54 protein-coding genes (1 of these 54 running past the window's edge) are annotated in these 56057 nt (G+C 63.8%); 33 read left to right on the top strand and 21 right to left on the bottom strand.

All coding sequences use genetic code 11. The features are described 5' to 3' along the window. The 3 genes from ACK4FJ_RS05940 to ACK4FJ_RS05930 all read left to right on the top strand — a co-directional run. Positions 1-153, top strand: partial view of a hypothetical protein gene (locus ACK4FJ_RS05940; RefSeq protein WP_409764932.1) — the final stretch only. 273 nt of this gene lie to the left of the window's left edge; the window shows 153 of its 426 coding nt (coding positions 274-426); the start codon falls outside the window, past its left edge; its stop codon occupies positions 151-153. Between the two features lie 10 nt (positions 154-163). Next, positions 164-4708, top strand: a complete 4545-nt coding sequence (gene gltB, locus ACK4FJ_RS05935; protein WP_409764931.1) for a glutamate synthase large subunit — start codon at positions 164-166, stop codon at positions 4706-4708. 124 nt (positions 4709-4832) lie between these two features. Further along, positions 4833-5129 (top strand): hypothetical protein, encoded by a 297-nt coding sequence (locus tag ACK4FJ_RS05930; protein WP_409764930.1) that lies wholly within the window; start codon positions 4833-4835, stop codon positions 5127-5129. 11 nt (positions 5130-5140) lie between these two features. Here ACK4FJ_RS05930 and ACK4FJ_RS05925 read toward each other — a convergent pair whose 3' ends face one another. Next, positions 5141-5530 carry an MAPEG family protein gene (locus ACK4FJ_RS05925; protein ID WP_409764929.1) on the bottom strand — a complete coding sequence of 130 codons (390 nt, stop codon included), beginning with the start codon at positions 5528-5530 and terminating at the stop codon, positions 5141-5143. A gap of 109 nt (positions 5531-5639) precedes the next feature. Next, positions 5640-7529 carry a methyl-accepting chemotaxis protein gene (locus ACK4FJ_RS05920; RefSeq protein WP_409764928.1) on the bottom strand — a complete coding sequence of 630 codons (1890 nt, stop codon included), beginning with the start codon at positions 7527-7529 and terminating at the stop codon, positions 5640-5642. A 270-nt stretch (positions 7530-7799) separates the two neighbouring features. Here ACK4FJ_RS05920 and ACK4FJ_RS05915 point away from each other — a divergent pair, with 270 nt between their 5' ends. Continuing rightward, positions 7800-9608 carry an ABC-F family ATP-binding cassette domain-containing protein gene (locus tag ACK4FJ_RS05915; protein WP_409764927.1) on the top strand — a complete coding sequence of 603 codons (1809 nt, stop codon included), beginning with the start codon at positions 7800-7802 and terminating at the stop codon, positions 9606-9608. A 262-nt stretch (positions 9609-9870) separates the two neighbouring features. Next, the gene (locus ACK4FJ_RS05910; RefSeq protein WP_409764926.1) at positions 9871-10224 is read left to right on the top strand and encodes a peptidoglycan-binding domain-containing protein; all 354 of its coding nucleotides are present in this window, start codon (positions 9871-9873) and stop codon (positions 10222-10224) included. 6 nt (positions 10225-10230) lie between these two features. On the opposite strand, the gene ACK4FJ_RS05905 is transcribed toward ACK4FJ_RS05910, so the two are convergent. The 6 genes from ACK4FJ_RS05905 to ACK4FJ_RS05880 form a co-directional block, all read right to left on the bottom strand. Next, the gene (locus ACK4FJ_RS05905) at positions 10231-10578 is read right to left on the bottom strand and encodes a hypothetical protein (RefSeq protein ID WP_409764925.1); all 348 of its coding nucleotides are present in this window, start codon (positions 10576-10578) and stop codon (positions 10231-10233) included. A 68-nt stretch (positions 10579-10646) separates the two neighbouring features. After that, complete coding sequence (locus ACK4FJ_RS05900; RefSeq protein WP_409764924.1) at positions 10647-11234, bottom strand: PAS domain-containing protein; 588 nt, start codon at positions 11232-11234, stop codon at positions 10647-10649. 27 nt (positions 11235-11261) lie between these two features. Further along, positions 11262-11846, bottom strand: a complete 585-nt coding sequence (locus tag ACK4FJ_RS05895) for a PAS domain-containing protein (RefSeq protein ID WP_409764923.1) — start codon at positions 11844-11846, stop codon at positions 11262-11264. A gap of 164 nt (positions 11847-12010) precedes the next feature. Then, positions 12011-13030: an ABC transporter substrate-binding protein gene (locus tag ACK4FJ_RS05890; RefSeq protein WP_409764922.1), complete on the bottom strand. Its 1020-nt coding sequence runs from the start codon at positions 13028-13030 to the stop codon at positions 12011-12013. Between the two features lie 25 nt (positions 13031-13055). Then, the gene (locus ACK4FJ_RS05885) at positions 13056-13859 is read right to left on the bottom strand and encodes an ABC transporter permease (RefSeq protein ID WP_409764921.1); all 804 of its coding nucleotides are present in this window, start codon (positions 13857-13859) and stop codon (positions 13056-13058) included. Then, positions 13856-14770 (bottom strand): ABC transporter ATP-binding protein, encoded by a 915-nt coding sequence (locus ACK4FJ_RS05880; protein WP_409764920.1) that lies wholly within the window; start codon positions 14768-14770, stop codon positions 13856-13858. The genes ACK4FJ_RS05885 and ACK4FJ_RS05880 overlap by 4 nt, the downstream gene beginning before the upstream one ends. Positions 14771-15243: 473 nt before the next feature. Between ACK4FJ_RS05880 and ACK4FJ_RS05875 the strand changes: the two genes are divergently transcribed. Beyond that, positions 15244-15780, top strand: coding sequence for an N-acetyltransferase family protein (locus tag ACK4FJ_RS05875; protein WP_409764919.1), 537 nt, complete (start codon positions 15244-15246; stop codon positions 15778-15780). Between the two features lie 11 nt (positions 15781-15791). Here the strand turns inward: ACK4FJ_RS05875 and ACK4FJ_RS05870 are convergent, their stop codons facing one another. Beyond that, a complete protein-coding gene (locus ACK4FJ_RS05870; RefSeq protein WP_409764918.1) occupies positions 15792-16094 on the bottom strand; it encodes a hypothetical protein in 303 nt (100 codons plus the stop codon). A 262-nt stretch (positions 16095-16356) separates the two neighbouring features. Here ACK4FJ_RS05870 and ACK4FJ_RS05865 point away from each other — a divergent pair, with 262 nt between their 5' ends. Next, entirely contained in the window at positions 16357-16974 is a 618-nt protein-coding gene (locus ACK4FJ_RS05865; protein WP_409764917.1) for a DUF938 domain-containing protein, read from the top strand. Position 16975: 1 nt separating this feature from the next. Here the strand turns inward: ACK4FJ_RS05865 and ACK4FJ_RS05860 are convergent, their stop codons facing one another. Then, positions 16976-17761: a glutathione S-transferase family protein gene (locus tag ACK4FJ_RS05860; RefSeq protein WP_409764916.1), complete on the bottom strand. Its 786-nt coding sequence runs from the start codon at positions 17759-17761 to the stop codon at positions 16976-16978. A gap of 138 nt (positions 17762-17899) precedes the next feature. Between ACK4FJ_RS05860 and ACK4FJ_RS05855 the strand changes: the two genes are divergently transcribed. The 4 genes from ACK4FJ_RS05855 to ACK4FJ_RS05840 all read left to right on the top strand — a co-directional run bounded on the left by ACK4FJ_RS05855 (position 17900) and on the right by ACK4FJ_RS05840 (position 21872). Next, on the top strand, positions 17900-18601 hold the full coding sequence (locus ACK4FJ_RS05855) for a helix-turn-helix transcriptional regulator (protein WP_409764915.1): 702 nt from the start codon (positions 17900-17902) through the stop codon (positions 18599-18601). A 92-nt stretch (positions 18602-18693) separates the two neighbouring features. Beyond that, positions 18694-19773: a metal-dependent hydrolase gene (locus tag ACK4FJ_RS05850; protein ID WP_409764914.1), complete on the top strand. Its 1080-nt coding sequence runs from the start codon at positions 18694-18696 to the stop codon at positions 19771-19773. 275 nt (positions 19774-20048) lie between these two features. Further along, positions 20049-20366: a hypothetical protein gene (locus ACK4FJ_RS05845; protein ID WP_409764913.1), complete on the top strand. Its 318-nt coding sequence runs from the start codon at positions 20049-20051 to the stop codon at positions 20364-20366. Between the two features lie 174 nt (positions 20367-20540). Further along, the gene (locus ACK4FJ_RS05840; RefSeq protein ID WP_409764912.1) at positions 20541-21872 is read left to right on the top strand and encodes a hemolysin family protein; all 1332 of its coding nucleotides are present in this window, start codon (positions 20541-20543) and stop codon (positions 21870-21872) included. A gap of 545 nt (positions 21873-22417) precedes the next feature. On the opposite strand, the gene ACK4FJ_RS05835 is transcribed toward ACK4FJ_RS05840, so the two are convergent. Further along, the gene (locus ACK4FJ_RS05835) at positions 22418-23011 is read right to left on the bottom strand and encodes a peroxidase-related enzyme (protein WP_409764911.1); all 594 of its coding nucleotides are present in this window, start codon (positions 23009-23011) and stop codon (positions 22418-22420) included. 99 nt (positions 23012-23110) lie between these two features. Between ACK4FJ_RS05835 and ACK4FJ_RS05830 the strand changes: the two genes are divergently transcribed. Further along, positions 23111-23530 (top strand): four-helix bundle copper-binding protein, encoded by a 420-nt coding sequence (locus tag ACK4FJ_RS05830; RefSeq protein WP_409764910.1) that lies wholly within the window; start codon positions 23111-23113, stop codon positions 23528-23530. A gap of 198 nt (positions 23531-23728) precedes the next feature. On the opposite strand, the gene aroC is transcribed toward ACK4FJ_RS05830, so the two are convergent. The 6 genes from aroC to ACK4FJ_RS05800 all read right to left on the bottom strand — a co-directional run bounded on the left by aroC (position 23729) and on the right by ACK4FJ_RS05800 (position 29819). Next, a complete protein-coding gene (gene aroC / locus ACK4FJ_RS05825) occupies positions 23729-24841 on the bottom strand; it encodes a chorismate synthase (RefSeq protein WP_409764909.1) in 1113 nt (370 codons plus the stop codon). 9 nt (positions 24842-24850) lie between these two features. Then, positions 24851-25696: an enoyl-ACP reductase FabI gene (gene fabI, locus ACK4FJ_RS05820; protein WP_409764908.1), complete on the bottom strand. Its 846-nt coding sequence runs from the start codon at positions 25694-25696 to the stop codon at positions 24851-24853. A gap of 141 nt (positions 25697-25837) precedes the next feature. Beyond that, a complete protein-coding gene (locus ACK4FJ_RS05815; RefSeq protein WP_409764907.1) occupies positions 25838-27289 on the bottom strand; it encodes a hypothetical protein in 1452 nt (483 codons plus the stop codon). A 56-nt stretch (positions 27290-27345) separates the two neighbouring features. Further along, entirely contained in the window at positions 27346-27747 is a 402-nt protein-coding gene (locus ACK4FJ_RS05810; RefSeq protein ID WP_409764906.1) for a hypothetical protein, read from the bottom strand. A gap of 119 nt (positions 27748-27866) precedes the next feature. Further along, a complete protein-coding gene (locus ACK4FJ_RS05805; protein ID WP_409764905.1) occupies positions 27867-29609 on the bottom strand; it encodes a cation:proton antiporter in 1743 nt (580 codons plus the stop codon). Between the two features lie 30 nt (positions 29610-29639). Beyond that, positions 29640-29819: a hypothetical protein gene (locus tag ACK4FJ_RS05800; RefSeq protein WP_409764904.1), complete on the bottom strand. Its 180-nt coding sequence runs from the start codon at positions 29817-29819 to the stop codon at positions 29640-29642. On the opposite strand from ACK4FJ_RS05800, the gene ACK4FJ_RS05795 reads away from it, so the two are divergent. Both ACK4FJ_RS05795 and ACK4FJ_RS05790 read left to right on the top strand, forming a co-directional pair. Then, positions 29809-31815: a methyl-accepting chemotaxis protein gene (locus tag ACK4FJ_RS05795; protein WP_409764903.1), complete on the top strand. Its 2007-nt coding sequence runs from the start codon at positions 29809-29811 to the stop codon at positions 31813-31815. The genes ACK4FJ_RS05800 and ACK4FJ_RS05795 overlap by 11 nt on opposite strands. Positions 31816-31965: 150 nt before the next feature. Continuing rightward, positions 31966-32763 carry an FTR1 family protein gene (locus ACK4FJ_RS05790; protein WP_409764902.1) on the top strand — a complete coding sequence of 266 codons (798 nt, stop codon included), beginning with the start codon at positions 31966-31968 and terminating at the stop codon, positions 32761-32763. A gap of 66 nt (positions 32764-32829) precedes the next feature. Here ACK4FJ_RS05790 and ACK4FJ_RS05785 read toward each other — a convergent pair whose 3' ends face one another. Next, positions 32830-33120, bottom strand: a complete 291-nt coding sequence (locus tag ACK4FJ_RS05785) for an SCP2 sterol-binding domain-containing protein (RefSeq protein ID WP_409764901.1) — start codon at positions 33118-33120, stop codon at positions 32830-32832. A gap of 204 nt (positions 33121-33324) precedes the next feature. On the opposite strand from ACK4FJ_RS05785, the gene ACK4FJ_RS05780 reads away from it, so the two are divergent. The 8 genes from ACK4FJ_RS05780 (at position 33325) to ACK4FJ_RS05745 (ending at position 42506) form a co-directional block, all read left to right on the top strand. Further along, positions 33325-34212 (top strand): SDR family oxidoreductase, encoded by an 888-nt coding sequence (locus ACK4FJ_RS05780; protein WP_409764900.1) that lies wholly within the window; start codon positions 33325-33327, stop codon positions 34210-34212. Between the two features lie 4 nt (positions 34213-34216). Continuing rightward, positions 34217-35836 carry an acyl-CoA carboxylase subunit beta gene (locus tag ACK4FJ_RS05775; RefSeq protein ID WP_409764899.1) on the top strand — a complete coding sequence of 540 codons (1620 nt, stop codon included), beginning with the start codon at positions 34217-34219 and terminating at the stop codon, positions 35834-35836. Between the two features lie 32 nt (positions 35837-35868). Beyond that, a complete protein-coding gene (locus tag ACK4FJ_RS05770; protein ID WP_409764898.1) occupies positions 35869-37026 on the top strand; it encodes an acyl-CoA dehydrogenase family protein in 1158 nt (385 codons plus the stop codon). Between the two features lie 67 nt (positions 37027-37093). Beyond that, positions 37094-39136: an acetyl/propionyl/methylcrotonyl-CoA carboxylase subunit alpha gene (locus ACK4FJ_RS05765; RefSeq protein WP_409764897.1), complete on the top strand. Its 2043-nt coding sequence runs from the start codon at positions 37094-37096 to the stop codon at positions 39134-39136. A gap of 2 nt (positions 39137-39138) precedes the next feature. Further along, on the top strand, positions 39139-39669 hold the full coding sequence (locus ACK4FJ_RS05760) for an N-acetyltransferase family protein (RefSeq protein ID WP_409764896.1): 531 nt from the start codon (positions 39139-39141) through the stop codon (positions 39667-39669). A gap of 4 nt (positions 39670-39673) precedes the next feature. Then, positions 39674-40816 carry an acyl-CoA dehydrogenase family protein gene (locus ACK4FJ_RS05755; protein ID WP_409764895.1) on the top strand — a complete coding sequence of 381 codons (1143 nt, stop codon included), beginning with the start codon at positions 39674-39676 and terminating at the stop codon, positions 40814-40816. A 103-nt stretch (positions 40817-40919) separates the two neighbouring features. Continuing rightward, positions 40920-41252, top strand: a complete 333-nt coding sequence (locus tag ACK4FJ_RS05750; RefSeq protein ID WP_409764894.1) for a DHCW motif cupin fold protein — start codon at positions 40920-40922, stop codon at positions 41250-41252. A gap of 18 nt (positions 41253-41270) precedes the next feature. Continuing rightward, a complete protein-coding gene (locus ACK4FJ_RS05745; RefSeq protein ID WP_409764893.1) occupies positions 41271-42506 on the top strand; it encodes an MFS transporter in 1236 nt (411 codons plus the stop codon). Here the strand turns inward: ACK4FJ_RS05745 and ACK4FJ_RS05740 are convergent, their stop codons facing one another. After that, positions 42507-43070, bottom strand: coding sequence for a PAS domain-containing protein (locus ACK4FJ_RS05740; protein WP_409764892.1), 564 nt, complete (start codon positions 43068-43070; stop codon positions 42507-42509). 287 nt (positions 43071-43357) lie between these two features. Between ACK4FJ_RS05740 and ACK4FJ_RS05735 the strand changes: the two genes are divergently transcribed. Beyond that, the gene (locus ACK4FJ_RS05735) at positions 43358-44053 is read left to right on the top strand and encodes a phosphatase PAP2 family protein (protein WP_409764891.1); all 696 of its coding nucleotides are present in this window, start codon (positions 43358-43360) and stop codon (positions 44051-44053) included. 26 nt (positions 44054-44079) lie between these two features. Here ACK4FJ_RS05735 and ACK4FJ_RS05730 read toward each other — a convergent pair whose 3' ends face one another. Next, the gene (locus ACK4FJ_RS05730; RefSeq protein WP_409764890.1) at positions 44080-44208 is read right to left on the bottom strand and encodes a hypothetical protein; all 129 of its coding nucleotides are present in this window, start codon (positions 44206-44208) and stop codon (positions 44080-44082) included. A 94-nt stretch (positions 44209-44302) separates the two neighbouring features. On the opposite strand from ACK4FJ_RS05730, the gene ACK4FJ_RS05725 reads away from it, so the two are divergent. Further along, positions 44303-45718: an MBL fold metallo-hydrolase gene (locus ACK4FJ_RS05725; protein WP_409764889.1), complete on the top strand. Its 1416-nt coding sequence runs from the start codon at positions 44303-44305 to the stop codon at positions 45716-45718. Between the two features lie 3 nt (positions 45719-45721). On the opposite strand, the gene ACK4FJ_RS05720 is transcribed toward ACK4FJ_RS05725, so the two are convergent. Next, positions 45722-47452, bottom strand: coding sequence for a Na/Pi cotransporter family protein (locus ACK4FJ_RS05720; RefSeq protein ID WP_409764888.1), 1731 nt, complete (start codon positions 47450-47452; stop codon positions 45722-45724). A 400-nt stretch (positions 47453-47852) separates the two neighbouring features. Between ACK4FJ_RS05720 and ACK4FJ_RS05715 the strand changes: the two genes are divergently transcribed. The 9 genes from ACK4FJ_RS05715 to fdxA all read left to right on the top strand — a co-directional run bounded on the left by ACK4FJ_RS05715 (position 47853) and on the right by fdxA (position 55907). Further along, on the top strand, positions 47853-48194 hold the full coding sequence (locus ACK4FJ_RS05715) for a gamma-butyrobetaine hydroxylase-like domain-containing protein (protein WP_409764887.1): 342 nt from the start codon (positions 47853-47855) through the stop codon (positions 48192-48194). 98 nt (positions 48195-48292) lie between these two features. Next, complete coding sequence (locus ACK4FJ_RS05710; RefSeq protein WP_409764886.1) at positions 48293-50035, top strand: fumarate reductase/succinate dehydrogenase flavoprotein subunit; 1743 nt, start codon at positions 48293-48295, stop codon at positions 50033-50035. Positions 50036-50063: 28 nt separating this feature from the next. Further along, the gene (locus ACK4FJ_RS05705; protein ID WP_409745635.1) at positions 50064-50297 is read left to right on the top strand and encodes a ferredoxin family protein; all 234 of its coding nucleotides are present in this window, start codon (positions 50064-50066) and stop codon (positions 50295-50297) included. A gap of 7 nt (positions 50298-50304) precedes the next feature. Then, on the top strand, positions 50305-51264 hold the full coding sequence (locus ACK4FJ_RS05700) for a HEAT repeat domain-containing protein (RefSeq protein ID WP_409764885.1): 960 nt from the start codon (positions 50305-50307) through the stop codon (positions 51262-51264). Between the two features lie 99 nt (positions 51265-51363). Next, on the top strand, positions 51364-52152 hold the full coding sequence (locus ACK4FJ_RS05695; RefSeq protein ID WP_409764884.1) for a Crp/Fnr family transcriptional regulator: 789 nt from the start codon (positions 51364-51366) through the stop codon (positions 52150-52152). A gap of 188 nt (positions 52153-52340) precedes the next feature. Next, on the top strand, positions 52341-53768 hold the full coding sequence (locus ACK4FJ_RS05690; protein WP_409764883.1) for an ABC transporter substrate-binding protein: 1428 nt from the start codon (positions 52341-52343) through the stop codon (positions 53766-53768). Positions 53769-53859: 91 nt separating this feature from the next. Next, positions 53860-54675 (top strand): ABC transporter permease, encoded by an 816-nt coding sequence (locus tag ACK4FJ_RS05685; RefSeq protein ID WP_409764882.1) that lies wholly within the window; start codon positions 53860-53862, stop codon positions 54673-54675. A 10-nt stretch (positions 54676-54685) separates the two neighbouring features. Beyond that, on the top strand, positions 54686-55549 hold the full coding sequence (locus ACK4FJ_RS05680) for an ABC transporter ATP-binding protein (protein ID WP_409764881.1): 864 nt from the start codon (positions 54686-54688) through the stop codon (positions 55547-55549). A 16-nt stretch (positions 55550-55565) separates the two neighbouring features. Next, entirely contained in the window at positions 55566-55907 is a 342-nt protein-coding gene (fdxA, locus tag ACK4FJ_RS05675) for a ferredoxin FdxA (protein WP_409764880.1), read from the top strand. The last annotated feature ends 150 nt before the right edge of the window (positions 55908-56057 follow it).

Raw genomic sequence — 56057 nt, 5'->3', positions numbered from 1 at the left:
GGCAACGCTGTGAGATTTATTGTTTCGTATGTCGGCTTCGATGAACAGGACGTGTATGTCGAGTGGCGCTTTGTACGCGACAAAAGCGGCTGGCGACTGCGTGGTTTTACCCTGCAATCAGATTTAGACAATATCGCTCCGCTGCTGCGCTAGGAGATCAATCATGACCGACATCAAGAACACCTACGTCGAGCAGTGGCAGGACGCCGCCAAGCATCTGGCCGAAACCGGCATGTACCGGCCGGAAGAGGAGCATGACGCCTGCGGCGTCGGCTTGATCGCCTCGCTGGATGGCGCGCCGCATCGCCGCGTGGTGGCGGCCGGCATCCAGGCGCTGAAGGCCTTGTGGCATCGCGGCGCGGTGGACGCCGATGGCAAGACCGGCGACGGCGCCGGCATCCATGTGCAGATTCCGCAGGATTTCTTCCGCGAGCATGTGCGCCGCTCGGGCTTCGAGCCGGGCGAGGGCAAGCTGGGCCTTGGCATGGTGTTCCTGCCCAAGACCGATCTGGCCGCGCAGGAAACCTGCCGCACCATCGTCGAGACTGCGATCCTCGACTTCGGCTATGGCATCTATGGCTGGCGCCAGGTGCCGGTGGATGCCACCATCATCGGCGAGAAGGCCAATGCCACGCGGCCCGAAATCGAACAGGTTCTGATCGAGAACCGCCTGGCCAAGGACGACAACGCCTTCGAGCGCGACCTGTTCCTGATCCGCCGCCGCATCGAGAAGCAGGTGCTCGCCGCGCATATCAGCGAGTTCTACATCTGCTCGCTCTCCTGCCGCAGCGTGATCTACAAGGGCATGTTCCTGGCCGAGCAGATCGACTATTTCTATCCCGACCTGCAGGACGAGCGCTTCGTCAGCACCTTCGCCATCTATCACCAGCGCTATTCCACCAACACGTTTCCGACCTGGAAACTGGCGCAGCCCTTCCGCATGCTCGCCCATAACGGCGAAATCAACACCCTGCGCGGCAACGTCAACTGGATGAAGAGCCACGAGATCAAGATGACGTCGGACGCCTTCGGCGATCTTTCCGACGACATCAAGCCGATCGTGCAGTCGGGCTCGTCCGACTCCGCCGCGCTGGATGCGGTGTTCGAGGTGCTGGTGCGCGCCGGCCGCGCCGCGCCGATGGTGAAGACGCTGCTGATCCCGGAATCGGCCTCCAACAAGCCGCTGATGCCGCAGTCGCACCGCGACCTCTACGCCTATTGCAATTCGATCATGGAGCCCTGGGACGGCCCGGCGGCGATCTGCGCCACCGATGGCCGCTGGGCCATCGCCGGACTGGACCGCAACGGCCTGCGCCCGGTGCGTTACACCATGACCACCGACAACCTGCTGATCGTCGGCTCCGAGACCGGCATGGTCGCGGTGCCCGAGCACAAGGTGATCCGAAAGGGTCGCGTCGGCCCGGGCGAGATGATCGCGGTGGACCTGAAGAAGGGCCGCATGTATCTCGACCGCGAGATCAAGGACAAACTGGCCGGCGAGCATCCCTATGGCGAGTGGGTGAAGAACATCGTCACCCTCGACAAGATCAAGGACGCGCCGGCGGTGGCGAAGGCCTTCTCGAAGGACGAGCTGCGCCGCTTCCAGCTCAATTTCGGCCTGACACTGGAAGACATGGAGCTGATCCTGCATCCGATGGCCGAAGACGCCAAGGAAGCGGTCGGCTCGATGGGCGACGACACGCCGATTGCCGTGTTGTCGGAGCAGTATCGCGGCCTGCACCATTTCTTCCGCCAGCAGTTCAGCCAGGTCACCAATCCGCCGATCGACAGCCTGCGCGAGAAGCGGGTGATGAGCCTGCGCACCCGCATGGGCAACCTCACCAACGTGCTGGACGAGGATGCCAAGCAGGTCGCCATCCTGCTGCTGGAAAGCCCGGTGCTGTCGAATGCCGACCTCGCCCGCGTGCTGAAATATGCCGAAAAGACCACGGCCAAGATCGACTGCACCTTCCCGGTCGATGGCGGTGAGGGTGCCTTGCGCGACGCCATCCGGCGTGTGCGGGCCGAGGCCGAGAATGCCGTGCGCGGCGGCGCCGCCCATATCGTGCTGACCGACGAGGGCGTGAATGCGCAGCGCGCGGCCATGCCGATGATCCTGGCCACGGGCGCCGTGCACAGCCATCTGGTGCGTCAGGGCCTGCGCACCTTCACGTCCTTGACCGTGCGCTCGGGCGAATGCCTGGACGTGCATTACTTCGCCGTGCTGATCGGCGTGGGCGCCACCACGGTGAACGCCTACCTGGCCGAAGCCGGCCTGGTCGACCGCGTCAATCGCGGCCTGCTCGGCAAGCTGACGGCCGAGGAAGCCGTCAACCGCTTCAAGGAAGCCGTCGATGGCGGCCTGCTCAAGATCATGTCCAAGATGGGCATCTCGGTGATCAGCTCCTATCGCGGCGGCTACAATTTCGAGGCGTTGGGTTTGAGCCGTTCGCTGGTGGCCGACCTGTTCCCCGGCATGCCCTCGCGCATCTCCGGCATCGGCCTGATCGGTATCCAGAAGAAGGTTCTAGCTCTCCACGAACGCGCCTTCCGTTCGGATGTGACGGCTTTGCCCGTGGGCGGCATCTACAAGTATCGCCGCGGCGGCGAGGCCCATGCCTGGGAAGCCAACCTGATTCACATGATGCAGACGGCGGTGGGCACGGAAAACTACGCCCTGTTCAAGAAGTATACTGCCGGCCTGCGCGACCTGCCGCCGATCTCGGTGCGCGACCTGCTGGAGATCAAGCCGGCCGCCACGCCGCTGCCCATCGAGCAGGTGGAAAGCGTGACGGAGATCCGCAAGCGCTTCATCACGCCCGGCATGTCGCTCGGCGCGCTCGGCCCCGAGGCGCATGAGACGCTGACCATCGCGATGAACCGCATCGGCGCCAAGTCGGATTCCGGCGAAGGCGGCGAGGCACCGGAGAATTTCAAGCCGCGCCCCAATGGCGACAACGCCAATTCGGCGATCAAGCAGGTGGCCTCCGGCCGCTTCGGCGTGACGGCGGAATATCTCAACAACTGCCGCGAACTGGAGATCAAGGTCGCCCAGGGCGCCAAGCCCGGCGAGGGCGGCCAGCTGCCCGGCTTCAAGGTCACCGAGCTGATCGCCCGGCGCCGCCATTCGACGCCCGGCGTGATGCTGATCTCGCCGCCGCCGCATCACGACATCTATTCGATCGAGGATCTGGCGCAGCTGATCTACGACCTGAAGCAGATCAACCCGGATGCCCAGGTCTGCGTGAAGCTGGTTTCGGAAGCCGGCATCGGCACGATTGCCGCCGGCGTCGCCAAGGCCAAGGCCGACGTGATCCTGGTTTCCGGCCATGTCGGCGGCACGGGTGCTTCGCCGCAGACGTCAGTGAAGTATGCCGGCACGCCGTGGGAAATGGGCCTCAGTGAAGTCAACCAGGTGCTGACGCTGAACAAGCTGCGGCATCGGGTGAAGCTGCGCACCGATGGTGGTCTGAAGTCGGGCCGCGACATCGTCATCGCCGCCATGCTGGGCGCCGAGGAATACGGCATCGGCACGGCGGCCCTGGTGGCGATGGGCTGCATCATGGTGCGCCAGTGCCATTCGAATACCTGCCCGGTCGGCATCTGCACGCAGAATGACGCTCTGCGTAAGAAGTTCACCGGCACGCCAGAGAAGGTGGTCAACCTGTTCAGCTTCATCGCCGAGGAAGTGCGCGAAATCCTCGCCGCTCTGGGCGTGAAGTCGCTGAACGAGATCATCGGCCGCACCGACCTGCTCACCCAGGTCAGCCGCGGCGGCGCGCATCTCGACGACCTCGACCTCAACCCGATCCTGGCCCAGGCCGATGCCGGCGATTACGCGCGCCATTGCACGCTGGAAGGCCGCAACGAGGTGCCGGATACGCTGGACGCCCAGATGCTGGGCGATGCGGCGCCGGTGTTCAGCCACGGCGAGAAGATGCAGCTCGCCTACAACATCCGCAACACGCACCGCGCCATCGGCACGCGCCTGTCGTCGCATCTGGTGCGCAAGTTCGGCATGACGGGGCTCAAGCCCGGCCATATCACCGTGCGTCTCACCGGTTCTGCCGGTCAGTCGCTCGGCGCCTTCGCCGTACAGGGCCTCAAGCTGGAAGTCTTTGGCGATGCCAACGACTATGTCGGCAAGGGCCTCTCGGGCGGCATGATCGTGGTGCGGCCCTCGCCGTCTTCGCCTCTGGTGGCCAAGACCAACGAGAACACCATCATCGGCAACACGGTGCTGTACGGCGCCACCGGCGGCAAGATGTTCGCCGCCGGCCAGGCGGGCGAACGCTTCGCCGTGCGCAACTCGGGCGCCATCGCGGTGATCGAGGGCTGCGGCTCCAACGGCTGCGAATATATGACCGGCGGCAGCGTCGTGATCCTGGGCAGCGTGGGCGACAACTTCGCCGCCGGCATGACCGGCGGCATGGCCTTCGTCTACGACCCCGAGGACGTGCTGCCGATTGCCATCAACGACGAGAGTGTGGTCTATCAGCGGCTGGCCTCCAGCTACTGGGAGGGCGTGCTGCGCGGCATGATCGACGAGCATATCCGCGAGACCCAGTCGGTCTATGCCTCCAACCTGTTCGCCGACTGGGATGCGGTGAAGGCCAAGCTCTGGCAGGTCTGCCCGAAGGAGATGGTTTCGCGGCTGGAGCATCCGCTGTCGGATGCGCCGGCGGCCGCCGCGGAAAAGCGCGCGTAAGTAATACGGGCTTCTGGTTCCGGCCTGCCCCAATCGGCCGGGTTCCAGGGAAGCGGAAACGCCGCCGGATGTAATGTCCGGCGGCGTTTTTGTTTCATAAACCACTTCCGGCTATTGTCAGGCCATGCGCCTGCTCGCCCTCACCCTTCTCGGCAGCCTCTTCGCCTCGCCCGCCTTCGCCTTTTGCGTGGTGAACGACACCGATGGCAGCATCGTCGTGCAGGCCGGCGGGCCGCCCATGCCGGTCTATGTGAAGGAAATCCGCTCGGGCCAGCGCGACTGCTATGTCCCACGCAAATCCGACGGCATCGTGGTGGAAATCTACGACACCGCCGCGCGCCGCCTGCGCTGCCGCCAGTCAGTGGCGCCGCAGAAGGCCACCATCACCGTGGGCCAGACCTGCAAGGTCAATCCGGGTTAGTCCTGAGCGGCTCAGGTGACGATGCCGTACAGCACCATGGCCGTGCCGGCGAGGCCGCCGACATAGGCCAGGGTGCGCAGCCAGGGCACGCCGATGGTATAGACCACGGCATGCACCACGCGGCTGTAGAAAAAGACCTGGGCACCCAGCGCAGTCCAGGCGTCGGCCGTGTTCATCACCGCTGCCGCCAGTACCAGGGCCGCGAAGGGCACCAGGTTTTCCACCATGTTGAGATGGGCGCGGTGAGCACGGCCGATCCAGCCATGGCCGGCCGGGAAATCCTCACGGTTGCCGGCCACCACGAACAGGCCCCGGCTGAAGATGAATCCCAGCGTGTAGGGGAAGGCCAGCAGCAGGCAGAGCACGGCGCTGGCGATCAGCATCATCATGTCGGTGGTCATGGCAGGTCTCCCAAACGATGGCGGCACCCACCCCATGATGGGACGGATGCCGCTGAATCATCGCTCAGAGCGCCGGGTTTGGCCAGTGTCAGGCCCCCGGCTGAACCGGTCAGTTGGTGCGGAAGAACGCGACCAGCTGCGACAATTCGCGCGCCTGGGCCGAAAGCGACTGCGCCGAGGCCGAGGTCTGTTCCACCAGCGCGCCGTTGCGCTGGGTCATCTCGTCCATGTTGCCCACCGCCGTGTTCACCTCGTCCAGGCCGGTGGCCTGTTCGCGCGAAGCGGCAGCGATCTCGGCCACGATGTCGCTCACCTTCTTGATCGCCGTGACGATATCGGTGAGCGACTGTCCGGTGCGGTTCACCAGGGCCGCGCCGGTCTTCACCTGGGCGTTCGATTCCGTGATCAGCGCCTTGATGTCCTTGCTGGCATTGGCGCTGCGCTGCGCCAGCGCACGCACTTCCTGCGCCACGACGGCGAAGCCCTTGCCGGCTTCGCCTGCCCGCGCCGCCTCCACGCTCGCATTCAGGGCCAGCAGGTTGGTCTGGAAGGCGATCTCGTCGATCAGCGACACGATATCGGCGATTTTCTGCGCGCTGGTTTCGATCTGGGTCACCGCCTGTACGGCATCGCCCACCACGCTGCCGCCCTTTTCGGCGGTGTCGCGCGCAGCGATGGCCAGCTGATTGGCAGCCTGGGCGTTATCCGCGTTCTGCTTCACCGTGGTGGTCACCTCGTGCATCGAGGCGGCGGTTTCCTCAAGCGCTGCCGCCTGCTGCTCGGTGCGGCTGGCCAGGTCCTGACTGCCGGCCGAGATTTCGGCTGCCGCGCTGCTCTGCGCATCCACCGCCTGGGCGATATTGCGCACCACGCCGGTCAGCGTGTCGGCCATGCCGTTCAGATCGGATTGCAGGCTGGCAAACACGCCCTGATACTGGCCCTGCATACGGCTGCGCAGGTCGCCCTTGGCCAGGCCGGCCACGGTGGTCTGCACATTGGCGATGGCATCGCTCAGCGTATCCAGCATGCTGTTCATCTGGCTGCCGATCTTGGCGGTCACGCCGGCCAGCGTCGCGGTGTCGATGCGCCGGTCCAGTTCGCCGGCCGAGGCCGATGTCACGACCTGGCCGATGGCGCGGTCGAGCGCTGCTTCCTGGGCGACGCGCGCTTCCTCGTTGCGCGTGCGTTCGGTTTCGATTTCGGTCTGCAGGCGATCGGCCGCCATGCCGTTTTCCTTCAGCACGCTGACGGCACGGGCGATGTCGCCCACTTCGTCGCCGCGGTCCTGGCCATCTACCTCGGCCTGCCAGTCGCGCTTGGCCAGGCGGCCCAGCGTATCGGTCAGGGCTTTCAGCGGAATGCTGACGCTGCGCACCATCACCCAGCTCAGGCCGGCCAGAAGCAGGATGACAACGGCAATGATGCCGCCATTGGCGATGAGCTGCTGGCGGAATATCGCGTCGATGTCATCGATATAGATGCCGGTGCCGACGATCCAGCCCCAGGGCGCAAAGCCCTTCACATAGGAAATCTTCGGCACGGGATGATCCAGACCGGGCTTGGGCCAGAGATAATCGACATAACCGGCGCCGCTCTTCTTCACCACGTTGACGAATTCGACGAACAGCCGTTTGCCGTTCGGATCCTTGTTTTCGCTCAGGTCCTTGCCGACCAGCTGCTTGGCGAAGGGATGCATCACCATCACCGGAGCCATGTCGTTGACCCAGAAATATTCCTTTTCGTCGTAACGCAGGGTCTCCAGGTCGGCCAGCGCCAGCCGCTTGGCATCGGCCTCGCTCAGTTCGCCGGCCTGGGCACGGGCGTGGTAACGCACGATCACGCCATGCGCCACCTCGGCCAGGTTGCGGGTCTTGATCATGCGGTCTTCAAGCAGCACATCGTGCAGGCGCGAAAGGCCCAATGCGCCGACCAGGATGAGGCCGACAACGCTGATGCCGAGAATGATCCAGAAGCGGGGCGCCAGACGCAAATTCTTCATGTCATTACCCCCTCCTTCTGGGGATATCGCTGAAAAGGCATGGTTTTCGGAGCGGGGGGTAACGGGGTGTGTTTTAGATTACGGCACCGTAAGGCATCAGTTATTTTCCAGTAACCCCTGATAGAAAATGTAAATCTTCACATAATTAATACGTGTACTGATAAAATATCGAGTCGCTGCGTTTTGCCCGGTTGCTCCCGTTCGGGCCGCCCGGTCCCTTCCCGCTGCCGTTGGGGGTTGCTATCACCCTGACCTGATTGAAGGACTGCCATGGCCCCCCCGCTTCTGATCCTGCGCGACATCCACCTCACCTTCGGCGGCCAGCCCCTGCTGGATGGCGCCGAACTATCGGTGCAGGACGGCGACCGGCTCTGCCTGGTCGGGCGTAACGGTTCGGGCAAGTCCACGCTGATGAAGGTGGCGGCCGGCATGGTGCAGCCGGAAAGCGGCGACCGCGTGGTGCAGAGCGGCACCACCATGCGCTACCTGCCGCAGGAACCCGATCTGTCCGGTTTTGCCGATACGCTGTCCTATGTGCTCGACGGCCTGATGCCGGGCGATGACGCCCATCGCGCCCGCACTTTGCTCGAAGCGCTGGGCCTTACCGGCGCGGAAGATCCGAAGACGCTGTCGGGCGGCGAGGCGCGCCGTGCGGCGCTCGCCCGCGTGCTGGCGCCCGAGCCCGACATCCTGCTGCTGGACGAACCGACCAATCATCTCGACCTGCCCGCCATCGAATGGCTGGAATCCGAACTGAAGCGCATCCGCTCGGCGCTGGTGCTGATCAGCCACGACCGGCGTTTCCTCTCCAATCTCACCCGCGCCACCATCTGGCTCGACCGCGGTGCCACGCGGCGCCTGGACCAGGGATTCGCCGCTTTCGAAGACTGGCGCGATGCGCTGCTCGAGCAGGAAGAGACCGAACGCCACAAGCTGGATCGCAAGATCGTCGCCGAACTCGACTGGGTGCGCCACGGTGTATCGGGCCGGCGCAAGCGCAACATGGGCCGCATGCGCGCGCTGCAGGATCTGCACAAGGATCGCCGCGAACAGCGCAAGGTGGCCGGCAATGTCACGCTCACGGTGTCGGAAGCCGAAACCTCGTCGAAGCTGATCGTCGAGGCGAAGGGCATTTCCAAAGCCTGGGGCGATCAGACCGTGCTGCAGGATGTGTCTCTGAAAATCCAGCGCGGCGACCGGCTCGGCATCATCGGGCCGAACGGCGCCGGCAAGACAACATTGCTCAATATCCTCACCGGCAAGCTGAAGCCGGACATGGGCAGCGTGCGACTGGGCATGAACCTGGAACTGGTGGCGCTGGACCAGAAGCGCGATGCGCTCGATCCGGAAATGACGCTGCAATATGCGCTGGCCGGCGGCAGCGACAAGGTCACCATCAACGGCCAGCCGCGCCATGTGATGAGCTACATGAAGGATTTCCTGTTCACGCCGGAACAGGCCCGCACGCCTTTGCGTGTGCTGTCGGGTGGCGAACGCGGCCGGCTGATGCTGGCGCGCGCGCTCAGCAAGCCGTCCAACGTGTTGGTGCTCGACGAGCCGACCAACGATCTCGACCTGGAAACGCTCGATCTCTTGCAGGAAATGCTCAGCGATTATCCGGGCACCGTGCTGCTGGTCAGCCACGACCGCGATTTCCTCGACCGCGTGTGCACCTCCGTTCTGGCATCCGAGGGCCAGGGCCGCTGGCAGCTCTATGCCGGCGGCTATTCCGACATGGTGGCCCAGCGCGGCTCCGGCGTGACGGCAAAGGCTGCACCGGCGCAGAAAAAAGCCGAGGCGGAAGAGAAATCCGCATCGTCAGCATCGCGCGCGGCGCCCAAGCGCAAGCTAAGCTTCAAGGAAAAGCATGCGCTGGAAACCCTGCCCAAGCGCATGGCCGACCTGCAGGCAGAAATCGCCAAACATCAATCCGCGCTGAACGATCCACAGCTTTTCAGTCGCGACCCGGCGAAATTCCAGGCCGCCAGCGCGGGGCTGGAAAAGGCCACGGCAGACTTGGCTGCAGCGGAAGACCAGTGGCTGGAGCTGGAAATGCTGCGCGAGGAACTGGAAGGCTAGGAAGAAACGGCCTTGATAAGAACAAATAAAGAACATATATTAAGTCCGCTTAGGTGCCTAGCCCCGGCCGGGATAACTATGCGCCGATGCTCGGATTAGCATTCGTTCCGTCGCTGACCCGTATGGAACCGCTTTGCCCGAAGGCCGGCTAATCAGCCCGATAACCTTACGGACAACATAGCAGCGTCCCTCCAAAAGGAACGTCGTCTCCGACCCGCCATGATCCCCATTGTGGCGAGCGGCGTCGTGCGCGGAGGTTTCTATGACGCAAGACTATCGTCTCAAATCAGCAATTGGTGCCGACCGAGAAACAGATCCGGATGACATCTGGACCGTCAAAAACAATCTCAAGAATAATGGCTATTTCAGCGCGCCGCCTTACGGCGTGACGCCGTATCCTGACCAGTTCTTGTTAGATGCCATCAAGCAGTATCAGAAGGAAAACGACTTAAAAGTAGACGGCATAATGCTGCCAGATGGGGAAACCGAGCGGCATATGCTGGAAAACTTTGCCGCCAAGTCGCCTACAATGTGGTGCAGGCACTGCCAAGGGCCTCATGGCGGGGTTTATTCACCTACAGTATGCTTTCAATGCTGGCAGAAAGGCCTGAGATAAGGGCCGCTATTCGGAATTGCTGAGACGACCGGTCCATTTCAGGAATGCATGGATGTCGTCGTCGCTATAGCCAAGCAGTCGGCCGATGGCGAATTCGTCTTCATTCGTCCACGGTCGTTGCTTGGTTCGCGCCGCAAGGTTCAGGTCATGCAGAGCATCGATACGCCATTCCTCACCGGGCAATGCATAATAAATCTCGACGAAGTGATGGCCCGATTCCTGATCGTCCCAAAAATATTCGCGCTTCACGATACGGCCGGCCGCCACATGAGGCGCGAAGTCATCCTCGGGGACGAGTTCGCGAAACTGAATGGATTCCGCGAACATGGCCGCCGGCTTTTCGCCAGCCAGCATCAGTTCAAGTTCGCGTAATTCATGCGGGCCGACGCCTGCGGGCGCAGTCGGTGATTTAGCGCCAGTTTTCACTGCACCGGCCGTGCGGCCTGGCGCTGGCTCGGCACCAGCGGCGGCACGCCGTAACCCAGATCGATGAAGCGCATGCCGTCGCCTTCCTCGTAGGAATCCGGGTCCATCGGCTGGCCGCGCATGTCGGTCTTGGCCAAGCCGGTGGCGCAGCACAGGATCAGGCTGGCCTTGTCTGTGCCGTCCTCGGTCAGCGGCGCGCCGCAGAATTCCACCGGCAGCACCGAGCCGTCGGCGAAACGCAGCCAGTAATAGATCACCACGCCGCAGGGCTGGGCCGCCTGGGCGATGGTGAGATGCGCGCGCCAAGAGCGGTTTTCTGCGCTGGTGAGGTCGAGGTAGTTGAAACCGGTCAGGTCGTAGCCCAGATGGGCATTCACGGTGTTGCCGGTCAGCACGACGCGGATATCGTCATGGCCGCGCAGTTCCAGCAGCACGCAGGTCTCCAGGAAATTGCCGAGAACCTCGGGTGCGATGTCGCTGCGCTGCGGCAGTTTGCGGCCATGCCGGCATTCGTCCCACAGGGCGAAGAAATCCTTGGCCCGCTGCGACAGCGGCGCGGGTAAAGCATCCAGGAAACCGATCATCGCGACTCACTCAAAGACTATGCTGCCTTAATGGGTATGCTGCAGCCTGCGCGGCACATTCGGATTGGCGGCCGGAATGCCGAAGCCGAGATCGATGAAGCGCATGCCGTCGGCGATCATATAGGAATCCGGGTCGGCGACGCCATCGGCGGCAACCCGGGCCAGCGGCGTCACGCAGCCCAGCATCAGATCGGGAATGCTGGCGCCGTTGCGGCAGAGCGGCGCGCCGACCACTTCCACCGGAAGTATGGTCTCATCGGGATAACGCAGCCAGTAATACAGCATGGCGCCGCAAGGCTGCAGGATCTGCTCCAGCACCAGTTCGGCGCGCATGGCGCGGTTCTCCGGTGTGGTCATGTCCAGATAATCGCCGCCGGTGGGATCGAAGCCGATCCTTTCGGCGATGCCGGGGCCGGCCATCACAATCGGCATGTTGTCGCGGCTGCGGATTTCCAGCATCAGACAGGTGCGCGCCAATTCGCCCAGATCAGCTAGGTCGGCCGCGCGATAATCGGGCAGGGCAGTGCCGCGCCGCCATCGGTTCCAGACCGCGAAGAAGCGACGGCTCGGAGCCGAGAGCGGCCCCGGCAGACGCGTAAGGAAATCCCCCATGGCATCCCCCGGCGTGTGGATAACGCCCACCCCGAGACCAGTATAGGCGCGTCCCGGCATCCGGCAATCGCAAATAAAAATGGCGCAAATAAAAACAGCGCAAATAAAAACGGCCGGGGCGTTAACCCCGGCCGCACGCTTGCAGGCTGTATAGGCTGAAGCTTCTACTTCTTCACGGCCTTCACGAACTTGTCGACGAAGGTCTTGTTCAGGTTGACATTGGATTTCGCGAGTTCCTCGTCGAACTGCGCCAGCATGTTGAAGGCGCTCTTCATGCCGCTTTCCGGAATCAGGCCGGTGCGCGAATAGGTCTCCAGCGAGTTCTTCACGGCCGTGATGTAGAGCGGCTTGTCGCCAAGGTAATAGGCCTCGGGAACGGTTGCGGCCACGTCTTCCGGCTTGGCGGTGTTGAGCCAGACCAGCGCCTTGTGGAAGGCATTGACCAGCGCCTGGGTGGTCTGCGGGTTCTTCTCGATGAACTCGTTTTTCAGGTAGAGAACGGCCGCCGGGTTCGAGCCGCCGAAGATCGCCTTGGTGCCGGCTTCCGTGCGCGAGTCGGCCAGGATGAACACGGTCTTGTCCATCTCCAGCTTGGAGATCACCGGATCGAGATTCGAGATCGCGTCGATCTCGCCCTTCTGCATCGCCGCCACCGAACCGGCGCCGGCGCCCACGCCGATGAAGGCGCTGTCCTTGTAATTGCCGCCGGACTTGGCGATCAGGTAGTTGACGAAGAAGTTGGTGGACGAGCCCGGCGCGGTGACGCCGATCTTCATGCCCTTCAGGTCGGCGGCGGTTTTCACCTTGCCCTGATGTTCCTTCTTCACCGCCAGCACGATGCCGGGAAAGCGGCCCAGCTCGATCACCGCGCGGATGTCCTGGCCCTTCTGCTGCATGCGGATGGTGTGCTCATAGGCGCCGGTGACGGCATCCACGCTGCCGCCGACCAGGGCTTGCAGCGACTTCGCGCCGCCGCCGAAATCGTTGATTTCGACATCCAGGCCTTCCGCTTTGAAATAGCCTTTCTGCTCGGCGATGGTGAGCGGCAGGTAATACAGCAGCGGCTTGCCGCCGACGCCCAGCGTCAGCTTGGCCTTTTCCGGCGCGGCCAGAGCAGTCCCCGGGACTGCGGCAGCCGTCAGCATGACGGCGGCGGCAGCGGCCAGAAGCATCTTGATCTTCATGTCGTTTCCTCCGTTTTTGAAAAAGTCAGACGGTCTTCGCCGCCGTATCGGGCCGCCAGACCAGCAGCCGGTTCTCGATCATGGTCACCGCGGTGTCGATCACGATCACGAAGATCGCCAGGATCAGCATGCCGGAAAACACGCCGGTGACGTCGAACACGCTTTCCGCCTCGTGAATCTTGTAGCCCAGGCCGCCGGCCGAACCGAGATACTCGCCCACCACGGCGCCCACCAGCGCGAAGCCCACGGAGGTGTGCAGGGATGAGAACATCCAGGTCAGCGCCGCTGGCCAGTAGACATGGCGCAGCAGCTGGCGTTCGTTCATGCCCAGCATGCGCGCATTGGCCAGCACGGTGGGGCTGACTTCCTTGATGCCCTGGTAGACGTTGAAGAACACGATGAAGAAAACCAGCGTGAAGCCCAGCGCCACCTTCGACCAGATGCCAAGGCCGAACCACAACGCGAAGATCGGCGCCAGCACCACGCGCGGCAGGGCATTGGCCGCCTTCACATAGGGATCGAAGATCGCCGCCAGCAGCTCGCGCCGCGCGAAAGCGAAACCCACCACGATGCCGCCCAGCGCGCCGATGGCAAAGGCCAGCACGGTCTCCAGCAGGGTGATACCCAGATGGCGCCAGATCTCGGTGCCGGCGAAATCCTTGGCCGTGCGCGCCAGCACATCCAGCGGCGTGGAGAAGAAGAAGGGTGGCATCAGCGGCTTGCCGTCGATCACCGGCACGGTGGTGAGCAGATGCCACAGTACCAGGAAGCCCAGGCCCACCAGCACCTGCAGCACGAGCAGCTTGCCGCGATTCATCGGCGCCTTCATGATTGGGCTTCCTCGCTCATCTCGTAGGTCTTCTGTACTTCCACGCGCAAGCTGGCCCAGATCGCATTGTGGATCTGGTGGAAGGCGGGTTCGGTGCGGATTTCGGCGATGTCGCGCGGTCGCGGCAGCTCGACGCGGAAGTCGCCGACGATGCCGGCCGCCGGCCCGGCCGACATCACGATCACGCGGTCGGCCAGCGCGATGGCCTCTTCCAGGTCGTGGGTGACGAACAGCACGGCCTTGCGGTCGCCGGCCTCGTCGCTGGCGGACCACAGCGACAGCAGCAGGTTGCCCATGATCTGCCGCGTCTGCGCATCCAGCGGGCCGAAGGGTTCGTCCATCAGCAGGATCTGCGGATCGCGGATCAGCATCTGCGCCAGCGCCACGCGCTTGCGCTGCCCGCCGGACAGCATGTGTGGATACCGGTCGGTGAAGCTTTTCAGGCCCACGCGGGCCAGCCAGGCCCGGGCGCGGTCCAGCGCTTCCGCGCGGTTCACACCTTGCGGCTCCAGCGCCACGGCCACGTTGTCGATCGCGGTCTTCCACGGCATCAGCGCATCGGCCTGGAACAGGTAGCCGGCCCTGGCATTCAGGCCCACCAGCGGCGCGCCCAAAATCTCGACGCTGCCGGCCGAGGGTTTCAGCAGGCCGGCGGCGGCATTCAGCAGGGTGGACTTGCCGCAGCCGGTGGGGCCGACGATGGCGACGAATTCATGGGGCGCCACCGACAGGTCGATGCCGGCCACGGCGCGATGGGTGCCGCCGGTCTGCAGCTGGAAGGTGATGTCCAGCCCGGCGAAGCGCACCGCCTGGGCGGCGGGATTGGGCCGCGCGAAGGCGGCGGGCGGGCCCGCGACGGATGACGACTGGCCTGCAGAGGACTGACTCGAGGGCATGGCCTGAACGGACAAGGCCGGTTTCCTTCCCAAAATCGTTGTTGCGCCTATGAAAAGCGGAAGGCGCAGACTAGCCAGCGGTCGCCTGTCGAGTAAAGGGGCGCAAAGTCAGACGACGCATAGTCTGAGGGCGGCGTTAGCCGGCCGCGTGCGGAGCGGACATCCGCTCGGGTCCGCCCGGGTCCGTTCCGGTCGATTTCAGGCTCATTCAGGTCGGTTTCGGCCCATTCGGGTTCGTTCGGGTCCGTTGGCGTATCGCCGTTTATCGTCGCATAACGCGCCCCAGGGCCGTTTATGGCAGCCAAAGGGGCTTTTTGACGTGGTTGCGGGGATCAGTTTCCCGCCACCCTGCCTAAAATTCGCCGTTTACGGAGCAAAACCCGTATGCCGGCCCCGGCGGGGGCGCCGGAACCGACATACGGAATTATGCAATCTCACTCTCGATTGCTCTGCCGGGTGGGGCGGCATTAAGAACAAAAATAGTACATTTGGCAGATTTGGCAAGATGCCGATATTCAGATGCCGGCATCAGAGGTAAATCCGGGGTTCCAAGACGCGAGATGCAATACGTGCCCGATCCCTCTGCCCCGCCGATACGCCAAGCCCGGCGCGCCGACCTGTCTGCTCTGCTGGATCTGTATCGCCAGCTTCATGCCGGTGATCCACCAATTGATCTGGACCGAGCGAAGCAGGCGTTTGATGCCATGCTGGGCCAGCCGGGGCTGACGGTCTTTGTTGCCGAGGCCGATGGGCGCCCGGCGGCGACCTGCACTTTGATTGTGGTGCCCAATCTCACACGCGGCGCACGGCCCTATGGCCTGATCGAAAATGTGGTGACGGATGCCGGCTTTCGCAGCCGTGGTTTCGGCCGCACCGTATTGAAGGCCGCGATTTCTGCCGCCTGGCGGCAGGATTGCTACAAGGTAATGCTGATGACCGGCCGCAGCGACGAAGCCACCTTGCGCTTCTACGAGCACAGCGGCTTCAGTCGCGGCAAGACGGCGTTCCAGATAAACCGGCCTTGATGGCCTGAATCTCACACCGCGCGCAGCAGCACCTGGGCGGCGCCGGCGGCGATGCGGATGGCGCCGTCAGACAGCCGCACGCGTTCCATGGCGTTGTCGATGGGGCGGTCGTCGATGCTGGTTTCGCCCAGGGTGATCAGTTTGCGCGCGGCGTCGCGGTTCACCGCCAGGCCAGTCAGCACCAGCAGTTCGGCCAGCGACACGCCTTCGGCCAGGTGCGATTTCTGCAGCGCGACCTCAGGCAGGTTCAGGTCAGGCGGCAGGCCGGACTCGGCAGATTCGGACTTGGTTAGATCAGAGGCGGGGGTTTGCATGAGAGGTCTCCTTGAGGGCCGGGTTCTGAGCCACCGGGCCGGAGACCTTCTGTGATGTTGCAAGCCGCCGACCTCGGCGGCTGCAATGGTTCAGACAATGACCTGCGCGCCGCCCGTATGGGAGGAGGTAAAATACTGCCAATAGCGGTAGGTCGCGGTCATGGCGGGCAGTCTAAGCGCCGGTTCGCGCCGCCGTCAACCGGGCTTCGCAGCCGGCGGGGCGCTTTGCCGCAGCCCTGTGATCCCGGTTACGATGGCAGCCATGAACCAGACCACCGATCCGCGCCGCCATGCGCCGGCCACCCTGCGCAACCGCGAGGCCATCCTGGCCGTGCTGCGGGATATATTGCCAAAAGAAGGCCTGCTGCTGGAAATCGCCAGCGGCAGCGGCGAGCATGCCGCCTTCATGGCGCCGCTTCTTGCGCCTCTGGTCTGGCAGCCGAGTGATTATGAGGCCGAGGCCCTGCCCTCCATCGATGCCCATGCGGCCGACAGCGGCGCCACCAACATCCGGCCGGCGTTGCGCCTTGACGTGACGGCGGCGGAATGGCCGGTTGCAAAGGCCGATGCGCTGCTCTGCTGCAACATGATCCATATCGCGCCCTGGATGGCAGCCGAAGGACTGATGGCTGGCGCGGCGCGTCTGCTGCGTGATCCGGATGCGCCACTCATCCTCTACGGTCCGTTCAAGCGCAACGGTCTGCATACCGCGCCGTCCAATGCCGCCTTCGACGACAGCCTGAGGGCGCGCGATCCGGACTGGGGCGTGCGCTGCCTCGACTCAGAGGTCGCGCCGCTGGCCGCACGCCATGGCTTCACGCGGATGGATGTTGTGCCGATGCCGGCCAACAATCTTACGGTGGTCTTCCGTCGCGGTTGATTCACGCCGCCTGCGGTGTGGTTGTTTCAGGCTGGGCCTTCTGGCCGGCGCGCCAGGCGAAGCGCGGATAAAACCGCTCCATCATGCGCTCGACATAATCGACCAGATTGTGAAACCCTTCGGCGCGGCGGCGCAGGGCATTGTCGAAATACGGCGAGAGGATATTGGCGAGTTGGGCGAACACGATGGCATCAGTGCCGGTGGCGCGCTCGCCGAACAGATAGGTCTTGCCGCCCAGCAGCACCGAAAGCGAGCGCAGCGAACGCGCGCCCAGTAGCACGATTTCGTCGTGGCTGTGGCGCGTGATGCCCACAGCGAACAGGTTGGCCATCACCTTTTCGCGCAGGGCGCGGCGCAACTCTGTGCGCTGCGGCTCGGGCACGGCGTCATACCAGCGCGCCGGGCCGTTTTCGAAACTCGCGTCGTCGGCATAGCGGAAATAGGTCATCACCCAGCCAAGCTGGTTCTCGGCCATGCGTTCCATCGCCCAGGCCACCGCGCGTTGTTCGGTCGACAGGCAGGCATCGAGGTCGAGGCCGTATTTCTGTTCGATATAGCTGCGGATGAAGGTGGAATCGGCCACCGTAACATCGCCGTCGATGATGAAAGGCAGCTGGCCCTTGGGCGAGTCGATGGGCTGGGCGCGCACATGGATATAGGGCAGGCCGGCGAGCTGAAGCTGCACCTCGGTCTTCATCGTATAGGGGCTCACCTCGGGCAGGCCAAAGGCGGGGCCGCCGCCATGCAGGCGGATCGGCTGGCGGGCGGCAGGCGGCAGATAGTTCATGGTCGGCTCCGGGGAATGAGGAGGCAATGGCGGCGTTGCCAGGGAAAAGCCGGCAACGGCAGCCGTTGCCATGGGAAACGCTTGTAGCGAACCCCTGCTGCCACCATGCTGTCAGCATCGCTTCGTTAGACATGGCCCATGAGAAAAGCCGACCGCCTGTTCCAGATCGTGCAGATCCTGCGCCGCGCCCGCCGCCATCCGGTGACGGCCGAGGCGCTGGCGCAGGAACTGGAGACATCGAAACGCAGCGTCTATCGCGACATCGCGGCGCTGATGGCGCAGCGCGTGCCGATCCGCGGCGAGGCCGGCATGGGCTATGTGCTGGACCATGGCTTCGACCTGCCGCCACTGATGCTCACGCCGGATGAAATCGAGGCGGCGGTGCTGGGCGCGCAATGGGTGTCGCGCCGCGCCGATCCGGTGCTGGGGCGTGCGGCGCTGGACCTGATCGCCAAGATCGCCCAGGCCGTGCCAGAACGCCTGCGTCCCTATGCGGCCGAACCGGCCAACACGGCGCCGCCAAGCTGGAACCTGCAGCCCGATGCCATCGACATGGCGCAGACGCGGCTTGCCATCCGCACCGGGCGCAAGATCGCGCTGGATTATCGCGACGAGCAGGGCCGCGAGACGAAGCGCGTGATCTGGCCGGTCACGGTGGGTTATTTCGACACCGTGCGCATGATCGTGGCCTGGTGCGAACTGCGCGGCGATTTTCGCACCTTCCGCACCGACCGCGTGCTGGCCGCCGATTTCCTCGACGAGCGCTACCCCGATCGCCCCAGCGCCCTGCGCGCGAAATGGCAGAAGGCCCAGCGCAGCCGGCCGTCCTGCGAGGCCTGATGTCCGGAAAACCAGTGCCTTGAAATTCATGGGCGGCATGCCAGATTGTCGCGGCATGTCTTTCCCTGCCTTCCAGCATTTTGGTTCTTCCCATGGATAGCGTGACCCAGCTTCTGTTCGGCGGCGTGGTCGCCCAGGCCGGCGCGCGCCGCGTGCTGGGCCGTCGCGCAGTCGCCGCGGGTGGACTGATCGCCACCCTGCCCGATCTCGATGTGCTGTCGCGGCTGTTCGGCCACGAGGCCATCACCGATGGCTGGCTGTATCACCGCGCCATCACCCATTCGATTCCGGCCACACTGGTCTATGGCACGGCCATCGGCTGGCTGATCTGGAAAGCCGAGCGCCTGCGCCGCAAGCCGGCCGATACGGAAGAGGACCGCAACCGCCGCCATTGCTGGATGTGGCTGGGTGCGCTGTGCTGCGTCACGCATCCCGTGCTCGATCTCTTCACCGCCTATGGCACGCAGCTTCTGGCGCCGTTCAGCCAGGTGCGTTTCGCCATCGATGCGATGCCGATCATCGATCCGCTCTATTCGCTGCCGCTGCTGGTCGTGTTCCTGTTCGGGCTGTTCAGCCGGGAGAAGGCGCGCCATGTGCAGCGCATGGCGCGCATCGCGCTGGTCTATGTCGTGCTCTACACCACCATGGCCTGGGGCATCGGCCTGCATATGCAGGATCGCGCGCGTGAGGAATTGCGCGCGCGGAACCCGGTGCAGGCCGATGTCGCGCGCGTCGCCGCCTATCCGGTGATCTTCCAGCCCTGGTGGCGGCGCATCGTGGTCGATCTGCCGGATGCGATCCTGATCGGTTTCGCCTCGCCGTTTGCGAAGGCGCCGATTGCCTGGCAGACGATTCCACGGCCCGACCGCAGCGACGCGCTGAAAGCCGCCGAGGCGACCCACGAGGGCCGTGTGTTCCGCTGGTTCGCCGACGGGCGGCTGCACTGGACGCTGAAACCCGATCCGGCGGCTGGCAATGCCGGCGGTTTCATCGCCGAGGCGCGCGATTACCGTTATGGCATGCCGGGCGACAGCATCCTGGGTTTCTGGGGGCTGCGCTTCCGCCTTGATGCACAACACCGCGTGCTGGGCGAACCCGAACGGCTGGCCGAACGGCCGGGATTCAGCCGCGCGGGCTGGGCCGAATTGTGGAACGGCGTGCTGGGGCGTTGATTCCGTTGGCTGAATCGGCCTGGGCCGCGCCTGACTGGCAAATTCGGGCCCGATGCATTATATAAATACCAGCCCGTAACCCGCGCCTCCGCAGCGCGGGCAACCCCTTCCAGGGCAGCGCAGCTCTTCGCCGGACAAGGCCGCGAAGCGCCAAATTACTCCACGCCGTCGCAGCCCTGCCATTTTGGTCGCCGCGCATTTCCGCCAATACGACCGCCGTCCTGTCGCTGCTGCCGGCATGACGGGAAATCGCCAGTTTCAACAAAGGATACCGCATGTCGTCTACGACCACCGCCGAAGTCGCCCGTCTCCGCGCCGAGGAGCGTTTCAAGAAGACCGCCCTGCGCGAGCGCGAGGCGGCCGAGGCGCGCAAGCACGAGGAAGAGAGACAGCGCGCGGAATATGCCAAGGTAGACCGCCTGCGGGCCCTGCGCCTGGCCCGCGACGCCGAACAGGCCGAGGTGGCCGCCCGTAGCCAGGAAGAAAAGCGCCTAGCCGCCGAAACCGCGGCGGAACAGCCGGTTGCGCCCAAGCGCAAGCGCCGCGTGGCCAAAGCCGATGCCCCGGCCGACACAGCCAAAGCAGAGTCCTGATCGTCTTCCATGCAACCCGGCGTCGGCCTGACCCCTAGCCATCGGGCCGGGCCGTCGCTTATAGTCCCCCGGCTATGCCAGACCGACCTTGTCCGGGCGTCGTGCCCGCCCTCGCCGGCCGCGTCCGTCCTTCCGCAGCCCTGTCCCGTACACTGCTTCGCCTGAAGGCGCGTCATGTCGCTGGCGCTTGAGCTGATCCTCATCGCGGCGTTGATCCTGCTGAACGGCCTGCTCGCCATGTCGGAGCTCGCCGTGGTGTCGGCGCGGCGCGCGCGGCTGGAGGCGCTGGCACGCAAGAAAACCGCCGTGGCGCGCGGCGCGCGGCTGGCGATGAAACTGGCCGGCGATCCGGGCCGCTTCCTGTCCAGCGTGCAGATCGGCATCACCCTGGTCGGCATCCTGGCCGGCGCGTTTTCCGGCGCCACCCTGGCCGACCGTTTCTCCACCTGGATCGAGGCCACCTACCTGCTGGCCGAACCGATTGCCGATGGCATCGCCTTTACGGTTGTGGTCGGCACGGTCACCTATCTGTCGCTGATCATCGGCGAACTGGTGCCCAAGCAGCTCGCGCTGAAAAAGCCCGAACCCATCGCCGCCGCGATGGCGCCCTTCCTGGCGGGCCTCGCCTGGATCGCCAGCCCCGTCGTGTCGCTGCTCGATGTCTCGTCGAAGATCGTGCTGCGCCTGCTGGGCGCCGGCGCCAGCAACAAGGAAGCGGTGACGGAAGAGGAAATCCGCCACCTGGTGGCCGAAGCGGAAAGCGCCGGCACGGTGGAACCGGCCGAACGCCAGATGATCGCTGCCGTGCTGAGACTGGGCGATCGTGCGGTGCGCAGCGTGATGACGCCGCGCCACGATCTCGACTGGGTCGATCTCGACGCGCCGCATGAAGAGATGGTGCAATGCCTGCGTGAAACCATGCATCTGCGCCTGCCGGCGGCCCATGGCTCGATCTCCGAACCGGTCGGCATGATCGGTGTGAAGGATGTGTTCGACGCGCTGCTCGATGGCGGCCGCGACCAGGTTGCGGCCAAGGGCCTCGCCGCCTTCGTGCATCCGGTGCCGGCGGTGCATGAAAGCGCCGATGTGCTGGACGTGCTGACGCTGCTCAAAGCCTCGCCGGCTGGCATGGCCTTCGTGGTGGATGAATTCGGCAGCCTGGAAGGCGTGGTGACGGCGAACGACATCCTGCAGACCATCGCGGGCGATTTCGCCTTCCCCGATGGCGAGGCGCCCGACCTGGTGCAGCGCGAGGATGGATCGTGGCTGATCGACGGCAGCTTGCCGCGCGAGGACATGGCGGAAAAACTCGGCCTGCATCTGCCCGAGGAAGAGGGCCATACCGTGGCCGGGTTCCTGCTCGCGCGCTTCGGCCGCCTGCCGGTGGCCGGCGACGCGGTGGAATGGCATGGCTGGCGCTTCGAGGTGATGGACATGGATGGCCGCCGCATCGACAAGGTGCTGGCGGTGCCGCCGCAGGAAGCGGTGGCGGCCCATGATTCCTGATCGCGCTTAAGAGAAGCGCGCGGGGTTTCAGGTAATTATCGGTCGCGGTGAAACCGGTGTGAAATCCGGCGTTCCTGTATGGATGGCCGTGGAGAAGACAAAAAAAGGGGCCGCATCGAAGATGCGGCCCAAGTCTAGGGAGGAAACGCCCGAGAAGGGCATGCAACAAACCGGAAGCTTGTTGCGATGCACAAACTAATCCCTTCGCATCCGCAGCGCAAGAGGGAAAAGGCGTGTTGGGCGTCACATTAACAAAAACATATACTTGCGACATTTTTTGAGCCGAATCGGCCCACCGCGCGACAGATTGTTAGCCTGCATTCTATTGTGCGGGCGCGAAAAGGCGATGAGTGTTGCGCCCGGAACACAGGCAGCCGCTTTTTTGATCAGCACGTGACGGGCAGGCAGAAGGGCGTAAGCGGACGAATCGGCCGGTCCCATCCGATCCCGCAGGCGATTTCGGGCCGATAACGACTGGGCAGCAAAAAGCCCGCTCCGGATGAGGGAGCGGGCCTGCGATACGCCTGGCCTTCAGGCGGGGGATTTTAGCGGAAGCTGCCGTGATACTCGTCGTTGGGCCGCATCTCGATGGCGGCTGCCATGCGGTTGCTCATGTTGAAAAAGCTGATCGTGGCGGCGATGTCCCAGATGTCGCGGTCGCTCCAGCCGGCATCGCGCAACGCCTGGCGGTCGGCCTCGACGATCTTGTCCGGGCTTTCGGTCAGTTTGGTGGCGAATTCGAGAGCGGCGCGCATCTTCGGCGTCAGATCGGCGGCGCGCCAGTTCATCACCATCAGTTCGCCCAGTTTCGGATCGCCCGAGATCTGCCGTACGGCGGCGCCATGGGCGGTGAGGCAGTAGAAGCAGTGGTTGATGCTGCTGACCACCACGGCGATCATCTCGCGCTCCAGCTTGCTGAGGCCCGAGGGCGCCAGCATCAGCTCGTTATACATCTCCGAAAAGCCGCGCAGCTTCTTGGCGTCGAAGCTGTAGCTGAGCAGCACGTTCGGCACGAAGCCGATCTTCTCGTCGCATTTGGCGAAATAGGCCTGGGTGTCGGGATCGAGATCCTGGCGCTCGGGCACCGGGATGTTCAGCGCATGGGGGTGCGGTTTTCCGCTCTTGGGGGACTGGCTCATGGTTTCCTCCGTTTCTGGAGCCAGACTAGGGCGAAATCCGCATGGAACAAAGCGTCCCGCCGGGGGTTACCCGAGGGCATTCTGACGCAGGAGGCCCTCATGCACGTCGCATCCATGATCCGCACGCATCCCCAGGTCGGCGGCGATGCCGCGCCGAATGAAACCCTGATCCGCTGCATCGAGGCCTGCCTCGACTGCGCCCAGACCTGCATCGCCTGTGCCGATGCCTGCCTGGCGGAAGACACGGTCGAGCAGCTGCGGCAATGCATTCGTCTCGACCTGGATTGCGCCGATCTGTGCCAGGTGACCGCCACGGTGGCATCGCGGTGCACCGGCGCAAACCAGACGACGTTGCGCGCGCTGCTGGCGGCCTGCGCCGAAGCCTGTCGGGTTTGTGGCGAGGAATGCGAACGTCATGGGGAGATGCATGGCCATTGCCGCATCTGCGCCGCGGCCTGCCACCATTGCGAACAGCTTTGCCGCCAGGTGGGCGACGCGGTCGCGCCGGTGCTGCAGTAGGCGTGGCTTTATCCCAATACTGCCATGCCCGGCTTTGTGCCGGGCATCCACGTGGTGGCGCCAGGAAAACGTGGATGGCCGGAACAAGTCCGGCCATGACGGTTATTTCAATGCGGTAAGAGGCCCCTGACTTCCAAAACCTCGGCGGCCGGCGTGACAATCTTTGATTACTGCGGATCGAAGCCGTCCGCGCGCGCGTCAGCGCGCGTCGAAGCCGTTCTTGAAACCGCCGACCTGGCCACGATGGCGCAGCAGGTGATCGGCCAGCACGAGCGCCAGCATGGCCTCGCCCACCGGCACGGCGCGGATACCGACGCAGGGATCGTGCCGGCCCTTGGTGACGATCTCGGTCTCAGCACCGAAGCGGTCGATGGTGGCACGCGGATTGAGGATGGAGGAGGTCGGCTTCACGGCGAAGCGCACCACGATCTCCTGGCCCGAGGAGATGCCGCCCAGGATGCCGCCAGCCTGATTGGAGGTGAAATCCGCGCGGCCGTCGCTGCCCAGCCTCATCTCGTCGGCATTCTGCTCGCCGGTCAGGCGGGCCGACGCAAAGCCGGCGCCGATCTCCACGCCCTTCACGGCATTGATGCTCATCATGGCGGCGGCGAGATCGGCATCCAGCTTGCCATAGATCGGCTCGCCCAGCCCGGCGGGAATGCCGGACGCGCGCAACTCGACGACGGCACCCACAGAGGAGCCCGCCTTGCGGATACCATCCAGGTAATCTTCCCATTCCATGGCCATTTTCGGATCGGGGCACCAGAAGGGATTCTGCGTCACGCTGTCCCAGTTCCAGTTCGCCGGGTCGATGGTCTTCTCGCCCACCTGCACCAGCGCGCCGCGGATCTGCACGGCGGGACCAATCAGACTTGCAAGCACGTTGCGCGCCACCGCGCCGGCGGCCACGCGGGCCGCCGTCTCGCGCGCCGAGCTGCGCCCACCGCCGCGATAGTCGCGGATGCCGTATTTGCTCCAGTAGGTGTAATCGGCGTGACCGGGACGGAACTTGTCCATGATCTCGCCGTAATCCTTCGAGCGCTGGTCGACATTCTCGATCAGCAGTGAAATCGGCGTGCCGGTGGTCTGGCCTTCGAACACGCCCGACAGAATTTTCACTTCATCCGGTTCGCGCCGCTGGGTCACGAAACGCGAGGTGCCCGGCTTGCGCTGGTCCATCCAGTGCTGGATGTCGGCTTCCGACAGCGGCACGCGCGGCGGCGTGCCGTCGATCACGCAGCCCAGCGCCGGCCCGTGGCTTTCACCCCATGTGGTGACGCGGAAGAGCCGGCCGAAGCTGTTATCGGACATTGTGCTTGCTTACTCGGCCTTCTTGCCGCCGAGGGAAAGCAGCAGGTCGGCCACCTGGGCGGCCTGGTCGGTCGCCACCATGCCGACGGCGTGATAGCCGCTGTCGACGTGATGCACTTCGCCGGTGACGCCCGAGCCCAGATCGGACAGCAGATACAGGCCGGCGCCGCCGACCTGCTCGATGGTCACGTTCTGGCGCAGGGGCGCGTTCAGCTCGTTCCATTTCAGGATATAGCGGAAATCGCCGATGCCGCTGGCGGCCAGGGTCTTGATCGGGCCGGCCGAGATGGCGTTGACGCGGATACCCTTCTTGCCCAGGTCGGCGGCAAGGTAGCGCACGCTTGCTTCAAGAGCTGCCTTGGCCACGCCCATCACGTTGTAATGCGGCATGACGCGCTCGGCGCCGTAATAGGTCAGCGTGATGGCGCTGCCGCCATCGGTCATCAGCTTCTCGGCGCGCTGCATCACGGCAGTGAAGCTGTAGCAGCTCACGTTCATGGTCAGCGCGAAATTCTCGAAGCTGGTGTCGATATAGCGGCCCTTCAGCTCGTTCTTGTCGGAAAAGCCGATGGCATGGACGATGAAATCGAGTTTGCCCCAGGCCTTTTCCAGCGCAGCAAAAGTGGCGTCGATCGAAGCCGGGTTGGTGACGTCGCATTCCAGCACATGCTGGGCGCCGATGGTCTGTGCCAGCGGCCGCACGCGTTTTTCCAGCGCCTCGCCCTGGTAGGTGAAGGCCAGTTCGGCGCCCTGGGCATGCACCGCCTTGGCGATGCCCCAGGCCAGCGAACGGTCGTTGGCGACGCCCATGATAAGGCCGCGTTTGCCATGCATGAGCGGTTGCGGTTGCGACATAAATCCCCCGGTAAGGCTGTGGCGCGAGACGGCCGGCGCAGCCGCTGCGGCGCTCCTGGCACGAAACACTGGGCGGCGAGAGTAGCCCAAAGCCGGGTTTTGGCCAAGCGGCCTAAGCCATTATGATGAAAAGAAGATCGGCTATAGACCCGGTTCGTATGCCGGCCGCTGCGCCGACCGGCTCGGGTGTGCCAAGTCCGGCCAGGTGCGGTCGGCGGCACTTGGCAGCGGTCCGATCTGCTCGCGCTGCTGCTGCAACAGATCGCCGGGCAGGCCGAGTAGGGGAGGAGAGACGAACATCAAGCCCCTGAGGGTGCGAAGGCTGCGTTTCATCTCGTCTTGCAGGGGCGGCAGCAGGCCTTCTGCCTCGGCGCGGTCGAGCGCCTGGGCCGTCACCGGTCCCAGATCGCCATCCACCAGCAGCGGGCCGCCGCGATAGGGCCCACGCGCCGCCTGCTGCGGCCGTGGCGCGGGCTGGTCGGGCCACAGCAGGTCGTTCAGGCCATCCTGCATCAGTTTGACGAGTTCGCTTCCGGCTTCGCCGAGCAGGCGGGGCGATTGTTTCATCGCCTTGTACCAGTCGTCGAGTTCGCGGCCGAAGGCACGCAGCGTATCCTCGCGCCGGGTTTCCGCGCTGTTGCGTCGCGACTGTTCGGGCAGGTCGCGCTGCGGCATACCGCGCAGAGGCCGGCCCGTGGCATCGGTATCCTGCGCTGCGTCGCCGTAAAGATGGCGATAGGTGTCGCTGACCAGACGGAAAGCATCGTCATGGCGCGGATGCTGCGGTTTCAGGTAGGCGTCATGGGCCTGCAGGGTATGCAGGTCGGCACGCGACAGATCGGCCGGCTGCTTGCTCAGTGTGAAATCCAGCCAGCGTTCCGGCGCGGGTGGCAGCGCACTGAGGCGGGATTCGAAAGATGCCGATGCATCGCTGTGTTGCGCATCCAGCGCCTCGTTCTGCGGATTGCCATGAAACCCTTCGATCTCCATCAGGCCCTGCGATGGCAGGGTTTTGGCGCGTTCAGCGAGTTCCTCGCGGAAATAGCGGTCGCTGATCGGTTTCACATCCCGCTGCATGCCGTCGAAGATCTGCTTCCAGTTTTCCACATCGGTTGGATTGCTGGGAAAATCGGGTGCATCGCGCAGATGTATGCCGGCGGGCAAACCCCAGATGCTGCCGATCGCAGGCTGCAGCCGCGTCGGGAAATAGGCTTCCTTCGGGATGCCGCGCGCTTCGAAGACGTCACGATGATACTCAACGCTCTGCGGACCGGTGACGCGGTGATCGCCGGTCTCGGCGAGATTGCGTTCGCGTTGCGCCAGATCGGCGGCGGCGATCTCGCGCCTGATCGCGGCGCGTTCGGCATCATCCAGATCGCGACCACGAGCCTCGCGAACAAAGCGGTCGAGCCGCGTATTGGCGATCTCGCCGTTTTTGCCGCGGTTGGCGGCGACGTCGCGCGCCAGCCCGGCATAGGAATCCTGTTTCTCCAGCGCGGTCCAGTAGCCATCGATGTCGTTGTCTTTCAGGCGGGCGCGGGCGGCATCCAGGGCGTTGCGCTGCTCGGCAGATGACGGGCGGCGAGAGGGCATGTAAATCTCCTATTCTAAAATGATCATGATTTGTTCTTAAACAAGAATGGCCGGCATCAGCCGATCATCCGGAATATCAGGGACGTCGCCAAACTAATCAAAATGAACAGGGTCATGGCGCTCCAGGGCAGCAGGAGCAGGGTGCCGGCAATGCCGAGCCCGATCCAGTAAGGCCGCCGGCGCATGGGCGGCATGAAGCGGCGGATGGCGAATCCGGCCAGCGCCAGAAGCGTGCCATAGATGCCGACGCGGATCGCCCAGTATGCCAGATGGTGGTAGATCGAACCCTTGCCGCCGACTGAAATGGCGACCGCCTCGGTGGCGAAAATGATCATGGACAGAAAGGGGATCGCCAGCAGGACGCAGAACAGGATCGTCAGCAGCCGCCAGCCCCGGCCGCTGCGGTCGGGTGGCGATCCTGCTGGTGACGGTGCGGCGTCCGGGCTGAGGTCGGGCATGGGCTCGGCTGGTTAACAGGTGCCTGAATATGCGGGTAGTCTGATCGATTGTCAATACATAAAGAGAACAAAACCGGATATTATTCCTGTATTCACCGCCTGCTGTCTGACCGGGCCGCTTATTCGGCGGTTTCCTGTCCGATGCTGCGGGCCCGTTCCAGCCGCTGGCGTACGGCATCCTCGGGCAGTCCGACCTGCGCCAGCGCCAGGGCGCCGAGCTGCAGCGAGGCTTCGGCGGCTTCGGCGATCACCTGGGCCGCGCCCAGTTTGCGCAGATGCTCGGCATGGCCGTGGTCGCGGGCGCGGGCGAAAACCGGCAGATGCGGCCAGGCGCGATGGGCCGTGGCGACCAGATGCCCGGCGGCTGCGGGATCGTCCAGCGTCACCACCAGGGCCTGGGCGTGGCTGGCCGACAGTTTCTCCAGCAATTCGACCCGGCTGGCATCGCCGTAATGCACCGGCCGGCCGGCGCGGCGTTCGGTCGTCACGGTTTCGGCATGGGCATCCAGCGCCACCCAGGGAATCTGTTCGGCATCCAGCAGGCTGGCGATCATGCGGCCGACGCGGCCATAGCCGCAGATCACCACATGGCCTTCCTGGTGTTCGGCATCGTCCTTCACGCCATGCGCCGAGTAGGCCGTGCGATCCGACATCGTCTGCGCCACGCGCCGCGCCGCCTGGGCAATAAAGGGTGTGGCCAGCATCGACAGCGATACGACCAGCAGCATGAACTGCGCCGTCTCGGTCGGCAGCAGGCGATACCGCTCGCCCAGGCCCACCACCACGAAAGCGAATTCGCCGCCCTGGCCCAGCAGCAGGGCCATTTCCAGCGCGGTGCTGCGGCTCTGGCCGAACAGCAGTGCGAGCGCGGCGATGATGACACCCTTGATGACGAACAGGCCGATCACCGACAGCAGGATCCACAGCGCATGATCGGCCGCGACGCGCAGATCGATGCCCATGCCGACCGACAGGAAGAACAGGCCGAGCAGCAGGCCCTTGAAGGGTTCGATGCTCACCTCGACGGCATGACGGTATTCGCTTTCCGCCAGCAGCAGGCCGGCGAGAAAGGCGCCGAGCGCCATGGAAAGGCCCGCGATGCCGGTGGCCGCCGCCATGGCGATCACCACCAGCAGGATCAGCGCCATGAACATCTCGGGGCTTTTGGCACCACCGGCCAGGCGGAACAGCGGCCCCAGCAGGCGCCGGCCGATCACGATGATTCCAACAATGGCGGCGATGGCAATCACCAGCGTCTCGCCCACCTGCAGCATCATGTTTTCGCCGCTGACGCTGCCGGCGGTGGCCAGGAAACCGACCATGAACAGGATCGGCACCACGGCCAGATCCTGCATCAGCAGGATGGCGAAACTGGCGCGGCCGACCGGCGTGCCGCCACGCCGGCTTTCGATCAGCAGCTGCATCACGATGGCGGTGGAACTGAGCGCGAGGCAGCTGCCCAGAATGATCGCGGCCGGCCCGCTGTTGCCGAACGCCATGGCGATGCCGCCGATCGCGGCGGCAGCGATCAGCACCTGGGCCAGGCCCAGGCCGAGCACGAGGCGCTTCATCTGCCACAGCCGGTCGAGCGAAAGCTCCAGCCCGATCATGAACAGCAGGAAGATGATGCCGAATTCGGCGATCAGCCGCACGCCGGCGATGTCGCCGATGGTGACATAGCCCAGCCAGGGCAGGCGGTCGGCGAACAGCGCCAGGCCGTAAGGACCGATCAGCAGGCCCACGGCGAGGAAGCCGAGCACGGGGCTCAGCCTCAGGCGGTGGAAAACCGGCACCACGATGCCGGCCGCCACCAGGAAAACGATCAGCTCGCGGAAATAGGGAATGGTCTCGGAATGCTCCATGCCTGACCTTCGCCTACCCGGAGCGGATCGTCAAATAATCGTATCGGCTCGATTTTTTTCTGTAGCTGCAACAGCATTTCCAGCGGTGGAATAGGGCCACAACTGATCTAGAGCAAAGCAGCCTGCGCCCTGCCAGGGCATCACCACGGCAATTACAAAGCCGTAATCCTCCCTGCAACGATTCTCCCGAAAGCCTGCCATGTCTTCCATCACATCGACCGTCGCCGCCCCAGCCGTCGACCAGAAGGGTATCGATCAGGGGGGCGCCAATGCGGGGCGCGGCCTCTCCGTCCTGGTCCGCATCATGGCGATCATTCTGGTCGCCATCGCCAGCCTGGCGATCCAGCTCGGCATCGATCTCTACCAGCTACGCGGCAGCCTGCTGGAGGATCGCGCCACCAAGACCCGCGAACTGGTCGAGGTGGCCCATGGCATCGTGCAGCAGTTCGGTACTGCTGCCGAGACGGGCGCGATGAGCCGCGAGGCGGCGCAGCAGGCCGCTTTGGCCATGCTGCAGGGGCTGCGTTACGGCGGGCGGGAGTATTTCTGGATCAACGACCAGAAGCCCGTGCTGCTGATGCATCCCTTCGCAAAGGACCTGGTAAGCCGGGATGTGAGTTCATATGCCGATCCCGACGGCAAGAAGATCTTCGTCGAATTCACCCGCATCGCCCGCGAAAAGGGCGAAGGCGCGATCGAGTATCGCTGGCCCAAACCGGGCAGCAGCGAGCCGGTGGAGAAAGTCTCCTACGTGAAGGGCTATGCACCCTGGGGCTGGGTGGTCGGCAGCGGCATCTATCTTGATGACGTCGACGCGGTGATGCGGCAGCAATTCATCAAGACCGGCATCGCCGTCACCATCAACGGCCTGATCCTGGTGCTGTTCGGCTGGATGCTGGCGCGCGCGGTGGCCCGCCCGCTGCATGCCCTGACCGAGGCGATCGACCGCCTGGCGCATCGCGACTGGAAAACCGAGGTGCCGCATACCGGGCGCGGCGACGAGATCGGCGCCATCGCCCGTGCGGTCGGCGTGTTCAAGACCAACGGCATGGAAAACGACCGGTTGCAGCGCGAGGCCGAGGAAACCCGCCGCCAGGCCGACGAACAGCGGGAAGCCCGCGAGGCGCGGGAACAGGCCGCCGCTCGCGAGATCGCAGCTTTGTGCGAGGAGATCGCTCATGGCCGGCTGGAGACGCGCCTGAGCGAGGCCGGCAAGGATGGTTTCCTGCTGGAGGTGACGCGGCGGCTGAACAAACTGACCGCCACTCTGCACAGCGTGACCGGCGAACTGGCTGGCGTGATCCATGGCATGGCCGAAGGCGATGTCAGCCGCAGCGTGGCCGGCGATTATGACGGCGTCTTCGCCGACCTGAAGGACAGCGCCAATGCCATGGCGGCGACCCTGCAGCGGTTTGCCGGCGAACTGTCGCAGTCGGTTTCGACCCTGCAACAGGCGGCAGCGGAAATCTCATCGGGTTCGGAAGACCTGGCCGGCCGCACCGAAAGCCAGGCCGCGGCGCTGGAGCAGACGGCCGCCGCCATGCATGAAGTGACGGCGACGGTGAAGCAGAATGCCGAGAACGCGCATTCCGCCGACCAGCTGGCCAGCGATACGCGCGGCATCGCCCATCACGGCGGCGATGTGGTGCGCAATGCGGTCAGCGCGATGAGCGCCATCGAGCAGGGCGCGCAGAAGATCGCCGACATCGTCGGCCTGATCGACGAGATCGCCTTCCAGACCAACCTGCTCGCGCTGAATGCTTCCGTTGAGGCAGCCCGCGCGGGAGAAGCTGGCAAGGGTTTCGCTGTTGTCGCTCAGGAAGTGCGCGCGCTGGCGCAGCGCAGTGCGAACGCGTCGAAGGATATCAAGGCGCTGATCCAGGACTCGAATGCCCAGGTGAAGACCGGCGCCGAGCTGGTCAAGCGGACCGGCGGGTCGCTGGGCGAGATCGTCGCCGCCGTCGACAAGGTCAGCGGCATCGTGGCCGAAATCGCCAATGCCTCGAACGAGCAGTCGCGCGGCCTGGACGAGGTGAACGTGGCGGTCGGCAACATGGACGAACTGACCCAGCGCAATGCCGCGCTGGTCGAGCAGACCCATGCCGCCGCCCAGTCGCTCAATACGATGGCGCGCGGGCTGGCCGAACTGGTCGCCTTCTTCAAACTGAAGTCGGCTTCGCGGCCCAGATTGCTGGCGGCGGAATGAGGATGATTCCAGCCTGGGCGTGATGCAGGTCAAACCCGGTGCCGTGTTTTGGACCGGGCGCGGCGTTTTGCCGCCGCTGGCGGGCTTGCTGTAGCAAACGCCTCGCAATAGCGTCGGCCTGCCCCGCCCAAGCATAGGAGAGCCGCCGCCATGATGCCGGTCGCTGTCGAATCCTTTTTCATCGTGCTGCGCGAGGGGCTGGAAGCCCTGCTGGTGGTCGCGGCTCTGGCCGCCTTCCTGCAGCGCGCCGGCGAGGGCCATCGCCGCGTAGCATTGCTCTGGGGCAGCCTCGCCGCGCTGGCGGGCAGCGCCGGTGCCGCCTGGATTTTCTACGCCTTCTTCGGCGGCGCCCATGACGACCTCACCGAGGCCATCGTGATGTCGGTGGCGGCCGTGCTGCTACTCTATGTCAGCGGCTGGCTCTGGCTGCGGCAGGATCCGGAAGGCTGGAAGCGCCGCCTGCAGGCCCAGACCGAACAGGCGCTGCGCGCCGACAGGCCATGGCTGCTGGCCGGCATCGCCTTTCTCGCCGTCTTCCGCGAGGGCGCCGAGACGATCCTGTTCCTGCACGCGGCCATGGCCAATGCCGAGGCCGGCGCGCAAAGCGGCGTGCCGGGCATGCTGCTGGGCTTGGGCGGCGCCGGGCTGGCGCTGGCGCTGATCTATCTGGCGATGACGAAACTTGCGCTGCGCCTGCCGTTGCGCCCGGTCTTCGCCGTCACCTCCGCGCTGCTGTTCCTGCTCGGCCTGCGCTTCATCGGTGGCGCGCTGCTGGAATTCCAGGAGATCGGCTGGCTGCCCTATGACGATGTCGGCCTGCCGGCCTGGGCGGTGCAGGCGGGTTTCAACCCCACCATCCAGGCCATCGGCCTGCAGGCCACGCTGCTGCTGGCGGCGGGCTTGTTCGCGCTGCTGCAAGGGCGCCAGCGCCGCCGCGCGATGGCATAACCGGACAACAAAAAGGCCGGACGGCATCGCTGCCGCCCGGCCTTTGGCTTTACGCTGGCCTGAAGCTCAGCCGAGGATCGACTGCAGCTTCATCGCCACGCCCATATTGCCCTTCACCTTCAGCTTGCCCATCATGAAGGCGGTGGTGGGGTCGAGGTCGCCGCTGCTCAGCGCGATGAAATTGTCCATCGAGATGGTGATGGTGCAGTCGGCCTCGGCGTCTTCGTTGCTGACGGTGCCGGCATTGCCGTCCACGAAGATCTGGCCGTCATCGCCGAAATCGAATTTCACCGTGGCGTCGATTGCGCCCGGCTTCACGCGCTGGCTCATCTGCTGGGTGATCTGGTCGAGCGACATGTGGCCTCCCTGGCTCGTGTGAATCGCTGAGAAATGATGCAGGCTTCCGCAACGGCATCGACATCTGCGAATTGACGCAACGTCAACAGCCACGCGGCTTTGGCGGCACCCTATATTGACGTTTACGTAAGCGTCAAGTAGCGTCGCTGCAACGCATAAAAACAGCATGCAGTCTTGTTTGACTGCTGTCAGGGAGTGAAACGGATGGCGGCGGTTTCGGGTCCGTATCGTTCGGTATTTCGCGATGGCCTGTTCGCCGGTCAGGTGATCGTGGTCACCGGTGGCGGTTCGGGCATCGGCCGCTGCACCGCGCATGAACTCAGCCATCTGGGCGCGACGCTCGCGCTGATCGGCCGCAAGATCGAAAAGCTGCAAAGCGTGGCCGAGGAACTGCGTGCAGATAATCCCGGCTGCGAGGTCGACATCTTTTCCTGCGACATCCGCGAGGAAGACAAAGTCGCCGAGACGGCGAAGGCGATCCTCAAGCGCTTCGGCCGCATCGACGGCCTAGTCAACAATGCCGGGGGCCAGTTCCCGGCGCCGCTCAGTCAGATCAGCCAGAAAGGCTGGGATGCCGTGGTGCGCAACAACCTCACCGGCGGCTTCCTGATGGCGCGGGAATGCTACACCCAGTGGATGGCCGATCATGGCGGCGCCATCGTCAACATCGTGGCCGACATGTGGAACGGCATGCCCAATATGGGCCATTCGGGCGCGGCGCGTGCCGGCATGGTGAATTTCACCGAAACGGCGGCCTGCGAATGGGGCGTCTCGGGCGTGCGGGTGAATGCCGTGGCGCCGGGCTGGATCGCATCCTCTGGCATGGACACCTATCCCGACTGGATGAAGCCGTTGATCCGTGGCATGCGCGACCATGTGCCGCTGCAGCGCCTGGGCACCGAGGCGGAAGTCTCGGCTGCCATCGTCTACCTGCTGTCGCCGGCGGCAGGCTTCATCTCGGGCACCACGTTGCGCGTGGATGGCGGCGTGCCCAATGCGCGGCGGCATTATCCCTTGCCAAAACACGACCGGTCGCAGGCCTTCGACGGTTTCCACCGTTCGGTGATGCCGAACGTGCTGCAGGAGAAATAATCCGATGGCGGTGCTGCGCTCGCAGGTCGACACAGGTTCGGAAAGCTTCAAGCAGAACCGCGCCGACATGCTGGCGCTGATCGAGGGCTTCCGCACGCTGGAACAGCGCGTGCGCGATACCTCCGATGCCCGCAAGCCGGTATTCGAGAAACGCGGCCAGCTCACGCCGCGCGACCGGCTGGCCCATGTGCTGGATCGCGGTGCGCCGTTTCTCGAAATCTCGACGCTCGCCGGCTACAGGATGCATGACGACGACGGCGCCGAGAATATCATGGGCGGCGGCTTCATCGCCGGCATCGGCTTCATTGCCGGCATCCGCTGCATGGTCACGGCCTCCGATTCCGGCATCAAGGGCGGCACCATCGCACCGATGGGCCTGCGCAAGAGCCTGCGCGCCCAGGAGATCGCCGTGCAGAACAAGCTGCCGGTGGTGAACCTGGTGGAATCCGGCGGCGCGAATCTCAATTACCAGGCCGAGATCTTCGTCGATGGCGGACGTGGCTTCGCCAATCAGGCCCGCCTCTCGGCCGCCGGCATCCCGCAGATCACCGTGGTGCATGGCTCGTCCACGGCAGGCGGCGCCTATGTGCCGGGCATGAGCGATTATGTGGTGGTGGTGAAAGGCCGGGCGAAGATTTTCCTGGCCGGGCCGCCGCTGCTGAAATCCGCCACCGGCGAAATCGCCACCGACGAGGAACTGGGCGGCGCCGAGCTGCATGCGCAGGTCTCCGGCGTGGCGGAATTCCTGGCCGAGGACGATGCCGACGGCCTGCGCATCGCGCGCGAGATCATGGCGCGCCTGCCCTGGAACGAGCGTGGCCCGCAGCTTCGCAAAAAAAGCTGGACCGCGCCGCTCTACGATCCGGACGAACTCTGCGGCGTGGTGCCGGTGGATTACCGCAAGCCCTATGACGTGCGCGAGGTGGTGGCGCGCCTGGTGGATGGCAGCGAGGCGGTGGATTTCAAGCCGCTGTATGGCCCGCACACCGTCTGCCTGCAGGCCGCCATCGAAGGCGAGGCGGTGGGCATCATCGGCAATAACGGTCCCATCGATACCGAAGGCGCGGTGAAGGCCGCGCAGTTCATCCAGCTCTGCGACCAGGCCGACATGCCCATCGTGTTTTTGCAGAACACCACCGGCTACATGGTGGGCAAGGACGCGGAACGCGGCGGCATCGTCAAGCATGGCTCGAAAATGATCCAGGCCGTGACCAATGCGCGCGTGCCCAAGCTGACGCTACATATCGGCGCCAGCTTCGGCGCCGGCAATTACGGCATGTGCGGCCGGTCCTATGATCCGCGTTTCATCTTCGCCTGGCCCAACAACCGCATCGCGGTGATGGGTCCGGAACAGGCCGCCGGCGTGCTGGCCATCGTGGCGGAAGAGAAATTCCGCCGCGCCGGCGCCGAGGTCGATGCCACCGTGATCGAGGGCATGAAGGCAAAAGTCGTGAAGAAGATGGAGGCCGAAAGCACGGCCCTGTTCGCCACGGCGCGGCTGTGGGACGACGGCCTGATCGACCCGCGCGACAGCCGGCGCGTGCTGGGGCTGTGTCTAAGCGTCTGCCGCGAAGGCGACGCGCGGGTGGTCAAGCCGAATGCCTTCGGCATCGCCCGCATGTAACGAATAAAAAGAAAGATCGAGGAGCGCAGAGAATGGACTTCACGCCGGAACACAAGAGCATCCACGACAACATGAAGAAATTCATCGAGGCGGAGATCAATCCGCATGTCGATGAATGGGAAAAGGCCGGCATCTTCCCCGCCCACGAATTGTTCAAGAAGATGGGCAAGATGGGTTTCCTCGGCATCAACAAGCCGGTGGAATATGGCGGCCTCGGCCTAGATTACTCCTACCACATGGTGATGACCGAGGCGCTGGGCTACATCAATTGCGGTGGCGTGCCGATGGCGATTGGCCTGCAGACCGACATGGCGACGCCGGCGCTGGCGCGCTTCGGCTCCGACGAGCTGCGCAAGGAATTCCTTAGCCCCAGCATCAGCGGCGATTATGTCGCCTGCCTGGGCGTGTCCGAGGTCGGTGCCGGGTCGGACGTGGCCGGCATCAAGACCACGGCGAAAAAGGACGGCGATGATTACGTGATCAACGGCGGCAAGATGTGGACCACCAGCGGCACCCAGGCCGACTGGATGTGCCTGCTGGCCAATACCGGCGAAGGCCCGGTGCACCAGAACAAGTCGCTGATCTGCGTGCCAATGAAGACCAAGGGCGTGCAGATCGCGCGCAAGCTCGACAAGATGGGCATGCATTCCTCGGATACGGCGCAGATCTATCTCGACGACGTGCGCGTGCCGCAGCGTTACCTGATCGGCCAGGAAGGCCATGGCTTCATGTACCAGATGGTGCAGTTCCAGGAGGAGCGCCTGTGGGCCGCCGCCTCCAGCCTGATCAGCCTGGAGCGCCTCATCGAGCAGACCATCGAATATACCCGCCAGCGCAAGACCTTCGGCCAGCCGATCCTGGACAATCAGGTGGTGCATTTCCGCCTCGCCGAACTGCAGACCGAGGTGGAGCTGCTGCGCGCGCTGACCTACCGCGCCGCCGACCTGCTGGTGAAGGGTGAGGACGTGACGCGGCTGGCCTCGATGGCCAAGCTGAAATCCGGCCGCCTGGCTCGCGTCGTCACCGATGCCTGCCTGCAATATTACGGCGGCATGGGCTTCATGAACGAAACCCCGGTCAGCCGCGCCTATCGCGACACCCGCCTGGGCTCGATCGGCGGCGGCGCCGACGAGATCATGCTGGGCATTATCTGCAAATACATGGGCATCCTGCCGGGCAAGAAGAAGTGAACGCGGCGATCGAACCCAAAAGAAAAGCCGTCATGCCCGGGCTTGTCCCGGGCATCCACGACTTCTTATGGAGCGCGAAGGCAAAGACGTGGATGGCCGGATCAAGTCCGGCCATGACGATGTGGGGCAAGGGATGACGAAACCCTTCGACACCATCCTGATCGCCAATCGCGGCGAGATCGCCTGCCGGGTGATCCGTTCGGCCCGCGCGCTGGGATATCGCACCGTGGCGGTCTACTCCGAGGCCGATGCCGGCGCGCCGCACACCCTGCTGGCCGACCGCGCGATCTGCATCGGGCCGGCGGAAGCGAAACAGAGTTATCTCAGCATCGACGCGATCCTGAACGCCGTCCGCGCGTCAGGCGCGCAGGCAGTCCATCCGGGTTATGGCTTCCTGTCGGAGAACGAGGCCTTCGCCCAGGCCTGCACGGACGCCGGCCTTGTCTTCATCGGGCCGCCGGCATCCGCCATTGCCGCCATGGGCAACAAGGCCGCGGCCAAGCGGCGCATGATCGAGGCCAAAGTGCCCTGCGTGCCGGGCTATCAGGGCCCAAGTACTGATTCTGGGCAATCCGATGACGTCCTGCTGCATGAAGCGGAAAAGATCGGCCTGCCGGTGATGGTGAAGGCGGCGGCCGGCGGCGGTGGACGCGGCATGCGGCTGGTGCGCCAGCATGCCGAATTGCTGCCCGCCATCCAGTCGGCGCGCTCGGAAGCGGAGAATGCCTTCGGCTCGCCCGAACTGATCCTGGAAAAGGCCGTGGTGGATGGCCGCCATGTGGAAATCCAGGTTTTCGCCGATGGCCATGGCAACGTAATCCATCTGGGTGAGCGCGATTGCAGCGTGCAGCGCCGGCACCAGAAGGTGATCGAGGAAGCGCCCTCGCCGGCGGTGGGTGCCGGGCTGCGCGCGCAAATGGGCACGGCAGCCGTGGCGGCGGCAAAGGCGATTGGCTATGTCGGCGCCGGCACGGTGGAATTTCTGCTGGATGGCAACGGTCGCGATTTCTATTTTCTGGAGATGAATACCCGCCTGCAGGTGGAGCATCCGGTGACCGAGATGATCACCGGCCTCGATCTCGTGGCCTTGCAGATCCGCGTGGCCGCCGGCGACAGGCTGCCGCTGTCGCAGGAGGATGTGCGGCTGCATGGCCATGCCATCGAGGCGCGGCTTTATGCCGAGGCGCCGTATAAGAGCTTTCTGCCGCAAAGCGGCGAGCTGGTGCTGTGGCAACCGCCAACCGGCGATGGCATCCGCGTCGATCACGGCCTGCATGACAGCGGCCAGACGATCTCGCCTTTCTACGATCCGATGATCGCGAAGATCATCGCCCATGGCGCCACCCGCGAGGAAGCGCGCCGCCGGTTGATCGTCGCGCTCGAACGCTGCGTGGCGCTGGGGATCGAAACCAATCGCGGCTTCCTGCTCGATCTGCTGCGGCATGCGGAATTCGCCGCCGGCCGTACCACCACGCGCTTCATCCCGCAGCATTTCGCTGAACCCGCCGCACTGGCCGCCGACGATACGCTGTTGAATATCGCGGCCCTGCTGTGGTTCGAGCGCGCGGCTGCCGCCTGCGGCCATGATCCGGCTTATGCATGGTCCTCCACCGGGCGGCTGGCCTCGCCGGTGCTGCTCCAGCATGGCGAAGCGAAGGCGAAACGGCTTGTTGCGCCGCTAGGACACAATCGCTACCGCGTGCAGGACCAGGAGATCGCCGTATTGCGCCGTGACGGCGAACAGTTGCGTTTACGGGCGGACGGGCAGGAATGCGATGCGGTTTTTGCCTTTGCCGGTGACAGCCTGCATCTGGCCCTGGGCAGGCAGGACTTCGCCTGCCGCGACGTCACCTATCTGCCGCCAGCCGAGGCCGAAGGCGCGGCCGAACGCGAGTTGCGCGCGCCGATGAACGGCAAGATCGTTGCCGTGCTGGCCGCCGAGGGTGAGGCCGTGAAAAAGGGCCAGCGCCTGGTGATCATGGAAGCCATGAAGATGCAGCACGAGATGGTGGCGCGCGTGGATGCCGTGGTCGAGAAACTGCCGGTGAAGGTCGGCGATCAGGTGGCGACGCGGCAATTGCTGGCCGCGCTCAACCCGGCGGCGGAATAGCCATGTCGGAAACCCTGCCCGCGCTGGTGCGGCCGATCACCCAGGAGGACGCGGATTCCTATCGCGACTGCCTCGACCGCGTGGCGCGCGAGCGGCTTTATATCGCCTTCACCGAGGCGCCCTCGGCGGCCGAGGCGCGCTTCTACGTGAAAGCGATGCTTCAGCGGAACCTGCCTTTTGTGGTCTCTGTGGATGCCGAAAACAGGGTGGTCGGCTGGTGCAACATCCATGTCGCGCCCGATAATCCGCTGCGGCCCGGATTCCAGCATGTCGGCACGCTGGGCATGGGCCTGGACGAAGCCTATCGTGGCAAGGGCCTGGGCACACGCATGATGCAGGCCTGTTTCGACTGGTCCGGCCGTATCGGACTGGAACGCATCGACCTGCAGGTCTATGCCAGCAACACGGGCGCCATCGCGCTCTATCGCAAATTCGGCTTCGTTACCGAGGGCACGCGCATCCGCGCCCGCAAGCTGGACAACCATTACGACGACATCGTGCTGATGGCGCGCCTGCGGCCGCCGCAAGGATGAGCCCATGCTGACCAGATCGCCCTATTACACGCCCGACCACGAGGCCTTCCGCGATCAGGTGCGCCGTTTCGTGGCGAAAGAGATCGAGCCCTTCGCCGATCAGTGGGACGAGGCCGGCGAGTTCCCGCGCGAGCTGTATAAAAAAGCTTCCGCAATCGGCCTGCTGGGGCTGAACTTCCCGGAAGCCTATGGCGGCATCGCGGCCGACCGCTTTTATGCCATCATCGCCGGCCAGGAACTGGCGCGCGCCGGTTCGGGCGGCGTGGCCGCTTCGCTGATGAGTCACACCATCGGTGCGCCGCCGGTCGCCAAGCTGGGCTCCGATGCCCTGAAGGAAAAGGTGCTGCGCCCCGTGCTGGCCGGCGAAAAGATTTCCGCACTCGCCATCACCGAGCCGGGCGGCGGTTCGGATGTCGCCAACCTGAAGACCACGGCGAAGAAGGACGGCGATCATTACATCGTGCGCGGCGAGAAGACCTTCATCACCTCCGGCATGCGCGCCGATTTTTACACCGTGGCGGTGCGCACCGGCGGGCCGGGCATGGGCGGCATCTCGCTCTTGCTGATCGAACGCGACACGCCGGGCTTCACCCGAACGCCGCTTAAAAAAATGGGCTGGTGGGCCTCGGATACCGCGACGTTGCATTTCGACGATTGCCGCGTGCCGGCCGCCAATCTGATCGGGGCCGAAAACCAGGGCTTCATGGGCATCATGCTCAACTTCAACGACGAGCGGCTCGGCCTGGCGGCATCCTCCATCGCCTTCGCGCGCACGGCCTATGAGGAAGCCCTCGACTACGCCAAACTGCGCGAGACCTTCGGCAAGCCGATCATCCGGCACCAGGTGATCCGCCACAAGCTGGTCGACATGGCGCAGCGCATCGAGGCATCTCAGGCTTTCCTGGAGCGCATCGCCTGGGCGCTGGACCAGGGCGAACACCCGATCCCCGAATTGTGCATGCTGAAGAACCAGGCCACCCAGACCATGGCCTTCTGCGCCTCGGAAGCCGTGCAGATCCTGGGCGGCGCCGGCTTCATGCGCGGCGCCAAGTCCGAGCGCATCTACCGCGAGGTGAAGGTGAACGCCATCGGCGGCGGCACGGAAGAGATCATGAAGGATCTCGCCAGCCGCCAGATGGGATGGTGAAAGGCGGCCCGGATTGTCACCCGACAATTCGGGGCTGGCCTTGATCGCCTGACAAGCCTAGAAAATGGGCAGCCTTTTCGCCGCAAATCAGGTCCGCCGCCCCATGCAGATGTCAGACATTCCCTTTGGTACCACCGACTGGTCGAGCATCGAGCCGACGCAGCACAAGGGCGAGACAGGCAGCGCTACCTGGCGCACCCGCAATTTCGGCCCCATCCGCGTGCGCCGCGTCGACTACACGCCCAACTACCTGGCCGACCACTGGTGCGTGAAGGGGCATATCCTGTTTGTGCTGGAAGGCGAACTGGTGACCGAGCTGGAGGATGGCCGCGTGTTCACGCTGAAGGCCGGGCAGTCCTATCAGGTGGCCGACAATGCCGAGCCGCATCGCTCGCGCACGGGTGCGGCCGGTGCGAAACTCTTCATCGTCGACTGACGCCCGCGTGACTCCGGCATGAACCGCGAAAGTGTGATCGAATCGCCCTATGCCTGGCTGCGGCTGGGCGCGGCCGTGGCTTTGAGCACCATCGGCGGAGTCGGCATGTGGTCCATCGTCGTGGCGTTGCCCGCCGTGCAGGCCGAATTCGGCGTCACGCGCGGCAGCGCTTCGCTGCCCTATACCCTGACCATGGTCGGCTTCATGACCGGCACGGTGCTGATGGGCCGCCTGGCCGATCGTTTCGGCATCATGGTGCCCATGCTGCTTGGCACGGTGATGCTCAGCATCGGTTATGTCGTCACGTCATTGGCCGGCGGCATCACCAGCTTCGCCATCCTCTACGGGCTGCTGATCGGGCTGCTCGGCGGTTCGGCCATGTTCGCACCTTTGCTGGCCGATACCTCGCTGTGGTTCGACCGGAGGCGCGGGCTTGCCATCGGGCTCTGCGCCAGCGGCAATTATTTCGCCGGTACGCTCTGGCCCCCGGTGATCGAGCATTTCATCGCCGAGATCGGCTGGCGCGAGACTCATGTCTGGATCGGCGTCTTCTGCCTGGTCACCATGCTGCCGCTGGCGCTGGTGCTGCGCCGCCGTCCGCCGGTGCAGGCCGCGCCGCCCGCCGCCGTGAACGGCGCGGCGGCCTTCGGCACGCGGCCGCTGGGCCTGCCGCCCAACCTGGTGCAGGGCCTTCTGGTGGTGGCGGGCATGGGCTGCTGCGTCGCCATGTCGATGCCGCAGGTGCATATCGTGGCCTATTGCGTCGACCTGGGTTACGGCCCCGCGCGCGGTGCCGAGATGCTGTCGCTGATGCTGGGTTTCGGCATCGTCAGCCGTCTGGCTTCCGGCTGGATCCTGGACCGCATCGGCGGCCTGGCGACGCTGCTGCTGGGCGCGACGCTGCAGGGTATCGCGCTCGCCTTCTATCTACCTTTTGACGGTCTGGCCTCGCTTTACATCATCTCGGCGATGTTCGGTCTGGTGCAGGGCGGTATCGTGCCGAGTTACGCCTTCATCATCCGCGAACTGTTTCCGGCCAGCCAGGCCGGTTTCCGCGTCAGCCTCGCCATCTCGGCCACCATGGCCGGCATGGCTTTGGGCGGTTGGCTCTCGGGCGCGATCTTCGATCTGACGGGGTCTTACAAGGCGGCGCTGCTGAACGGCATCGCCTGGAACATCCTGAACGTGACGATCACGGCCTTCCTGCTGCGCCGCATGCTGCGGCAGGAGAAGCTGGCGACGGCTGCGGCCTGATCAGGCGGCTTCGCTGCGCTGCGCGACCTCGGGCGGCGGATCGAGCAGCCATTCGGCATGGCTGGCATGCTCGCCGCTGGTAGCCGGGCGGATCATCTGGAAAAAGTCCGGCAGGCTGAAGGGATAGCTCGGGAAGGTCTGGCCAGCCAGCGCCATGGTGATCTGGCCATACTGCGCCAGCGGCAGATAGAGCCGGCAGGTCTTGGCGGTGATCTCGGGCGCGATGCGGAACAGGCTCTCGACATAAACGGGTCTGGCGTGGTCGCGCATGCGGCCATAAAGGTCCTGCAGCAGGTCGCGGTAATGCGGGCCCGACACCTCGTCGAGATAACGCCCGGTGAAATCCTCGCCGTAGCGGTCGCTGATCGCGGTGCCGATCAGGCGGTAGCGGACGCGCGGGCGGGGGCCATGCAGTTCCACCAGCAGCAGATGCGGCAGCAGGCTGCGCGGCATGTCGAGCGGATCGATGTCGCGCCGCTCCGGCACCACACGGCCGTGGCGGCGGCTCAGCCAGTATTCGTAGAGGGTTTGCAGCAGCGGATCGGGCAGGACAGAAAGCGACATCGTAAGCATCGGTTCAGGGTCGGATAACACAACTGAACCGATTATGCGTTACGGCCTTGTTATTTTAGAAGTTAAGAACCGATAAGCAGGCGAGGGCCACCTGCGGCATCCTGCCGCAGCAGGGAGCCGCATTGCCCGCAGGCCCGCAGCCCCATGGCGCCCTGACATATTCCGCAACACAGCGTCACATCGCCGACATCGGCTACAGGCCCAGGCCTGCTACACGAACGGCCGGCGGGTAGAGATATGCGCGCTTCGTGCGCCAGCCTGCCGCGGAAGGATGCTGCGTGTCGGGAAGACCGGATGCAAAACGAGGCCTGGCGGCGCGACCGTTGCGCCTCTATGCCGTGGAGGTCGCGATGGTCGGCATGGTCGCCGCCCTGCTGATCCGCTATGTCGACCTGCCGCTGGCATTGCGGCTGTCCGGCGTCCAGGCCGGTGCAGCCGAGCTCGGCGCATTGCTGAAGGCGATCCACTATCTGGGCCGTGGCGAATATTATATGGCCGTCGCGTTGCCGGCGCTGCTGCTGGGCGGCTGGCTGGTGCGGCAGGGATCGCGGGCCATGCAGGGCTGGTCGTTGCTGCGGGCCGGCGTATTGGTCGCGGGCACGCTGGCGCTGGGCCATTTGCTGGTCTTCCTGCTTAAGCAGGTTTTCGCAAGGCTGCGGCCGTCTGAACTGGCGCGGGGCGGTGGGTATGGATTCGCCGACCCGTTCAGTGGCGAGCCTTTCACGTCGCTGCCGTCATCGCATGCCTTCACGGCCTTTGCCATGGCGGCGGTGTTCTCAAGGCTGCAGCCGGAACTGCGCGCGGTGTTCTTCGGTGCCGCCCTGCTGGTGGCGGTGCAGCGCATGCTGACGCAGCACCACTTCCTGTCCGACATCTTCGTCAGCCTGTTCCTGGCGCTGATGGTGAGTGAGGCCGTGCATGCCGCCTGGCATCGGTTCGGTCGGCCGATCCTCGCCAGGCGGTTGTCATACTAGGTCAAGCCGGATCAGGCCAAGCTGCATCAAGCCAGGCCGGCGCGCCCTGTCTTGCCGTTGCCCAGCATCTGCTGGCTGGTGGTATCCGGCCGTTCGTCGGCGCGCAGGCGCGTCGCGGTCAGCTCGCCGGCCTGCTCCAGGATCGGATAGGCCACGGCTTGAATACGGTCTTATGATAATTTGAAGCGCCTTTCGTTCGATATGATTCTTCTTTTAGGATGAGGTGTTATCAAAAATCTTGGGGGAGTCATGTTTTCAGCTGAACTGCGTCAGCACTGGGTTGGCCAAGGCTTGTTTCACAGTGGGCTTATTGATTTCAACAATAAATTCTTCCGCTATGTATACGATTGTGGAGCGTATAAGAAGAAAAATATACGACGAACCTATCCTGCGTATTTGCGCGTAAATCCCTCCAAAAAACTTGATGCGCTTTTCATTTCACATCTCGATAGCGACCATGTGAATGGTCTCGGCGAGCTTCTCAAACACACGAGGGGAGCGCGCCATGTATTTTTGCCATATATCCCGAGAAAGGTGCGCCAGGTCATGGCCTTGCAGGAGTACGAGAGGCTGAATGCTGCGGGGGCAGACATGGCGGACTACGGAGACTACTGGACTTTTATGCAGAACCCGCTCGATTGGTTCGATGAGCGAGGGCGCGCTGATGAGGTTATATTTCTTATGAGGCGAGCGGAGGGTGATGGCAAGACAGGTGACACTCCTGCGAAAACGCCCCCTGATTCTGCTTCCAAGAAATCAAGGCTTCCGGAGTTTATAATTCCGGAAAACGGAATAGTACCAGATGAAATACTGAAGGAGGTTTCTGACGGGAAGCCAGAGAATGCAAAGGCAAAGTGGTTGAATGGAAGGCAAGTTTTAGAAGTGCGCTTCACCGAAGAGTACCGTTGGCTATTTGCATTGTTTTATGACGACAATTTCGAGATAGCGGAGAATATATACACAGCCATTGCTAATATCCTGCACGATAGAAAAAAGGAGGATTGGGAAAGTGGAAAAATGAAGGTTGAAGATATGTTGAAGCTTGACTTGAAAGAAGTAAGGCAGGCTTTTCAGTCAGTACTGGAAAAGAATCCCCCGTCTGTTGAAAGTGGTTGCGACAGGAGCCCGATGAATTATGGCTCTCTCTGCCTGTTCTCCGGCTGCAGGATTTCTCACGCAGCTGTAAAAGAACCGCCGTCCAGCACTGCAGGTAATCCCTTATATGGCCGAAAACAATACTGGCTGATTCACGATGGAATGAGTTCAGCCCATGAGAGAATGTTGGGGTTGCTGAATCCCGTTTTGTCCGGCTGGCTCCTGACGGGAGACAGCGTGCTGTCGGATGAAAATTATCGGAAAGAATTTATAGAGTGGTACAAGAATGTTGGTAGTAAGCATAACCTCCTGGCGGCAACGCACACATTCACCGTGCCACATCACGGATCAAAGAAAAACTTTGATGGAGAGGCCTTGAGCGAACTTGCAGCGGCTGGCTTATCGATGGGGCAATGCGTAGCGGTCATCCCCGCAGGAAACTGGAATCCCTCCAAATGGGGGCACCCTAATACTGAAGTTCTGCAGGCGCTGAATGAGAAGAATATTTCATGGGTGCACATGCATGAGTACAGAGGGAGTGATTACATTACCATATTGAGGGCTTTTTAAGTCTCAAGCCAGGCCGGCGCGCCCTGTCTTGCCGTTGCCCAGCATCTGCTGGCTGGTGGTATCCGGCCGTTCGTCGGCGCGCAGGCGCGTCGCGGTCAGCTCGCCGGCCTGCTCCAGGATCGGATAGGCCACGGCGGTGAGGTGGCTGTTGATCCTTTTTAAGTCGCGGATGATGTCGAGATGGATCGAGCTGGTCTCGATGCTCTCGGCGCGGCCCTCGCGGATGCGCTGGTAATGGCTTTCGGCCGCCAGCTGCTCGGCGGCGCGCAGATCGGCCTTTTCCTGCAGCAGCTGGCGCGCCAGCTTCACATCGCCCGACATGAACAGGTTGCAGGCCATCTGCAGGTTGGCGGCCACGCGATGGTGGAAACCGGTCAGCTCGGCCAGGCCTTCCTTGCTGAAAGCCAGTTTGTTCTTGATCTTCTTCTGCGCCAGCTCCATCAGGTTCTTGTCGATGATGTCGCCGATATGCTCGAGATTCGTGGTGAAGGTCAGCACGTCGACATACCGGCGGCTCTCAGGCCCATCCAGGCCCTGCTTGCTGATCTCGGTGAGATACAGCTTGATCGCCTCGTGCAGGCCATCCACGGTGTCGTCGGCCTGTTCCACGGCCTTGGCCAGCTTGGCGTCGTCGCGACTGAACACCGTCATGGTGTCGTCCAGCATACGTGCTACCGAGTCGCTCAGGCGTAGGGTCTCTCGTGCCGCCGCCGCCAGCGCCACGCTGGGGGTCTCCAGCGCCGACTTGTCCAGATAACGCGGTTTCGCCGCATTCTCGGCCGCCGGCGGATCGGGCAGCAGGCGGCGCGCCAGCTTTTCCAGCGGCGTGACGAGGGGCAGGAAAACCAGCGCCAGCGCCAGGTTGAAGGCCGTGTGCGCGTTCACCGTCAGGCGCACCGCATCGTCGCTGAGATAGCCCAGCCAGTGCGGCAGCTGTGCCAGGAAGGGCAGCACGGCCAGCGTGGCGATCACGCGGGCGATCAGGTTGGCGAGCTGGGCGCGGCGCGCGGCCGGCGGCTGGCCCGAGCTGGCCACCAGCGGCGAGATCGCGGTGCCGAGGTTGGCGCCCACCACCAGCGCGATGGCCAGCGTGGCATCCACCGTGCCGGCCTTGGCCAGCGAGGCCGCCAGCAGCACGGTGGCGAGGCTGGCATGGGACAGCCAGGTGAGCAGGGCGAAGATCAGCACGCCCAGCAGCGGCTCGCGTTCCAGCGGCTGCAGCACGATGGCCAGCCCCGGCGCGTCGCGCATCGGCGTGGAGGCCGCCGTGATCATGTCCAGCGACAGCAGGATCAGGCCAAGGCCGATCAGCAGGCGGCCGACATGGCGCGGCATGCCGCTTTCGGAGGCGAAGAAGCCGATCACGCCGAGGATGATGGCAAGCGGCCCGAGCCAGTGCAGGTCGAGCGAAAGATACTGCGCGGTGATCGAGGTGCCGATGCCCGCGCCCAGCAGCACGGCAATCGCCGCGCCGCCGATGATCAGGCCGCGCCCGGCAAAGGACGACACGATCATCGCCGTCGCCGTGCTGGATTGCAGCAGGGCCGTGACGCCGATGCCGGCGAGGAAAGCCGAGAAGCGGTTGCGCAGCGCGCCGCTCATGTAGCGTCGCAGCTGGGCGCCGAAGGCGCGCGTCATGCCAGTGCGCACCATGCGCACGCCCCACAGCAGCAGGGCGATGCCGGCCGCCAGGTTGAGCAGAAGTTCGGTCGCGCCGGGATTTGCACTCATCATCGCGTTGCCCCCCACCAGTGGCGCGACATCGAAGCGGGGGGCCGGCCCTCGCCGTGGGCGCCGTCAGGGTCAGGATCAGGATCGCGGAAAACAGCCATTTATTTGAAATCCAGTCGGACAGCAGGGTTATTATTACAGAATCATTACACCTATATGACAGCGGGTCCAAGGGCTTTTGCCGAGGGAATAAATACCGATCTGGAGTGCAGTCAGTTTTGGACACCTTGCAGTTCGTGCTGAACAAAATTGCACTCATTTTTGAACAGCGGGATTTAGGGCGGCGTCCTCTTAACTTCGAGCCGATCAGTTAGTTCTCGCTGTTGGCTGGATCCGGCAATTAATTGCTTGCTGGCTTTGGTGCCAATCCCTGTGATGTTTTCCTCGCCTTGGAGGGATCATCATGTTGCTAGCCATGGCCGCTGCCGCCGTACAGCCCGACCTGTCGGGAGCGGATGCGCCAAATGAGGTGATCCTCCGCAACAATGGCTCTACGCTGGAGCTGCGGTTCGCCGACAGCGCCAGCATCGAAGCCGACGCTGGCGCCCTTCGGGCCGCCTGCCGCTGTGCCTGGTGTACCAAGGCCAGGGTCGAGGGCGCGTTTCCCGGTGGCTTTTCCGGCCTGAGCATAACGCAGATCAGGCCCATCGGAACCTATGCGGTGAACCTGCATTTCTCCGACGGCCATGATCGCGGCGTATTCCCTTGGTCCTACATGCGCCAGCTTTCCCAGCCTGACACCTGAACCGAGCGGCAATTCAACCGGCGCGGCAACTAATTGCTTATCTCAGCAGCAGCTCTGCACGAAGCTGACGCCAGCCCCAGACAATAACGGTGCCAGCAATGACTGCCTTTGAGAACAAGACCGAAATCGTGGAAACCGACCTTCTGGTCATCGGCGGCGGCACGGCGGGGCCGATGGCCGCGATCAAGGCCAAGGAGCGCAACCCGAAACTGCGCGTCTTCCTGATGGAGAAAGCGAACGTCAAGCGCAGTGGCGCGATCAGCATGGGCATGGATGGCCTGAACAACGCCGTGATCCCCGGCTATGCCACGCCCGAGCAGTATGTGAAGGAAATCACCATCGCCAACGATGGCATCGTTCACCAGAAAGCCATTCTGGCCTATGCCAACGGCAGCTACGAGATGATCCAGTATCTGGATTCGCTCGGCGTGAAATTCGAAAAGGACGGGTCCGGGGAATACAACGTCCGCAAGGTGCACCATATGGGCACCTACGTGCTGCCGATGCCGGAAGGGCATCATGTCAAGAAGGTGCTGTACCGCCAGCTGCGCCGCCTACAGGTGGTGATCAGCAACCGCTACATCTCCACCCGCCTGCTGACCGACCGCGATGGGCGGGTATCGGGCGCGGTTGGCGTCAACACGCGCACCGGGGAATTCCTGATCGTGCGCGCCAAGGCGGTGATCCTGGCCAGCGGCGCTGCCGGCCGTCTGGGCCTGCCCAGCTCGGGCTACCTGTTCGGTACCTACGAAAATGCAGCGAATTGCGGCGATGGCTATGCCATGGCCTATCATGCTGGCGCCGAACTGGCCAATCTCGAATGCTTCCAGATCAATCCGCTTATCAAGGACTATAACGGCCCGGCCTGCGCCTATGTGACCGGCCCCTTCGGTGGCTACACCGCCAACAACAAGGGCCAGCGTTTCATCGAGTGCGATTATTGGAGCGGCCAGATGATGATGGAATTCTGGCGCGAGCTGCAGAGCGGCAACGGCCCGGTCTTCCTGAAGATCGACCATCTGGCTGAGGAAACCATTAGCGAGATAGAGACGATCCTGCACACCAACGAGCGACCGACGCGCGGCCGTTTCCATGAGCGGCGCGGCACCAACTACCGCAGCCGCATGATCGAGATGCACATCTCCGAGATCGGCTTCTGCGGCGGGCACAGCGCATCCGGCGTCTGGGTCGATGAATCCGCCAAGACGACGGTGCCCGGCCTTTATGCCGCCGGCGATATGGCCAGCGTGGCACATAACTACATGCTCGGTGCCTTCGTGAATGGCGGCATCGCCGGGCGCGACGCGGCCGATTACTGCGCCGAGATCGACCTGCCCGGCTATGACGAAGCTTTCGTCGCCGCCGAGCAGGCGCGCGTCATGGCGCCGACCAAACTGGAAGACGGACTCACGCCGCACGAGATGGAATACAAGACCCGCCGCATGGTGAATGACTACCTGCAGCCGCCGAAGGTCACGGCGAAGATCCAGATCGGCCAGGAGCGCTTTGCGGAAATCCGCGAGGACTTGAGCCAGCTGATGGCGCGCGACCCGCATGAACTTCTGCGCGCCCTGGAAGTGCACTCGATTCTGGACTGCGCCGACATGGCCGCCGCCGCCTCTCTGTTCCGCACGGAAAGCCGCTGGGGCCTGTATCATTATCGCGTCGATCACCCGGAGACTGATAACGAAAACTGGTTCTGCCACTCGGCCCTGTACAAGGATGCCAGCGGCAACATGGCGCATCGCAAGCGCGCGGTCGATCCGTATGTCGTTCCTATCGACGACACCGAGAAGGATGCCTATCACCGCCTGCGCGTGAAGGCCGAGGCTGCCGAGTAATCAGAAAAATACCGATCAGGAGCCCCCCATGCCGATAGCCAATCATGCCACCAGTGTCCCGGTCGTTGTGGATGACGAGAAATGCATCGCCCACAAGGGATGCCGGGTCTGTATCGATGTCTGCCCGCTCGACGTGCTCGCCATCGATGAAAGTCGCGGCAAGGCTTACATGAAATACGACGAATGCTGGTATTGCATGCCGTGCGAGGCGGATTGCCCCACCGGCGCGGTCAAGGTCAATATTCCCTATCTTCTTCGGTGAGGCGGCGATGGCGGCGCAATTCGAGACTTTCAGCGACGGCATCGACGACCTTCGCCTGCGTTGCCAGAGCGACGATGCCGGCATCCGGCGCGTGGCCATGCTCGAGCTGAGCGAATCCTTTGATCCCGAGGCGATCAACTTGCTGATCGGTGGCCTGGCCGACGGCGACGCCGGCGTGCGCGAAGCGGCTGCCAAGTCGCTCGACGAACATGATGGCCCGGAGGTTGTCCGCGCCCTGGTCGTGGCGCTTGAAGATTCCGTGCCCGCCGTGCGTTCCGCCGCTGCCGAGTCGCTCGCGGAAAAGAAGGAATGCGGTTGTAACGACCTGCTGATCGAACGCTCCGGTCATGCCGATCCCTTCGTGCGTTCGGCCGCATTGCGTGCCCTGCGTCAGCTGCGTGACCCCGAGGCAATGGCCGCCTCGCTGCGCGCCTTGCAGGATCCGGTACCGGAAGTGCGGCGAGAGGCGCTGGGCGTGCTGGGTTATCTGAAGGCGGAAGAGGCGCTGCCGGCCCTGATGAATGCGGCGCAGGACAGCGACCCGACCGTGCGCAGGACGGCGATGGCCGCTCTGGTCTTCAGCAAATCCGGCAGTCATGGTGCGACCTCGCTGATCAAGGGGTTGTCCGACGGCCATTGGCAGGTCCGCGAGGAGGCGGCCGCGTCCATCGGCAAGGCCCGGCTGGACGAAGCCGTGCCCGCCCTGATCGGCTGCATGGCGGATGAATACTGGCAGGTCAGGGCCAAGGCGGCGAACGCACTTGGCCGACTGAAGGCGCCGCAGGCCATCGGCGTGCTGGGACAGGCATTGCAGCACAGCATCAGCAACCTGCGGAAGGAAGCTGCCGCTGCTCTCGGAGAGATCGGCGATGCCGAAGCTGTTCCCGCTCTGAATGCAGCGGCGAATGATCCTGACCCGGACGTTCGCAAGCTTGTCCGCTGGGCCCTGGATCGCTGCGCCGCCTAGACGCGGTGGCAGCGCCGCGTGGCATGCCATTTGCTACTTCCTGAGACAGGCCGCGCGGCGCCCAGATGCGCGGCACTGTCCGCGCCGCGGAGGCCAGACATGCAGGAAGGTACCAGCTCCATTCCATTTCCCCGGTCTGTCAGCCATCGCTCAGACCAGGCTGACCCCGATACTTCGTCCTCGGCCCTGATACTGGCAGAGAACCAGACTGTTATCGGGAAGCTTCCCTCCCTGCTCGCCCATCTATCTGCGCGTGAGCGCGAGATCGTTCTCTCGCACGGGCGGCGAAAGGTCTATTACAAGGGGGCGACCCTGTTCAATCAGGGCACGCCGCATGACGGAATCTACCTCATCGAGAGCGGGCGCATCCGCGTTTTCTACATCTCGCCCTCGGGGCGCGAGATCACGCTGGCTTACTGGTATCCGGGTAATTTCGTTGGCGGGCCCGAGGTTTTCGGCACCGGCCTGCATAGCTGGACCGGCGTTGCGGCCAGCAACAGCAGCGCCGTCTGGCTTCCCGGCAAGCAGCTGAAGGCACTGATCACCGAAATTCCCGCACTGGCCATCGGCATCATCGAAGGGCTGGCATTCAAGGGAAAATGCTATTCCACCATGGCCCAGATGCTGGGCACGCGCTCGGCCACCGAGCGCCTGGTGCATCTCCTGCTGCATCTCACGGATACCTACGGCATCCCAGACGAGGCTGGCATATTTATCGGCGCAGCTTTCACCCATGCAGATTTCGCCCACATGGTTGGCGCCACCCGGCAATGGGTCACGATATTCCTGAAACGCCTGCAGAATGACGGCATCATCCAGTGCCGGAAGAGCCAGATCGTGGTCCGTGACCGGACGGCTCTGGCAGCAATGCAGAATGTCCAAACCTAGCCGCACGGCGCTGCCTAAAAAAGCATGCGCGCCACCGGGCATTTGCCGATTTTATGCCCAGCATAAAATTTGCGGCAATTAATCAACCCAAATTGCATGACGATGTTTGTCGAGCGGTCTCCGGCACCCGAGGATGACGAAAACGGGGGAAACGGCCGCAGAAAAAACCGGAGACAGCGGAGGTGGACATGAAAAGAATTGGCGTACTTCGTGGCGGACTGTACCTGGCGGCAATTCTCGGCGTGGCATACGGCACGCCGGCAACTGCGCAGACCACGCTTACAGTCGGCATCGGCACCCAGGATACGACGACGAACACGGCTACGGCTGGCGTGGTGATCCGAGAGCTCAAACTGATGGAAAAGTATCTGCCGAAGACCGGCAAATACGCCAATATGCAAATCAAGCTCGACTGGCAGAATTTCACGTCCGGCCCGCCGGTCACCAACGGCATGATGGCCAACAAACTGCATATCGGCGCAATGGGCGATTACCCGCTTGTCGTCAATGGCTATACCTTCCAGAGCAATCCCGAAAGCAAAAGCCAGCTTATCGCCGTTGCCGCCTACAATATCCACGGTTCCGGCAACGGCGTGGTGGTGCACAAGGATTCCAGTTACTACGAACTGAAGGATCTAAAGGGCAAGGTGCTCAGCGTGCCCTTCGGCTCCGCGGCCCACGGCATGGTATTAAAGGCGATCCAGGATCACGGCTGGCCGCAGGACTACTTCAAGCTGGTCAGCCAGAGCCCTGAGGTCGGCACGACGAACCTGCAGGAAAAGAAGATCGACGCGCATGCCGACTTCGTGCCCTTCGCTGAGCTTCTGCCGTTCCGCGGTTTTGCCCGCAAGATCTTCGACGGCGTCGAAACCAATGCCCCGACCTGGCATGGCGTGGTCGTGCGTACCGACTTCGCCGAGAAGTATCCTGAAATCGTGGTTGCCTACATCAAGGCGCTGATCGAGGCGAATTCCTGGGTGAAGGCGAACCCGAAGCTGGCGGCGGAAAAGATCGCCGAGTGGACCGGCATCGAAAAGGAAGTCGTGTACGTCTTCCTCGGCCCCAGCGGCATCATGACCATGGATCCCAGCATCAAGCCCGAGCTCGTCAAGGATGCGGGCGATGATGCGCGGGTGCTGCAGAATATGGGCCGGATGAAGGAATTCGATGTCGACAAATGGGCCAACGACAAATACCTGCGCCAGGCCTATGCGGAGCTGAAGCTGGATTACGACCGGCAGAAGGCCGACTACACGAATTATGAAATCTCCGGCGAGGACAGCTTCTGCAAGAAGCCGATCGTGAACCCCCGCAAGTCCGGCGAGATATGGACCGAGGAAGGGATCAAGGTGTTCAGCAGCGCGGCCTGCATGTTCGGCGGACTTCTGCAGTATCAGAAAGCCGGCAAGAAGGCGGCTGTGGCCTATCTCTTCGACGACGTGCGCGGCATCAAGATCTTTGCCGATCAGGCCTTCTACGTGATGACCGGAAAGGCCGGCGGTATCGAACTGGTGCCGTTCCTGCTGAAGAAGGATGCCGAAGCCTATGCTGCCAAGAGCAGCGGCAAGGTGGTGATGTACGGCGACGCTCTCAAGGCCGTGGCGGCAGGGGGCTGAGCGGATGCATGGTAATGCAGTCAGAGTAGTTCGCGACGGGGTGGCCGAAAGGGCCGCCCCGGACGCGGCCGAGACTATTCCTCCGGTACCAGTGCCGCTCTCGCCACTGCAAAAGGCCCTGCGCCTGCTGCGCTATTACCGACCTCAGTTGCGTGCGGTCGTCATCGGCCTGATTGCGATCGCCCTGTCGATCCTGGCATGGCACCTGCTGACCCATTATCGCGTCAACATCTATGTCCGTTTCATCAACGTGCCATCGCCGGACCAGGTGCTGGAGCGCGCGGTGCTGGCTTTCAGCGGGCCGCAATATATCGAGCATATGCTGATCAGCATGAGACGCATCCTGATTGGCTTTGCGATCGCCACGGTGGTTGCTGTGCCGCTCGGCCTGCTGATGGGGCGTTTCCTGGTCCTGAAAGAGATTATCTTTCCAGTCACCGAGGTGGTGCGGCCGATCCCGGCCATCGCCTGGGTGCCGATGTCGATCATGCTCTGGCCCAACAACGAGGAGAGCATCGTCTTCATCACCTTCCTGGGTTCCTTCTTCCCGATCTTGATCAACACCCTGCACGGCATGGTTACCGTCGATCCGGTTCTGGTGCGCGCCGCCAAATGCCTGGGCGCAAATGAGGTCGCCATATTCCGCGAGGTCTATTTCCCGTCGTCGCTGCCGCAGATTTTCACCGGCCTCACGGTGGGCATGGGCGTGGCCTGGGTTTCGCTGATCGCGGCCGAGATGATCTCGGGCCAGTTCGGCATCGGGTACTTCACATGGGAAGCCTATTCTCTGGTGCAGTATTCCGACATTGCACTGGGGATGATCAGCATCGGTGCCCTCGGCCTGCTGTCCAGCGGGGCCATCCGCCTGGTGGGGCGCATGGTCATGCCTTGGCTGGCTGGCCGGTAAGGAGGGGCAAATGGACACTGCCAAGCTTGGTCACATAGAAGTCCGGAATTTCGGTCTGCGCTATGAAACGCTGAAAGATTCGGTCGAGGCCGTGCAGTCGACCGACATCACGGTTCGTCCGGGCGAGTTCGTCTCGATCATCGGCCCGTCCGGCTGCGGCAAGTCGACGCTGCTGAACGCGGTCGCCGGATTCCTCAGGCCCAGCGCAGGAACAGTGGCGGTCGATGGCGAGCCGGTGCTGGCCCCCAGTGCCGATCGCGGCATTGTGTTCCAGCAGTATTCGCTGTTTCCCTGGAAGACGGTCAGGGAGAATGTCGAATTCGGTCTCAAGATGCAGGGCATGAGCCGACTCGAACGCGAGCGTGCATCGCGGACGCTGCTGAGCCTTGCCGGCCTTCTGGCGTTCGAAAACCACTATCCCGACAAACTGTCCGGCGGCATGAAACAGCGCGTCGGCATCGTGCGGGCCCTGGCCACCAGCCCGAAGGTTCTGCTGCTGGACGAACCTTTCGGCGCGCTGGATGCGCAGACCCGCAGCATCATGCAGCAGATCCTGACCAACATGTGGCAGCATCTGAAGATTTCAGTCCTCTTCGTCACCCATGATATCGACGAGGCCATCTTCCTGTCTGACCGCATCTACGTCATGACCGCGCGGCCGGGGCGCATCAAGGCCGAAATCGTGGTGCCGCTGGATCGTCCGCGCGATGCATCGGTCGCCATGTCATCGGAATTTCTCGCCCTGCGCCGTGGCCTGATGGCGCAAATCCGGGAGGAAAGCCTGAAGGCGATGGGCGGCGAGATCAATGATGTCGCCCTGCAGGGTCTGAGCATAGACCTGCATCGCGAAACCCTCACGGGCCAGCATCACTAACTTCAGGATACGAACCATGACCTACGTTGTCACGGAAGCCTGCATCCGCTGCAAATTCATGGATTGCGTCGAGGTCTGCCCGGTCGATTGTTTCTACGAGGGCGAGACGATGCTCGTCATCGATCCTGCGCAATGCATCGACTGCGGCGTCTGCGAGCCGGAATGCCCGGCCGAGGCCATCCTGCCCGACACCAGTCCGGAGGCCGGCAAATGGCTGGCGCTGAATACCGAGATGGCCGCGCGCTGGCCGAACATCACCAGCAAGGGGCAGCCGCCGGCGGATGCCGAAGCATGGCGCGGCGTGGAAGGGAAGTATGACCAGTATTTCGCCGCCGATCATGGCGCCAAGGTCGATTGAGGAAGTGGCGATGAATGTCATGTCCCCCGCGGCGCCCTCGCATCCGCTGCTGAAGCCCGGCGGCAACCTGCGCGAGGAGACGGTGACCTATGTGCATCACTGGACCGACACGCTGTTCACCTTCCGCACGACGCGCGACCCGAGCTTCCG

Source organism: Ferrovibrio sp. (assembly GCF_046297595.1).
In the GTDB taxonomy this organism is placed as follows: domain Bacteria; phylum Pseudomonadota; class Alphaproteobacteria; order Ferrovibrionales; family Ferrovibrionaceae; genus Ferrovibrio.
Note: the sequence above shows the minus strand (reverse complement) of the source record. Positions and strands in the feature narration are given on the sequence as shown.

Excerpts from the sequence above, each read along its gene's own strand:
- gltB (WP_409764931.1), top strand. The coding sequence starts at position 164 with ATGACCGACATCAAGAACACCTACGTCGAGCAGTGGCAGGACGCCGCC.
- ACK4FJ_RS05930 (WP_409764930.1), top strand. The coding sequence starts at position 4,833 with ATGCGCCTGCTCGCCCTCACCCTTCTCGGCAGCCTCTTCGCCTCGCCC.
- ACK4FJ_RS05925 (WP_409764929.1), bottom strand. The coding sequence starts at position 5,530 with ATGACCACCGACATGATGATGCTGATCGCCAGCGCCGTGCTCTGCCTG.
- ACK4FJ_RS05920 (WP_409764928.1), bottom strand. The coding sequence starts at position 7,529 with ATGAAGAATTTGCGTCTGGCGCCCCGCTTCTGGATCATTCTCGGCATC.
- ACK4FJ_RS05915 (WP_409764927.1), top strand. The coding sequence starts at position 7,800 with ATGGCCCCCCCGCTTCTGATCCTGCGCGACATCCACCTCACCTTCGGC.
- ACK4FJ_RS05910 (WP_409764926.1), top strand. The coding sequence starts at position 9,871 with ATGACGCAAGACTATCGTCTCAAATCAGCAATTGGTGCCGACCGAGAA.
- ACK4FJ_RS05905 (WP_409764925.1), bottom strand. The coding sequence starts at position 10,578 with ATGCTGGCTGGCGAAAAGCCGGCGGCCATGTTCGCGGAATCCATTCAG.
- ACK4FJ_RS05900 (WP_409764924.1), bottom strand. The coding sequence starts at position 11,234 with ATGATCGGTTTCCTGGATGCTTTACCCGCGCCGCTGTCGCAGCGGGCC.
- ACK4FJ_RS05895 (WP_409764923.1), bottom strand. The coding sequence starts at position 11,846 with ATGGGGGATTTCCTTACGCGTCTGCCGGGGCCGCTCTCGGCTCCGAGC.
- ACK4FJ_RS05890 (WP_409764922.1), bottom strand. The coding sequence starts at position 13,030 with ATGAAGATCAAGATGCTTCTGGCCGCTGCCGCCGCCGTCATGCTGACG.
- ACK4FJ_RS05885 (WP_409764921.1), bottom strand. The coding sequence starts at position 13,859 with ATGAAGGCGCCGATGAATCGCGGCAAGCTGCTCGTGCTGCAGGTGCTG.
- ACK4FJ_RS05870 (WP_409764918.1), bottom strand. The coding sequence starts at position 16,094 with ATGCAAACCCCCGCCTCTGATCTAACCAAGTCCGAATCTGCCGAGTCC.
- ACK4FJ_RS05865 (WP_409764917.1), top strand. The coding sequence starts at position 16,357 with ATGAACCAGACCACCGATCCGCGCCGCCATGCGCCGGCCACCCTGCGC.
- ACK4FJ_RS05860 (WP_409764916.1), bottom strand. The coding sequence starts at position 17,761 with ATGAACTATCTGCCGCCTGCCGCCCGCCAGCCGATCCGCCTGCATGGC.
- ACK4FJ_RS05855 (WP_409764915.1), top strand. The coding sequence starts at position 17,900 with ATGAGAAAAGCCGACCGCCTGTTCCAGATCGTGCAGATCCTGCGCCGC.
- ACK4FJ_RS05850 (WP_409764914.1), top strand. The coding sequence starts at position 18,694 with ATGGATAGCGTGACCCAGCTTCTGTTCGGCGGCGTGGTCGCCCAGGCC.
- ACK4FJ_RS05845 (WP_409764913.1), top strand. The coding sequence starts at position 20,049 with ATGTCGTCTACGACCACCGCCGAAGTCGCCCGTCTCCGCGCCGAGGAG.
- ACK4FJ_RS05840 (WP_409764912.1), top strand. The coding sequence starts at position 20,541 with ATGTCGCTGGCGCTTGAGCTGATCCTCATCGCGGCGTTGATCCTGCTG.
- ACK4FJ_RS05835 (WP_409764911.1), bottom strand. The coding sequence starts at position 23,011 with ATGAGCCAGTCCCCCAAGAGCGGAAAACCGCACCCCCATGCGCTGAAC.
- ACK4FJ_RS05830 (WP_409764910.1), top strand. The coding sequence starts at position 23,111 with ATGCACGTCGCATCCATGATCCGCACGCATCCCCAGGTCGGCGGCGAT.
- aroC (WP_409764909.1), bottom strand. The coding sequence starts at position 24,841 with ATGTCCGATAACAGCTTCGGCCGGCTCTTCCGCGTCACCACATGGGGT.
- fabI (WP_409764908.1), bottom strand. The coding sequence starts at position 25,696 with ATGTCGCAACCGCAACCGCTCATGCATGGCAAACGCGGCCTTATCATG.
- ACK4FJ_RS05815 (WP_409764907.1), bottom strand. The coding sequence starts at position 27,289 with ATGCCCTCTCGCCGCCCGTCATCTGCCGAGCAGCGCAACGCCCTGGAT.
- ACK4FJ_RS05810 (WP_409764906.1), bottom strand. The coding sequence starts at position 27,747 with ATGCCCGACCTCAGCCCGGACGCCGCACCGTCACCAGCAGGATCGCCA.
- ACK4FJ_RS05805 (WP_409764905.1), bottom strand. The coding sequence starts at position 29,609 with ATGGAGCATTCCGAGACCATTCCCTATTTCCGCGAGCTGATCGTTTTC.
- ACK4FJ_RS05795 (WP_409764903.1), top strand. The coding sequence starts at position 29,809 with ATGTCTTCCATCACATCGACCGTCGCCGCCCCAGCCGTCGACCAGAAG.
- ACK4FJ_RS05800 (WP_409764904.1), bottom strand. The coding sequence starts at position 29,819 with ATGGAAGACATGGCAGGCTTTCGGGAGAATCGTTGCAGGGAGGATTAC.
- ACK4FJ_RS05790 (WP_409764902.1), top strand. The coding sequence starts at position 31,966 with ATGATGCCGGTCGCTGTCGAATCCTTTTTCATCGTGCTGCGCGAGGGG.
- ACK4FJ_RS05785 (WP_409764901.1), bottom strand. The coding sequence starts at position 33,120 with ATGTCGCTCGACCAGATCACCCAGCAGATGAGCCAGCGCGTGAAGCCG.
- ACK4FJ_RS05780 (WP_409764900.1), top strand. The coding sequence starts at position 33,325 with ATGGCGGCGGTTTCGGGTCCGTATCGTTCGGTATTTCGCGATGGCCTG.
- ACK4FJ_RS05775 (WP_409764899.1), top strand. The coding sequence starts at position 34,217 with ATGGCGGTGCTGCGCTCGCAGGTCGACACAGGTTCGGAAAGCTTCAAG.
- ACK4FJ_RS05770 (WP_409764898.1), top strand. The coding sequence starts at position 35,869 with ATGGACTTCACGCCGGAACACAAGAGCATCCACGACAACATGAAGAAA.
- ACK4FJ_RS05765 (WP_409764897.1), top strand. The coding sequence starts at position 37,094 with ATGGAGCGCGAAGGCAAAGACGTGGATGGCCGGATCAAGTCCGGCCAT.
- ACK4FJ_RS05760 (WP_409764896.1), top strand. The coding sequence starts at position 39,139 with ATGTCGGAAACCCTGCCCGCGCTGGTGCGGCCGATCACCCAGGAGGAC.
- ACK4FJ_RS05755 (WP_409764895.1), top strand. The coding sequence starts at position 39,674 with ATGCTGACCAGATCGCCCTATTACACGCCCGACCACGAGGCCTTCCGC.
- ACK4FJ_RS05750 (WP_409764894.1), top strand. The coding sequence starts at position 40,920 with ATGCAGATGTCAGACATTCCCTTTGGTACCACCGACTGGTCGAGCATC.
- ACK4FJ_RS05745 (WP_409764893.1), top strand. The coding sequence starts at position 41,271 with ATGAACCGCGAAAGTGTGATCGAATCGCCCTATGCCTGGCTGCGGCTG.
- ACK4FJ_RS05740 (WP_409764892.1), bottom strand. The coding sequence starts at position 43,070 with ATGTCGCTTTCTGTCCTGCCCGATCCGCTGCTGCAAACCCTCTACGAA.
- ACK4FJ_RS05725 (WP_409764889.1), top strand. The coding sequence starts at position 44,303 with ATGTTTTCAGCTGAACTGCGTCAGCACTGGGTTGGCCAAGGCTTGTTT.
- ACK4FJ_RS05720 (WP_409764888.1), bottom strand. The coding sequence starts at position 47,452 with ATGATGAGTGCAAATCCCGGCGCGACCGAACTTCTGCTCAACCTGGCG.
- ACK4FJ_RS05715 (WP_409764887.1), top strand. The coding sequence starts at position 47,853 with ATGTTGCTAGCCATGGCCGCTGCCGCCGTACAGCCCGACCTGTCGGGA.
- ACK4FJ_RS05710 (WP_409764886.1), top strand. The coding sequence starts at position 48,293 with ATGACTGCCTTTGAGAACAAGACCGAAATCGTGGAAACCGACCTTCTG.
- ACK4FJ_RS05705 (WP_409745635.1), top strand. The coding sequence starts at position 50,064 with ATGCCGATAGCCAATCATGCCACCAGTGTCCCGGTCGTTGTGGATGAC.
- ACK4FJ_RS05700 (WP_409764885.1), top strand. The coding sequence starts at position 50,305 with ATGGCGGCGCAATTCGAGACTTTCAGCGACGGCATCGACGACCTTCGC.
- ACK4FJ_RS05695 (WP_409764884.1), top strand. The coding sequence starts at position 51,364 with ATGCAGGAAGGTACCAGCTCCATTCCATTTCCCCGGTCTGTCAGCCAT.
- ACK4FJ_RS05690 (WP_409764883.1), top strand. The coding sequence starts at position 52,341 with ATGAAAAGAATTGGCGTACTTCGTGGCGGACTGTACCTGGCGGCAATT.
- ACK4FJ_RS05680 (WP_409764881.1), top strand. The coding sequence starts at position 54,686 with ATGGACACTGCCAAGCTTGGTCACATAGAAGTCCGGAATTTCGGTCTG.
- fdxA (WP_409764880.1), top strand. The coding sequence starts at position 55,566 with ATGACCTACGTTGTCACGGAAGCCTGCATCCGCTGCAAATTCATGGAT.